The sequence below is a fragment of the Brevibacterium gallinarum genome (assembly GCF_014836885.1).
GTDB classification, from domain to species: Bacteria; Actinomycetota; Actinomycetes; order Actinomycetales; family Brevibacteriaceae; genus Brevibacterium; species Brevibacterium gallinarum.
This window is the reverse complement of record NZ_JACSPY010000009.1, coordinates 1-57671: the sequence shown is the minus strand read 5'-3', so window position 1 is coordinate 57671 and position 57671 is coordinate 1. Positions and strand designations below refer to the sequence as shown.

General features: G+C 68.6%; 48 protein-coding genes and 1 pseudogene (1 of these 49 running past the window's edge). 24 read left to right on the top strand and 25 right to left on the bottom strand.

Annotated features, from left to right (window positions below):
- Positions 1-1007: the 5' portion of a hypothetical protein gene (locus tag H9634_RS10085; RefSeq protein ID WP_191726532.1), read on the bottom strand. Its footprint begins 343 nt before the window's first position; the window shows 1007 of its 1350 coding nt (coding positions 1-1007); its start codon is at positions 1005-1007; the stop codon falls past the left edge of the window.
- Between the two features lie 125 nt (positions 1008-1132).
- Here H9634_RS10085 and H9634_RS10080 point away from each other — a divergent pair, with 125 nt between their 5' ends.
- Positions 1133-2239 (top strand): serine/threonine-protein kinase, encoded by a 1107-nt coding sequence (locus tag H9634_RS10080; RefSeq protein WP_191726531.1) that lies wholly within the window; start codon positions 1133-1135, stop codon positions 2237-2239.
- Positions 2240-2302: 63 nt separating this feature from the next.
- Here the strand turns inward: H9634_RS10080 and H9634_RS10075 are convergent, their stop codons facing one another.
- Positions 2303-3391, bottom strand: a complete 1089-nt coding sequence (locus H9634_RS10075; protein WP_191726530.1) for a 4-hydroxy-3-methylbut-2-enyl diphosphate reductase — start codon at positions 3389-3391, stop codon at positions 2303-2305.
- 109 nt (positions 3392-3500) lie between these two features.
- On the opposite strand from H9634_RS10075, the gene xseA reads away from it, so the two are divergent.
- Both xseA and H9634_RS10065 read left to right on the top strand, forming a co-directional pair.
- Positions 3501-4805, top strand: a complete 1305-nt coding sequence (gene xseA / locus H9634_RS10070; RefSeq protein ID WP_191726529.1) for an exodeoxyribonuclease VII large subunit — start codon at positions 3501-3503, stop codon at positions 4803-4805.
- 62 nt (positions 4806-4867) lie between these two features.
- Positions 4868-5125 (top strand): exodeoxyribonuclease VII small subunit, encoded by a 258-nt coding sequence (locus H9634_RS10065; RefSeq protein WP_175294416.1) that lies wholly within the window; start codon positions 4868-4870, stop codon positions 5123-5125.
- Between the two features lie 60 nt (positions 5126-5185).
- Here H9634_RS10065 and H9634_RS10060 read toward each other — a convergent pair whose 3' ends face one another.
- Positions 5186-5770 (bottom strand): DUF4245 domain-containing protein, encoded by a 585-nt coding sequence (locus H9634_RS10060; protein ID WP_191726528.1) that lies wholly within the window; start codon positions 5768-5770, stop codon positions 5186-5188.
- A 128-nt stretch (positions 5771-5898) separates the two neighbouring features.
- Between H9634_RS10060 and glpX the strand changes: the two genes are divergently transcribed.
- The 4 genes from glpX (at position 5899) to H9634_RS10040 (ending at position 10660) form a co-directional block, all read left to right on the top strand.
- The gene (gene glpX / locus H9634_RS10055; RefSeq protein ID WP_191726527.1) at positions 5899-7026 is read left to right on the top strand and encodes a class II fructose-bisphosphatase; all 1128 of its coding nucleotides are present in this window, start codon (positions 5899-5901) and stop codon (positions 7024-7026) included.
- Positions 7026-7691, top strand: coding sequence for a carbonic anhydrase (locus H9634_RS10050; protein WP_191726526.1), 666 nt, complete (start codon positions 7026-7028; stop codon positions 7689-7691). Before glpX ends, H9634_RS10050 begins: the two co-directional genes overlap by 1 nt.
- 104 nt (positions 7692-7795) lie before the next feature.
- On the top strand, positions 7796-9199 hold the full coding sequence (locus H9634_RS10045; protein ID WP_191726525.1) for a class II fumarate hydratase: 1404 nt from the start codon (positions 7796-7798) through the stop codon (positions 9197-9199).
- 195 nt (positions 9200-9394) lie between these two features.
- Positions 9395-10660 carry a TsoY family (seleno)protein gene (locus H9634_RS10040; protein ID WP_191726524.1) on the top strand — a complete coding sequence of 422 codons (1266 nt, stop codon included), beginning with the start codon at positions 9395-9397 and terminating at the stop codon, positions 10658-10660.
- Between the two features lie 229 nt (positions 10661-10889).
- Here the strand turns inward: H9634_RS10040 and H9634_RS10035 are convergent, their stop codons facing one another.
- A complete protein-coding gene (locus tag H9634_RS10035) occupies positions 10890-12197 on the bottom strand; it encodes a PhoH family protein (protein WP_191726523.1) in 1308 nt (435 codons plus the stop codon).
- A gap of 286 nt (positions 12198-12483) precedes the next feature.
- Positions 12484-13272 (bottom strand): isoprenyl transferase, encoded by a 789-nt coding sequence (locus H9634_RS10030; RefSeq protein ID WP_191726522.1) that lies wholly within the window; start codon positions 13270-13272, stop codon positions 12484-12486.
- A gap of 162 nt (positions 13273-13434) precedes the next feature.
- On the opposite strand from H9634_RS10030, the gene trhA reads away from it, so the two are divergent.
- On the top strand, positions 13435-14265 hold the full coding sequence (trhA, locus tag H9634_RS10025) for a PAQR family membrane homeostasis protein TrhA (protein WP_318245073.1): 831 nt from the start codon (positions 13435-13437) through the stop codon (positions 14263-14265).
- A gap of 134 nt (positions 14266-14399) precedes the next feature.
- Here the strand turns inward: trhA and H9634_RS10020 are convergent, their stop codons facing one another.
- Both H9634_RS10020 and mca read right to left on the bottom strand, forming a co-directional pair.
- Positions 14400-14750 (bottom strand): hypothetical protein, encoded by a 351-nt coding sequence (locus tag H9634_RS10020; RefSeq protein ID WP_191726521.1) that lies wholly within the window; start codon positions 14748-14750, stop codon positions 14400-14402.
- On the bottom strand, positions 14750-15730 hold the full coding sequence (mca, locus tag H9634_RS10015) for a mycothiol conjugate amidase Mca (RefSeq protein ID WP_263598806.1): 981 nt from the start codon (positions 15728-15730) through the stop codon (positions 14750-14752). Before mca ends, H9634_RS10020 begins: the two co-directional genes overlap by 1 nt.
- 156 nt (positions 15731-15886) lie before the next feature.
- On the opposite strand from mca, the gene H9634_RS10010 reads away from it, so the two are divergent.
- Entirely contained in the window at positions 15887-16378 is a 492-nt protein-coding gene (locus tag H9634_RS10010) for a DUF4307 domain-containing protein (RefSeq protein ID WP_191726519.1), read from the top strand.
- A 133-nt stretch (positions 16379-16511) separates the two neighbouring features.
- Complete coding sequence (gene greA / locus H9634_RS10005) at positions 16512-17006, top strand: transcription elongation factor GreA (protein WP_175294405.1); 495 nt, start codon at positions 16512-16514, stop codon at positions 17004-17006.
- An 86-nt stretch (positions 17007-17092) separates the two neighbouring features.
- Here greA and H9634_RS10000 read toward each other — a convergent pair whose 3' ends face one another.
- Positions 17093-18553, bottom strand: a complete 1461-nt coding sequence (locus H9634_RS10000; RefSeq protein WP_191726518.1) for an AI-2E family transporter — start codon at positions 18551-18553, stop codon at positions 17093-17095.
- A gap of 104 nt (positions 18554-18657) precedes the next feature.
- Here H9634_RS10000 and H9634_RS09995 point away from each other — a divergent pair, with 104 nt between their 5' ends.
- The 3 genes from H9634_RS09995 to H9634_RS09985 all read left to right on the top strand — a co-directional run bounded on the left by H9634_RS09995 (position 18658) and on the right by H9634_RS09985 (position 22239).
- Entirely contained in the window at positions 18658-19650 is a 993-nt protein-coding gene (locus H9634_RS09995; RefSeq protein ID WP_191726517.1) for an SGNH/GDSL hydrolase family protein, read from the top strand.
- Positions 19647-20354, top strand: a complete 708-nt coding sequence (locus H9634_RS09990; protein WP_191726516.1) for a Maf family protein — start codon at positions 19647-19649, stop codon at positions 20352-20354. The genes H9634_RS09995 and H9634_RS09990 overlap by 4 nt, the downstream gene beginning before the upstream one ends.
- A 94-nt stretch (positions 20355-20448) precedes the next feature.
- A complete protein-coding gene (locus H9634_RS09985) occupies positions 20449-22239 on the top strand; it encodes an acetyl/propionyl/methylcrotonyl-CoA carboxylase subunit alpha (RefSeq protein WP_191726515.1) in 1791 nt (596 codons plus the stop codon).
- Between the two features lie 249 nt (positions 22240-22488).
- On the opposite strand, the gene H9634_RS09980 is transcribed toward H9634_RS09985, so the two are convergent.
- From H9634_RS09980 to H9634_RS09970, 3 genes are all read right to left on the bottom strand, one after another.
- Entirely contained in the window at positions 22489-23925 is a 1437-nt protein-coding gene (locus H9634_RS09980) for an NAD(P)H-quinone dehydrogenase (RefSeq protein ID WP_191726514.1), read from the bottom strand.
- 105 nt (positions 23926-24030) lie between these two features.
- On the bottom strand, positions 24031-25905 hold the full coding sequence (locus H9634_RS09975) for a heavy metal translocating P-type ATPase (RefSeq protein WP_191726513.1): 1875 nt from the start codon (positions 25903-25905) through the stop codon (positions 24031-24033).
- Between the two features lie 79 nt (positions 25906-25984).
- The gene (locus tag H9634_RS09970) at positions 25985-26557 is read right to left on the bottom strand and encodes a gamma carbonic anhydrase family protein (RefSeq protein ID WP_191726512.1); all 573 of its coding nucleotides are present in this window, start codon (positions 26555-26557) and stop codon (positions 25985-25987) included.
- 242 nt (positions 26558-26799) lie between these two features.
- On the opposite strand from H9634_RS09970, the gene H9634_RS09965 reads away from it, so the two are divergent.
- On the top strand, positions 26800-27048 hold the full coding sequence (locus H9634_RS09965; protein ID WP_102162883.1) for a WhiB family transcriptional regulator: 249 nt from the start codon (positions 26800-26802) through the stop codon (positions 27046-27048).
- 181 nt (positions 27049-27229) lie between these two features.
- Here H9634_RS09965 and H9634_RS09960 read toward each other — a convergent pair whose 3' ends face one another.
- Positions 27230-28735: a sensor histidine kinase gene (locus H9634_RS09960; RefSeq protein ID WP_191726511.1), complete on the bottom strand. Its 1506-nt coding sequence runs from the start codon at positions 28733-28735 to the stop codon at positions 27230-27232.
- A gap of 17 nt (positions 28736-28752) precedes the next feature.
- On the bottom strand, positions 28753-33639 hold the full coding sequence (locus H9634_RS09955; protein ID WP_318245072.1) for an NAD-glutamate dehydrogenase: 4887 nt from the start codon (positions 33637-33639) through the stop codon (positions 28753-28755).
- 140 nt (positions 33640-33779) lie between these two features.
- Here H9634_RS09955 and H9634_RS09950 point away from each other — a divergent pair, with 140 nt between their 5' ends.
- The gene (locus H9634_RS09950; protein ID WP_191726510.1) at positions 33780-34268 is read left to right on the top strand and encodes a DUF2505 domain-containing protein; all 489 of its coding nucleotides are present in this window, start codon (positions 33780-33782) and stop codon (positions 34266-34268) included.
- Here H9634_RS09950 and H9634_RS09945 read toward each other — a convergent pair.
- Genes H9634_RS09945 through H9634_RS09935 form a run of 3 tightly spaced genes read right to left on the bottom strand, consistent with a single transcriptional unit; the run spans position 34191 to position 36603 of the window.
- Positions 34191-34682 (bottom strand): DUF6912 family protein, encoded by a 492-nt coding sequence (locus tag H9634_RS09945; protein ID WP_191726509.1) that lies wholly within the window; start codon positions 34680-34682, stop codon positions 34191-34193. The two genes, H9634_RS09950 and H9634_RS09945, sit on opposite strands and share 78 nt — an antisense overlap.
- A complete protein-coding gene (locus H9634_RS09940; RefSeq protein ID WP_191726508.1) occupies positions 34679-35974 on the bottom strand; it encodes an AAA family ATPase in 1296 nt (431 codons plus the stop codon). The genes H9634_RS09945 and H9634_RS09940 overlap by 4 nt, the downstream gene beginning before the upstream one ends.
- Positions 35971-36603, bottom strand: coding sequence for an SAF domain-containing protein (locus H9634_RS09935; protein WP_191726507.1), 633 nt, complete (start codon positions 36601-36603; stop codon positions 35971-35973). Before H9634_RS09935 ends, H9634_RS09940 begins: the two co-directional genes overlap by 4 nt.
- Before the next feature lie 239 nt (positions 36604-36842).
- Between H9634_RS09935 and H9634_RS09930 the strand changes: the two genes are divergently transcribed.
- Positions 36843-37064: a helix-turn-helix domain-containing protein gene (locus tag H9634_RS09930; RefSeq protein ID WP_102162876.1), complete on the top strand. Its 222-nt coding sequence runs from the start codon at positions 36843-36845 to the stop codon at positions 37062-37064.
- A gap of 3 nt (positions 37065-37067) precedes the next feature.
- Here H9634_RS09930 and H9634_RS09925 read toward each other — a convergent pair whose 3' ends face one another.
- Complete coding sequence (locus H9634_RS09925) at positions 37068-37646, bottom strand: hypothetical protein (RefSeq protein WP_191726506.1); 579 nt, start codon at positions 37644-37646, stop codon at positions 37068-37070.
- Positions 37647-37811: 165 nt separating this feature from the next.
- Between H9634_RS09925 and H9634_RS09920 the strand changes: the two genes are divergently transcribed.
- On the top strand, positions 37812-38594 hold the full coding sequence (locus tag H9634_RS09920) for a LysM peptidoglycan-binding domain-containing protein (RefSeq protein WP_191726505.1): 783 nt from the start codon (positions 37812-37814) through the stop codon (positions 38592-38594).
- Complete coding sequence (locus H9634_RS09915) at positions 38591-39112, top strand: Rv3235 family protein (RefSeq protein ID WP_191726504.1); 522 nt, start codon at positions 38591-38593, stop codon at positions 39110-39112. The genes H9634_RS09920 and H9634_RS09915 overlap by 4 nt, the downstream gene beginning before the upstream one ends.
- A gap of 129 nt (positions 39113-39241) precedes the next feature.
- Here H9634_RS09915 and secA read toward each other — a convergent pair whose 3' ends face one another.
- The 7 genes from secA to mtrA form a co-directional block, all read right to left on the bottom strand.
- Entirely contained in the window at positions 39242-41974 is a 2733-nt protein-coding gene (gene secA, locus H9634_RS09910; protein WP_191726503.1) for a preprotein translocase subunit SecA, read from the bottom strand.
- 102 nt (positions 41975-42076) lie between these two features.
- Positions 42077-43345: a winged helix-turn-helix domain-containing protein gene (locus H9634_RS09905; protein WP_191726502.1), complete on the bottom strand. Its 1269-nt coding sequence runs from the start codon at positions 43343-43345 to the stop codon at positions 42077-42079.
- Positions 43346-43366: 21 nt separating this feature from the next.
- On the bottom strand, positions 43367-44056 hold the full coding sequence (gene hpf, locus H9634_RS09900) for a ribosome hibernation-promoting factor, HPF/YfiA family (protein WP_175294386.1): 690 nt from the start codon (positions 44054-44056) through the stop codon (positions 43367-43369).
- Between the two features lie 80 nt (positions 44057-44136).
- Positions 44137-44877 (bottom strand): ComF family protein, encoded by a 741-nt coding sequence (locus H9634_RS09895; protein WP_191726501.1) that lies wholly within the window; start codon positions 44875-44877, stop codon positions 44137-44139.
- Positions 44878-44950: 73 nt separating this feature from the next.
- Positions 44951-46645, bottom strand: coding sequence for an LpqB family beta-propeller domain-containing protein (locus H9634_RS09890; protein WP_191726500.1), 1695 nt, complete (start codon positions 46643-46645; stop codon positions 44951-44953).
- Entirely contained in the window at positions 46632-48353 is a 1722-nt protein-coding gene (gene mtrB, locus H9634_RS09885; protein ID WP_318245071.1) for an MtrAB system histidine kinase MtrB, read from the bottom strand. The genes H9634_RS09890 and mtrB overlap by 14 nt, the downstream gene beginning before the upstream one ends.
- Entirely contained in the window at positions 48350-49030 is a 681-nt protein-coding gene (gene mtrA, locus H9634_RS09880; RefSeq protein ID WP_102162867.1) for an MtrAB system response regulator MtrA, read from the bottom strand. Before mtrA ends, mtrB begins: the two co-directional genes overlap by 4 nt.
- Positions 49031-49217: 187 nt before the next feature.
- On the opposite strand from mtrA, the gene H9634_RS09875 reads away from it, so the two are divergent.
- From H9634_RS09875 to H9634_RS09855, 5 genes are all read left to right on the top strand, one after another.
- Complete coding sequence (locus H9634_RS09875; RefSeq protein WP_191726499.1) at positions 49218-50333, top strand: hypothetical protein; 1116 nt, start codon at positions 49218-49220, stop codon at positions 50331-50333.
- Entirely contained in the window at positions 50330-51085 is a 756-nt protein-coding gene (locus H9634_RS09870; RefSeq protein ID WP_191726498.1) for a DUF4129 domain-containing protein, read from the top strand. Before H9634_RS09875 ends, H9634_RS09870 begins: the two co-directional genes overlap by 4 nt.
- Positions 51082-52326, top strand: a complete 1245-nt coding sequence (locus H9634_RS09865) for a DUF4350 domain-containing protein (RefSeq protein WP_191726497.1) — start codon at positions 51082-51084, stop codon at positions 52324-52326. Before H9634_RS09870 ends, H9634_RS09865 begins: the two co-directional genes overlap by 4 nt.
- A gap of 185 nt (positions 52327-52511) precedes the next feature.
- Entirely contained in the window at positions 52512-53666 is a 1155-nt protein-coding gene (locus H9634_RS09860; protein ID WP_404801685.1) for an AAA family ATPase, read from the top strand.
- Positions 53663-54955 (top strand): DUF58 domain-containing protein, encoded by a 1293-nt coding sequence (locus H9634_RS09855; RefSeq protein ID WP_191726495.1) that lies wholly within the window; start codon positions 53663-53665, stop codon positions 54953-54955. Before H9634_RS09860 ends, H9634_RS09855 begins: the two co-directional genes overlap by 4 nt.
- 107 nt (positions 54956-55062) lie before the next feature.
- Here H9634_RS09855 and H9634_RS09850 read toward each other — a convergent pair whose 3' ends face one another.
- Positions 55063-56061 (bottom strand): stage II sporulation protein M, encoded by a 999-nt coding sequence (locus tag H9634_RS09850; RefSeq protein WP_191726494.1) that lies wholly within the window; start codon positions 56059-56061, stop codon positions 55063-55065.
- Between the two features lie 246 nt (positions 56062-56307).
- Between H9634_RS09850 and H9634_RS09845 the strand changes: the two are divergent.
- Positions 56308-57671, top strand: a pseudogene (locus tag H9634_RS09845) (hypothetical protein); the annotation flags it as partial.

The window sequence follows — 57671 nt, the reverse complement described above, 5'->3', positions numbered from 1 at the left end:
GTCGTCGCGCCAGCATCGTCGATCGCGATACTGGTCTCACCGTCGGAGCCGCTGGCGTCTGCCATATCGGAGCTCGGCGCACCCTCCTCACCGGGCCGCCGGATCGCCACCGGCCGCAGGTTCGGGTCGAGGACCGCAAGCGTCAGCCGGTGATCGGCTGGTCCCGAGGTACGGGCGCGCACACTCAGCTGCTGGCCGGCGTCGACGGGGACACGGAAGAAGTGCCGCACCCCTGTGCGCACCTCAACATCAGCGGCCGGGTCCCTCAGGCGTGTGGCCGCATTGACGGTGGTACCGCCGGTGAGCGTCTCGGTCTCTGCCAGCGATTCGGGGAGGAACTCAGCAGCCGGCGGGTCTTCGACGGGCACCGGGAGCTGCGACCATGCGGCCGGGGCCTGGCGCACGAACTGCAGCTCAAGCGGCAGCTGCGCCGGCAGCTGCTCATAGGTCTCATTCCAGATCACGGAGACGATGAAGCTGCCCCCGCGCTGGAAGCAGGAGTCGTTGGGATTGTTGCCATCGAGCACCCCGGTGTTCGCCGAGACCATCACCGGTCCCGGGTCACTGGAGGAGACCCGGCCGGTGGCGCTGATCTCACAGGAGGCATCGGCCGGGGAGGCGATGGTGAGTTCGAGTGCGGCCGCGCCGATGGAGTCTTTCTCCTGTTCGAGCGGGGTGATGAGGCTGGCGGAGAGGTAACCGAGCTCGCCGTCGTCGAGCGTGATCCGGTAGGTCTGCGGTGTCCGGCTCTGCCCGATCTCCACGTCTTCGTAGTCGATGTCGTCGGCGTAGCTGCCCGGTTCGATCGTCGCAGCGTCATCGACGCTGCTGCCCCCGCGCACCTCGGTCCCTGCCGCGGGCCGGCCGGCAGGCGGTGACTCGGCGGCTGCACCGGGCGTGCCGCCGGCTGTCAGGACGGTCAGCGAGAGCGCGGCGGTGAGGGCGGTGGCAAGGCTGCAGCTGGTGAGCGCAGCCGGCAGCCGACGCAGCGGCGTGATCGCTGTCATCGCCTTCCCCCCCCTCTCCGTGCCCGTGAGTTTCGGTGCCGTGCGCACCGGGGCGGTTTCGGTGCCGTGCGCACTGGGCGGTTTCCAGGTGCTCGTGTCTGCGGCTTCTGGCTACAGTAGGCACCATGAGTGACACTATCGCAGGCCGCTTCACGCTGCTCGACCCGATTGCCAGCGGCGGTTCGGGCACGGTGTGGATCGCCCGCGATGAGCGTTTCGGGAACCTGTGCGCGGCGAAGGTGCTGCGCCAGCGCGATTCGGCTGATCTGCTGCGCTTCGTCCGCGAGAACACGGTGCGCCTCAACCATCCGCATGTGCTCGCCCCCTATGCGTGGGCGGCCGAGGATGCCCACGTCGTCATCGCGATGCCGCTGGTCACCGGCGGCGATCTGGCCGGTCTGCTGCGCGCCGGCCGCCGGTTCTCGGCAGCCGCCACCGCCGAGGCGATGCGCCAGATCCTCTCCGGGCTCACCGCGGTGCATGTCGCCGGCTGGATCCACCGGGACATCAAACCGGCCAACACCATGATCGACGCTGAACAACCCGATGTGCACCTGCTCGTCGCCGACTTCGGCATCGCCGTCGACACCAACGCCCCGCGCCTGACCCATTCGGGCATCGTCCACGGTACGCCTGGCTTCGTCGCCCCGGAGATCATGATGGGCGGTGACATCTCTCCGGCTCAGGACGTGTGGGCGGCCGGGCAGATCGGCAAGCGAATGCTCGGTCTCGACGACGAGGCCGCCGCCGAGGCGGTGCGCACCTCCGCCGATCCGCTCGCCTCAGGACTGGTGCACCTGCTCGATGACCTCACGGCCGCCGACGCCCGTCAGCGCCCGACCCCGGAGACAGCCGCAGCGGCGCTCAGTCGGCTCGGTCTGCGCGGGCCGTTCCACTTTGCCGACGGCACCCCGTGGCATCCGCAGCGCGTCATCAGCTCTAAGGCGCTGCCACAGGATCCGGCGCCGACGCTGGCGCTCGTCCCACAGGCGGATCCGACGCGCGTCGATGACCGGCGTGCGGCCTCGGGCCCACCGGCGCCCGGCTCGCCGCCGGGCGGTGCGGCTCACGGCGGCGCGGACGCGCATCCGCACACCGCGATCGGTCACCCGCGAGCGAGCACGCAGCAGCGCTCTTCAGGCAGGGGGCTGGCCGCCTCGGCGGCTGTGTTCGCGTTCATCGGCGCGCTGCTCATCCTCGTCGGGATCTTCCTGCCCGACTATCTCGGCTGAGCCCGGCTGCCTCAGCTGAGCCCGACTGCCTGGGTAGAGCTGCCCTGCCGGGCGGCTGAAACCTCAGACGATCTCGTGTTCGCGGTTGGCGCCGTCGCGCTTGTTCGAGGTCTTCTGGCCGGCGGCCTTGAGGTCCTTGCGCAGCTCGCGCGGCAGCGAGAACATCAGGTCCTCCTCTGCGGTGCGGACCTCGTCGACCTCGCCGTAGCCGTATTCGGCCAGGAGCTTGAGCACGTCCTCGACAAGCGTCTCGGGCACCGAGGCGCCGGAGGTGACACCGACGGTGGCGACGTCGTTGAACCACTCCTCGTCGACCTCGCGGGCGAAGTCGACGCGGTGGGCGGCCTTCGCGCCGTGTTCGAGGGCGACCTCGACGAGGCGCACGGAGTTCGAGGAGTTCGCTGAGCCGACGACGATGACGAGGTCGGCGTCCGGGGCGATCTTCTTGACCGCGACCTGGCGGTTCTGGGTGGCGTAGCAGATGTCGTCGCTCGGGGGCGCGATGAGCTGCGGGAAGCGCTTCTTGAGGATGTCGACGGTCTCCATCGTCTCGTCGACGCTGAGCGTGGTCTGCGAGATCCACACCATCTTGTCCGATTCTGGGATGTCGAGGGTGCGGGCCTCCTCGGGATTCTGGATGAGGGTGATGTGATCAGGTGCCTCACCCATCGTGCCCTCGACCTCTTCGTGCCCGGCGTGGCCGACGAGCAGGATCGAGTAGCCGTCGCGGGCGAACCGGATCGCCTCGCGGTGGACCTTGGTCACCAGTGGGCAGGTCGCATCGATGGTGTCGAGGCTGCGTTCGGCGGCCTCAGCGTGGACCTGCGGGGACACGCCGTGAGCGGAGAACACGACGCGCGCGCCCTCGGGCACCTCGGAGGTCTCGTCAACGAAGATCGCACCGCGTTCGGCGAGCGTGTCGACGACGTGGCGGTTGTGCACGATCTCCTTGCGCACGTAGATCGGGGCGCCGTAGTGCTCGAGGGCGCGTTCGACGGCGATGACGGCGCGATCGACGCCGGCGCAGTAGCCGCGCGGGGCGGCCAGCAGCACCTTCTTCTCGCCTGCCGGCTGGCGGATCTCAGACGGATCCTTGCGCACACGAGGAACGGACGGGACCGGGAGATTCACTGCAGTAGTCACGTCTCCCATGGTAGGCGGCTTGGCTGAACACCACCACAAAGGCCACGCTGTGCTGCACCGGCGGCGGTGTCTGTCCCTCCCGTTAGACTGCACAGCAGTACATGGAAGGAGTCCCGGCGTGGCACAGCGGATCAGCGGCACCCCCGGCACCCTCGGCCAGAAACCGATCGAGGAGCTGCCGCGCAAGGCAGCCGAGACGACCCCGGACAACCCGTGGCCGCTCAGCCTGCTCAGCCGCAACATCAAGAGCTACATCGACCGGATGTCGGCGGTGTGGATCGAGGCGCAGGTCATCGAGTTCAACCGCCGCGGCAAGGTCAGCTACCTCACCCTGCGCGACACCGATGAGGAGATGTCGCTGCCGGTCCAGGTGTTCAGCAACGTCCTCGACCGGGTCGAGACACCCCTGAGCGAGGGCTCGCGTGTCGTCGTCAACGTCAAGGCCGACTTCTGGCTCAAGGCCGGACGGATGATGATGCGCGCCAATGACATCAGGCCCGTCGGCCTCGGTGAGCTGCTCGCCCGGTTGGAGAAGCTGCGCCGCACCCTGGCTGAGGAGGGGCTCTTCGACCCGGATCTCAAGCAGCCGTTGCCGTTCCTGCCGAACCGGATCGGGCTCATCACCGGCCGGAACTCCGATGCGGAGAAGGACGTGGTGCGCAACGCCCACCTGCGCTGGCCGGCTGCCGAGTTCGAGATCCGCAACACCGCAGTCCAGGGCCCGGATGCGGTCCCGCAGGTGCGTGCCGCCCTGGCTGAGCTCGATGCTGATCCGGCTGTCGATGTCATCGTCATCGCCCGCGGCGGCGGCAGCCTGGAGGATCTGCTGCCGTTTTCGAACGAGTCGCTCATCCGCGCCGTGTTCGCCGCCCGCACCCCGGTGGTCTCCGCGATCGGGCATGAGGCCGACCGGCCGATCCTCGACGATGTCGCCGATCTGCGCGCCTCCACCCCGACCGACGCGGCCAAGCGCCTGGTGCCCGATATCCACGAAGAGCGCATGGACTTACTCCAGGCGCGCGCCAGCCTCGACGGCGCGCTCGACCGCCTGCTGCGCAGCGAGCAGGCAGGGCTCGACAGTGTCCGCTCCCGGCCGGTCATGGCCCAGCCGATGACGATGGTGAGCGCCCGCGAAGACGAGCTTGCCACCCTCATCACCCGCGCCCGCCAGGCACAGCGCAGCGCCCTGACCCAGGGTGCTGCCCACGTTGAGCACCTGCGCGCCCAGGTGCGCGCGCTGTCCCCGCTGAGCACCCTGGAGCGCGGCTACGCCGTCGTACAGACAGCAGACGGATCAGCCGTCCGCGACGCCGCAGAGCTCTCCACCGGTGACGGTGTCCATGTGCGCCTGGCCCGCGGCCGCTTCGACGCCGACGTCACCACCATCCACCCAGACGCACCCGGGCCCGACACCCTCGACTGAGACCACCCCGGTGCGGCAGACCGCTCCCCGACTGACTGACGAAGCATTCCGAAAGGACCGTAATGGCTGAGAAGAACACGACCACCGCAGAGCCCACCGCCGAACACCTCGACGTGTCGGGGCTGTCCTATGAGCAGGCGCGCGAAGAGCTCGTCTCCACCGTGCGCTCGCTGGAGGCGGGGAACCTGCCGTTGGAGGAGTCGCTGCGGCTGTGGGAGCGCGGCGAAGCGCTGGCCGATCACTGCCAGGCGTGGCTCGATGGAGCCCGCAGGAAGCTCGAACAGGCGCAGGCCGCCCGTGAGGAGAAGGCCGAAGGATAGGCTCCGGTCCTCAGCAGGGGGCGGCTTCAGGCTGGCTGGTCAACCCTGTGGGCCGGATTGTTACGGGCCGGCCTGTTCCGGGCCGGCCTGTTCGACGGCCTGCTTGGCGAAGAACTCATAGGTCTGCGCATCGGCACGGCCGATGAGCACAGCGGTGCTGCCATCGAGCTGACCGACCAGCGCCTGCTTGCCGTCTGGCCCGTCATAGGAGGTGAAGGCGACACCGTCGATGTCGCTGGTGCTGACCTCGACGAAGCCGTCGAGCTCCGATTCCACCCAGCGCTCATCGCCATCGGCCTGACGCAGGGTCATCCAGCCGCGCTGCGGTCCGACCGAGGAGAGATACCAGGTGTCATAGGCAGGGGCGCCCATCGGCTTGAACATCGCCTCATTGGCCATCCAGCCCTCCGGCAGCGTCGGCACGACAACCGGGAACTCGGCGCGGGTCTTGACCGATTCGGCGATCGTCTCGTAATCGACCTCGCGTTCGAACTGGCCCTCCTTGGGCTCCGGCACGAAGGCCAAGCCGATGAGGACGACCACGAGACAGGCCCCGAGCGCAATGACCATATTGACCCAGTTCGAGCTGAGCTTGAGAGCCCGGACGTTCTCGCCGCGGGGTGGTTGCGTCTGTTGCTGTGCCACTGCCTCACCTGATGTCGAACACGATTGTCAGCCGATCCATTGTCCCCCGGCCCGCGCCCGGGCACAAAACCGCAGACAGCGCCTCACCCGCGCCATCCACGCGCGGCCACTAATGGCACAATGAAGACATGACTGAGACCCCGTCTGAGAATCCGACAGAGGAAAAAGCCCACCACTCCGGAGGCCGGGCAGAGACCCCGCCGGTGGCTGTGACCGATGAATGGTCCCGCCGGCTGCAGCAGGACGAAAGCGGCCCCGACCGCAACCTCGCCCTCGAGCTCGTCCGCGTCACCGAGGCAGCTGCTCTCGCTGCCGCCCCGTGGGTGGGCCGCGGGGACAAGAACGCAGCCGACGGCGCAGCCGTGGCCGCGATGCGCAATGTCATCTCCACCGTCTCGATGACCGGCACCGTCGTCATCGGCGAGGGCGAGAAGGACGAAGCGCCGATGCTGTACAACGGCGAGCCCGTCGGCAGCGGACGGGGACCGCGCGTCGATGTCGCCGTCGACCCGATCGACGGCACCACCCTGACCGCCAAGGGCATGCCCAACGCCATCTCCGTCATGGCCGTCAGCGAAGGCGGAGCCATGTACGACCCGTCTGCGGTGTTCTACATGGAGAAGCTCGTCACCGGCCCTGAGGCCGCTGACTTCGTCGACCTGCGCCTGCCGGTGGCCGAGAATATCCGCCGAGTTGCCAAGGCCAAGGGCAAAGGCAAGGACAACTCCTCGGTCACCGTCGTCATCCTCGACCGGCCCCGCCACGAGCACCTCATCGACGAGGTCCGCCAGGCTGGTGCGCGCATCCGCCTCATCAGCGACGGCGACGTCGCCGGTGCCATCGCCGCCTCCCGCCCGGGCACCGGCATCGATATGCTCATGGGCATCGGCGGCACCCCTGAAGGGATCATCACCGCGTGTGCGATCAAGGCGATGGGCGGTGTCATCCAGGGCCGCCTGTGGCCGCAGTCCGAACAGGAGCGGCAGAACGCCGTCGACGCCGGTCTCGACCCCGATGCGGTGCTCAACACCGATGAGCTCGTCACCGGTGACAACACCTACTTCGTGGCCACCGGCATCACCGAAGGCGACCTGCTCGACGGGGTGCGCTACACCGGCCAGCATGTGCTGACCCACTCACTGGTCATGCGCTCGCGCTCCGGCACCGTGCGCACGGTCAACGCCGAGCACAAGATGGCGAAGATGGACTCCTACGTCGAGGCCGCAGAAGAGGCCGCTCGCCGGGGGCTGGTCTGATGCCCGAAAGCGAATACAGCTCCCCAGCCGCCGCGTTCCTCCGGCTCATGGACGGCAACGAACGCTTCGTTGCCGGCACCCCGCAGCACCCGAACCAGGACGCTGTGCGCCGGGAGGATCTCAAGACCGCCCAGGCGCCATTCGCCACGCTGTTCGGCTGTTCGGACTCGCGTGTGGCCGCCGAGATGATCTTCGACGTCGGTCTCGGCGACATGTTCGTCGTGCGCACCGCTGGCCAGGTCACCGACTCCGTCACCCTCGGCAGCCTCGAATACGGCGTCGAGGTCCTCGGCACTCCCCTGCTCGTCGTGCTCGGCCACGATAACTGCGGGGCGATCACCGCCACGATCGAGTCCTTCGACTCCGGGCAGACACCTGACGGGTTCATCTCCGATGTCGTCGCCCGCCTGCTGCCGGCCGTCGTCCACGCCCGCGCAGCCGGCCGCACCGACGTCAACAGCACGGTCGCGCAGAACACCGTCGACACCGTCAAGCGCCTCTACCAGCGCTCAGCGATCCTGCGCGCCGCCGTCGAAGAGGGCCGGCTCGTCATGCTCGGACTGACCTACCACCTCGCCGACGGCCGGGTGAAGGTCGTCAGCCGGATGGGCGCCCAGCCCCCGCGCGTCCCGCGCGCCGACCCCGCCCACGCCAGCAACCAGTAACGAGTAACCACCTGCATTCTGCATCTGACGCCATCCCGGCACCCACCGCCTCGGGAACGGCCGACCAGCCCCGCCCAGGGGCGCACATGAGACAAGGAGACACGATGGCACAAGAGTTCCGCATCGAACACGACACCATGGGCGAGGTCAAGGTCCCCGCCGACGCCCTCTACCGCGCCCAGACCCAGCGCGCAGTCGAGAACTTCCCGATCTCGGGCAAGACGCTTGAACGCCAGCACATCGCCGCTCTGGCCCAGGTGAAGAAGGCCGCCGCGCGCGCCAACGAGGAGCTCGACGTCCTCGACGCGACCCGCTCCAACGCCATCCAGGCTGCTGCGGATGAGGTCATCGCCGGCGAACACGACGCCCACTTCCCCATCGATGTGTTCCAGACCGGTTCGGGCACCTCGTCGAACATGAACACCAACGAGGTGCTCGCCACCCTGGCGACGAAGGCCCTCGCAGGCGAAGGCGTCGAGGTCCACCCCAACGACCACGTCAACGCCTCGCAGTCCTCCAACGACGTCTTCCCCACCTCCGTCCACGTCGCTGTGACCTCCGCTCTGGTCCACGAGCTCAAGCCGGCGATGGAGAAGCTCGCCGCCAGCATCGAGGCCAAGGCCAAGGAATTCAAGGACATCGTCAAGTCCGGGCGCACCCACCTGATGGACGCCACCCCGGTGACGCTCGGCCAGGAGTTCGGCGGCTACGCCGCGCAGGTGCGCTACGGCATCGAGCGCATCGAGGCCTCCCTGCCGCGCGTGGCCGAGGTCCCACAGGGCGGCACCGCAGTGGGCACCGGCATCAACACCCCCGACGGCTTCTCCTCCCGCGTCGTCGAACTGCTCGCCGAGCAGACCGGTCTGCCGATCACCGAGGCACGCAACCACTTCGAGGCCCAGGCCAACCGTGACGGACTCATCGAGGTCTCCGGGCAGCTGCGCACGATCGCGTACTCGTACATGAAGATCAACAACGACCTGCGGTGGATGGGCTCGGGACCGAACACCGGCCTGGGCGAGCTGCACATCCCGGACCTGCAGCCCGGCTCGTCGATCATGCCCGGCAAGGTCAACCCGGTCATCTGCGAGGCCGCGATCCAGGCGATGGCCCAGGTCGTCGGCAACGACACGACCGTCGCGCTCTCGAGCACCAACGGCGCCTTCGAGCTCAACGTCGGCATCCCGGTGATGGCCGCCAACCTGCTCGAGTCGATCCGCCTCATCGCCAACATCTCGACTGTCATGGCCGAGAAGATGATCAACGGGCTGACCGCCAATGAGGAGCGCTGCCGATTCCTCGCCGAGGCCTCACCGTCGATCGTCACCCCGCTCAACAAGGTCATCGGCTACGAGGCTGCTGCCAAGATCGCCAAGCACGCCGTGGCCAACAAGATGACCGTCAAGGAGGCCACCATCGACCTCGGCTTCGTCGAGGACGGCTCGATCAGCGAAGAGGACCTCGACAAGGCCCTCGACGTCTCGACGATGATCGGCTCCTACACCTGAGCCCAGCCGGCAGGCGCACGCGCCTGAGCTGAGCTGACGCCACGGCGCCCCGCAGTCCTGGACCACCGGGATCTGCGGGGCGCTGCTGCGTTCCGGGATCACACAGATTGATACCCCTAGGGGTATGGTATGGTGATCGTGCAGCTATACCCCAGGGGGCATTCGGGCTGTTCCCCGCTGACCCAAGGACGCACCATGATTCGCAATCTCGGAGAGAAGTACTCCCCGCTCTACTTCCTGGCCGCCCTCGGCTTCGGAGGCACGTCGGTGTTCTTCTTCATGTACTTCATGTTCCTCACCCCGCACCCGCAGACCCCGATCCCGACCTTCGAGTCCATCGCCGCCGCCTGGGCCACCGGCCCGGTCGCCATGCAGGCGGCGATCGCCATCGCCTATGTCGGCATGAGCGTCTTCGCCCTCGGCCACCTGGGCCTGCTGGCCTGGAACCTCAGCGAACTCGCGATCTTCAAGCGCACCCCCGCCTACCAGGGACTGCTCGGCTCGAACGCCCGGGTCACCCTGATGGCCGTGCCGCTGACGCTCGGCATGACGATCAACACCCTCTTCGTCACCTCCGCGACCCTCATCCCGGGCCTGTGGAACGTCATCGAATACCTCTTCCCGCTCGCCCTCGCAGCCTTCGCCGCCGTCGGCTGGCTCGCCTTCCGCACCCTCAAGGACTACCTCGGCCGGATTCTCACCGGCGAGGGCTTCGCGATGGAGAAGAACAACGGCCTCAACCAGCTGCTGGCTGTCTTCGCTCTCGCGATGATCGCTGTCGGCTTCTCCGCCTCGGCGGCGATGAGCACCGTGCAGGCGACCGTCGTCATCGGCTTCATCGGCTCGCTCGTCTTCGCCACTGCTGCGATCGGACTGTTCCTCCTCGTCGTGCCCGTCGGCTTCGCCTCGATGCTGCGTCACGGCCTCGGTGTCGAGAACAGCCCGACGCTGTGGATGACGGTGCCGATCGTCACGCTGCTCGGCATCATGTTCATGCGCGACTTCCACGGCTTCGCCACCCTCAGCGGATTCGCCGGTGCTGAGCAGCCCGGCACCGCCACGCTCGTGCCGTTCGTCGTACTCACGGTCCTGCTGGCCTTCCAGACCGTCGTGTTCATGTTCGGCAAGGCGGCGATGAACCGCAACGGCTACCTGCGCCGGTTCGTCTACGGCCGTGAGGCCTCTGCCGGTTCGTTCGGTCTGGTGTGCCCCGGTGTGGCCTACGGTGTGCTCGGCTTCTTCTGGCTGCACGCTGGCCTCGTCGGTGCCGGCATCGTCGAGCGCAACTCGGCGGTGTACTTCGCGATCCTCGCCGGCCTGCTGACCGTCCAGCTCGTGACGATCGCCGGCACCCTCAAGCTCGTGTCCAACAACCTGCTGATCCGCCGCACCCCGGCCGCCGCGACGGCAGACACCACTGCCGAGGCGCCGGCACAGGTTCCGGCACCGGCGTCTGTCTGAGCAGGCCAGATGCGAGGATGTGCGTTGACTACCACTTCGACGACTCTCGATATGGTACTCAACGATTACCAAATCCCGGTTTCGCCTGCGTTGAGTACCACATCGAGCACTCTGGATATTGCACTCGGCGTCGATCCGGCCAGTACGGCCGCACCTTGACACCGGATGAGGGCCCGTCTCCCGCCGCAATCAGCGGTGGGAGACGGGCCCTCGCGTTCGGGTGTGTCGCCTAGGCGACGTAGGAGTCCTCCAGCACTCCGGTGACGAGGTCGGCGATCGCCGAGCGCTCAGCACGGGTGAGCGTGATGTGGCCGAAGAGCGGGTGCCCCTTGAGCTGTTCGATGACCGCGGCGATGCCGTCATGGCGGCCGACGCGCAGGTTGTCGCGCTGGGCGACATCGTGGGCGAGGACGACACGGGAGTTCTGCCCGATGCGCGAGAGCACGGTCAGCAGCACCGTGCGCTCCAGCGACTGGGCCTCATCGACGATGACGAACGCGTCGTGCAGCGACCGGCCGCGGATGTGGGTCAGCGGCAGGATCTCCAGCATGCCGCGGTCGATGACCTCGTCGATGACGTGCTTGGAGACGAGTGCCCCGAGCGTGTCGAAGACCGCCTCGGCCCACGGATTCATCTTCTCCGCCTCGGCGCCGGGCAGGTAGCCGAGGTTCTGCCCACCGACGGCATACAGCGGCCTGAAGACCATGATCTTCTTATGCGTGCGCTCCTCCATCACCGCCTGCAGACCGGCCATGAGCGCCATCGCCGACTTGCCGGTCCCGGCCCGGCCGCCCAGGGAGACGATCCCGACATCGGGGTCGAGGAGCATGTCGAGGGCGATGCGCTGCTCAGCCGAGCGGCCGTGCAGGCCGAAGGCATCGCGATCGCCGCGGACGAGTTTGACGGTGTTCGGTGCTGAGACCCGCCCGAGCCCAGACCCGCGCGGTGAGGAGATGACAAGCCCGGTGTTGACGATCTCGTCGGCGACCGCATCGGTGTGCACGACGCCGGAGTCGAACAGCTCGTTCATCTGCGCTTCGTCGAGATCAAGCGTGCTCAGCCCGGTGAACCCGGATTCGGTGGCCTGTTCGGCGAGGTACTCCTCGGTCTTGAGCCCGACCGCTGAGGCCTTGACGCGCATCGGCACGTCCTTGGTGATGACGATGACGTCATCGCCTTCGGCCTGCAGGTTCCGGGCGACGGCGAGGATGCGGGTGTCGTTCTCGGTGCGGTCGAAGCCCACCGGCATCGTCGAGGCGTCGATGTGGTTGAGTTCGACGCGGATCGATCCGCCGTCGTCGCCGATCGGCAGCGGCTCGTCGAGGCGCCCGAAGTCCTCGCGCAGCTCATCGAGGATGCTGAGTGCGCGCCGGGCGGTGACACCGAGCTCGGGGTGGTGGCGCTTGGCTTCGAGCTCGCTGACGACGATGAGCGGAATCACCACCTCGTGCTCGGCGAACCGCATCATTGCGTGCGGGTCAGACAGCAGGACCGACGTGTCGAGCACGTACGTGTGGGTGTCGCTTATCGCGGCCATGGGGCTCCCCTATGCATCGTGTGCCGAAGTGCCCCAGCTCAATCCTTCCCCGACGAGTCGAACACTCCGGGTTGGTGTCAGCCAACTGGTTCCAATCTATGAACCCGAAGTCGCCGTGGTGCGCTCCGACACTCCGACGTCTCATGATGCGGAGGTGAATCTCAGATGAATCCGCCTGCCGAGTGTCGTCACCGCGCCCGAGGCGGTGGTTGGCCCGGCGCGAACGCCCGAGGCGGTGGTTGGCTCGGTATGAGAGCCCGAGGCGGGGTTGGCTCGGCGTCAGGGCTCAGCGCCCGAAGCGGCGGTTGCGGTTGCCGTAGGCACGCACGGCGCGCAGGAAGTCGGTGCGGCGGAAGTCGGGCCAGTAGGCCTCACAGAAGTAGAACTCCGAGTACGCCGACTGCCACATCATGAAGCCCGACAGCCGCTGTTCGCCTGAGGAGCGGATGATGAGGTCGGGGTCCGGCTGGCCCTTGGTGTAGAGGTGTTTGGAGATCTCGTCTTCGCTCAGCGCCTCGATGATCTCCTCGATGTTCTCCCCTGCTGCGGCGTGTTCGCGCAGCAGGCACTTGACGGCGTTGACGATCTCCTGCCGGCCGCCGTAGCCGACGGCGACATTGACGGTCATGCGCTTGTCGCGGCCCTCGGAATTCGAGCGCTCCTGCGCGTCGGCCAGGCGCGTGCGCAGGGGTTCGGGAATGGTGGCGAGGTCACCGACGAGCTGGACGGACACGCTCGGCTTGCCGGCGATCTGGTCGACGAGGTCGGAGATGATCTCGGTCAGCGCCGCGACCTCGTCGGCGGAGCGGGCGAGGTTCTCCTTCGAGAGCACATAGAGGGTCACGACCTCGACGCCGAGCTCTTCGCACCAGCCGAGGAATTCGACGATCTTGCCTGCGCCCATCCGGTGGCCGTCAGCGGTGGTCTTGCCGAACTCCTTGGCCCAGCGCCGGTTGCCGTCGGTGATGACCCCGACGTGACGCGGGATCGCGGCAGCGTCATCGCCGTGCTCGAGCTGCCGTTTGACCCGGCGGTCGTACAGGCGGTAGAGCCACCCGAGCGGGGATCCGGCCATCGACTCTCCTGAGGTGTTGCGTTGGGTCAGCTGCCCGCCGTCGGGGCAGCGCGGTGGTGTCTGACAGGCACTCCCGCGTGTCACCAGCATAACTGTCTGCCCGCGCCGTCCTCGCCTGCTCCCGCCCGGCGAATTCCCAACTGCGGAAACTACCATTGAGGCATGACGTCACGCCTTGCCGAACCTGACCAGCCGCACCACGATGCTGGGGCGCGCCGTCATGCATCGAAGCGCACAGCCCAGCCGCACAGTCTCGACCCGAGCCACCCGATGTCACGGACCTACCGGCTCGCCCTCTCCCGTCGCGGCCGCGCGCTGCGCCACGAACTGGGCAAGCTCGCCGGCCAGGTGCGCCCGTCGTGGCGCGGCTGGATCCACGCAGGCGCCTTCCCGCTCGCCGTGCTCGGCGGACTGACGCTGGTCATCATCTCCCCGACGATCGTCTCGCGCTTAGGCGGAGCGATCTTCGCACTCACCGGCATGATGCTCTTCGGCACCTCGGCGGTCTACCACCGCGGCCGCTGGCGGATGCGCATCCGCCTGATCCTGCGCCGCATCGACCACGCCAACATCTTCCTCATCATCGCCGGCACCTACACGCCCTTGGCGATTCTGACCCTGGAGACCCGCCAATGGGTGCTCCTGCTGTCGATCATGTGGTCCGGTGCTCTCATCGGCGTGCTGTTCAGAGTGCTGTGGACGACGGCCCCGCGCTGGCTGTTCGTGCCGGTCTACATCGGCATCGGCGTCGCCGGCGTCGGCTACATCCCGGCGATCTGGGAGCACAACCTGGCCGTCGGCATCCTCATCGTCTCCGGCGGCCTGTGCTACATCGCCGGGGCCATCATCTACGCACTCAAACGGCCGAACCCGCTGCCGCACATCTTCGGCTTCCACGAGATCTTCCACACCTTCACGGTGCTCGGCTACGGCAGCCACCTGGCCGCCCTGCTCATCGCCGCGGTCATCGCCAGCCCCGAACTGCACAGCTGAGCAGCCGCTGATGCGCGGTCAGGCACCCGCCGCCGAGGCGCGGGTCCCATTCCCGAGGTGAGACGTCCGTTCCCGAGGTATGGATCTCGTTCCCGAGGTGTGAGTTCCGTGCCAAGGTACGGGTGGAGTTCAGGTCAGGGGCGCGAGGTGTCCTCGCCGGGCGCCTCAGCTCCCGGTTCGGCGGTGCCGGTCTCGCCTGCGGCCGGCTCCTCGGTGACGAAGGAGTCATTGGCCTCTGCGGTATGGGTCTCCGGCTGGTAGCGGCGTTTCTGGTCCTTGGCCATCGGGATCGGGTACGCGTCCACGGCCCGGTCCTTGGCACGCACCCGGCGCACGCGGCGCAGCGCATCGCGGATGAGGAAGATCGTCACGACTGCCAGGGCGAAGACCGCCAGGAAGCCGATCGTGCCCGGGGTGACGATCGAGGGATCCGGATAGCGGACGTCCTCGGTCGGGGCGGGGCTGGCAGCCAGCAGCATGAGCATCAGGCGTTCTCCTTCTCAGCCGGGGACTGCCCGGCATTGGGCACCGCTGCGCGGGTTTCGACATAGGGCTCCAGCAGTCCCGCATCCGGAACCCGGCGGCCGTCGTCGCGGGTGACTCCGGCGAACAGATCGGATTCGAGGAAGTCACTGCCGCGCTCCAAAGGCTCGCGGCCGGTGTTGTCGATGGCGAGCTCGAACTCCTCGGTCGGCCAGAAGGTCTTGGCGATCTTCCGGGCTTCGGAGAAGAACCCGCCCTTCGGGTCGATCTGGGTGGCATGGGACAGCAGCGCCCGATCTGAGCGCTCCAGCATCTGCCCGCACGCGATCCGCGCAGTCAGCCAGCTGGTGCGCTCCCCGTCGCGGGAGCGGTACTTCTCCAGCATGTCGGCAAACGGCGATTCATGACCCTCTGCGGTCATCTTCTCGTGGATGGCCAGCCACTTCCGCGGCGAGAGGTCCATGTTGTAGTAGACCTTCTGCACCTGCCACGGCTCCCCGAGCTCAGGGTTGACCTGTGCGTCAGCGGCCTGCTCGACGGCGGTCATCGACACGATGTGGTTCTTGATGTGGTCCGGGTGCGGGTAGCCGCCGCGTTCGTCATAGGTGGTGAGCACGTGCGGGCGGAAGCTGCGGATGAGGTGCACGAGCGGCCGGGCGGCGACGTCGGTGGGCACCTGGTAGAACGACCCGTGCGGGGTCTCGGTGGCGGGATCGCCTTCGGGCAGGCCCGAGTCGACGAACCCGATCCAGCGGTGCTCGGCGCCGAGCACCTCGGCGGCTGCGGCCATCTCATCGCGGCGCAGACCGGCGATGTCACGGCGGGCGGCCGGGCTGTTGAGCAGGGCGGGGTTGAGGATGTCTCCGGCTTCACCGCCGGTCATCGTCGCGATCATCACCCGGGCGCCGAGCGAGGTGTACAGCGCGGTGGTGGCAGCGCCCTTCGATGACTCATCATCGGGATGCGCGTGCACGGCGAGCATGCGCAGGCCGTGGAAAGGCCGACCGGACGAAACGGACATAGATGTGGGAACCTCTCACAGGACAGCCCGGGGCACTGCCGCGGGCAGGGTGCGGACTAGACTATAGGTTAGTAGCCCTGACCGCTCGGGACGAATCCGGCCGCCAGAAAGGACCGCATGCCCCAGGACCACCGAGGCACCGGCAGCCCAGCCGGCGCCGCCGGCCGCCGCACCGCCGTCGCCGACCGCTACGGTTCCCGCTCCCGCCTGCCGCACAGCCGCACCCACGCGACCGGCGCCTCGGGACCGGGGAAGCGGCCGTGGATCATCGCCGCCCTCGGCGCAGCGTTCGTCGTCATGATCGGTCTGGCCGCCTGGTTCGCCTTCGCCCCGGCCCGTGTGCCCGACACCCCGAAGACCGTCAGCTACGACGTCGTCGATGCCTCGCTGACCGTCACCCGGTTCTCGATCGTGCCCGATGAGTCCCGTGACATCGAATGCGCGGTGCAGGCGACGAACCTGCAGGAGGCGGTCGTCGGATTCCGCGAGGTGACGATCCCGGCACGCGCCGGGACCTCGACCTCGGAGCCGGTGCAACTCGACGTCGATATTCGCACAACCCAGCTTGCTGCCAGCGGACACGTGGAATCCTGCTGGTATGTGGGTTAGAATAGGCAATCAATTCGATTCCCGGTCACCTGCGGGTGTCCGGGAATTCTCATTGTCCGTCGTGTCCAGCTGGGCACGCATCCGCCGCTGACGGCATCCGGTGCGTCTGCGGCATCGTGTTGAGGAGATGAAAATGACCGAGGAGACCACAGCCGAAGAGACCTGGCTCAGCCAGGAGGCATTCGACCGGCTGACCGAGGAGCTCGAGCACCTCAGCGGGCCCGGTCGCGCCGAGATCGCCGAGCGCATCGAAGCCGCCCGCGATGAGGGCGACCTGCGCGAGAACGGCGGCTACCACGCCGCTCGCGAGGAGCAGGGCAAGAACGAGGCCCGGATCCGCCAGCTCGAGCACCTGCTGCGCCATGCCAAGGTCGGCGAGGCCGACACCGACACGACGAAGGTGGCCCCCGGCAAGATCGTCGTCGTGAAGATGAACGGCAAGGAGATGCGCTTCCTGCTCGGCTCACGCGAGATCGCGATGGACGACTCGATCAACGTCTTCTCCGAGCAGTCTCCGCTCGGCGCGGCGGTCAACGGCTGCAAGGTCGGCGACGAGGCCAGCTACGAGGCGCCCAACGGCAAGGAGATGACCGTCAAGGTCACCGGCGTCGAGGCCTACACCGGCTGAGCCATCCCAGCTGACGCGAAGGGGCGGGCCCGCATGCAGCGGGCCCGCCCCTTCGTCATGTCCGCAGCCGTGCCGCGCCGGGAGGCTCAGTCGTCGGTGCGTCGCTCATTCCCTGCGCCCGAGGCGGTCGACCCGCTGGCCTGGCCGGTGGACTTGGCCTGGCCGGTGGACTCGGCGGTCTCGGTCGGGTCGCCTTCGGCGACGTCGGGAGCCAGCGGCGAATCCTCTTCGTCGTGTTCGAGCTGCGGGGAGGTCGTGCCGTCTTCGTCGTCGGGTTGGTGTTCCTGTTTGGCCTTGCCGTCCTTGGCGTAGACGTCCTCGCCTGCGAGGTAGAGGACGATCGTGTTGAGCACGGCGATGACCGGCACGGCGAAGAGCGCACCGACGATGCCGTACAGGGTCGCGCCGGCGGCCACCGCGAGCACGACGGCCAGCGGGTGGACGGAGACGGCCTTGCCCATGATGAACGGCTGGAGCACATTGCCCTCCAGCTGCTGGACGGCCAGCACGACGAGCGTCATGATGATCGCCGCGACGAGGCCCTTGGAAACGAGCGCGACGATGACGGCGATGATGCCGGTGACGACCGCACCGACGATCGGCACGAAGGAGCCGAGGAACACGAGGACGGTGAGCGGGAAGACGAGCGGGATGCCGATGAAGAAGGCACCGATGCCGATGCCGATCGCATCGACACCGGCGACGATGACCTGCACCCGGACGTACTGCACGAGCGACTGCCAGCCGCGCAGGCCCGCGCCCTCAGCCCGGCCGCGGGCGCGGCGCGGGAGCATGCCGATGAACCAGGAGAAGATCCGGCGGCCGTCGTAAAGGAAGAAGAAGGCGGTGAACAGGGTGAGGATGAGGCCGGTGAAGAAGCTGCCGACCGACATCGCAGCACCGGCGACGCCGCCGAGGATCTGGCCGGAGCGCTCTTCGAGCATCGCCACACCCTTGTTGAGGGTGTCGTCGATGGCCACCGAGATCCGCGAGGAGTCGATGCCGAACGGGTTGTGCTGCAGCCAGTCGGCGATCGAGCGGATGCCGGCCACAACCTGCCCGGTCAGCTCGCCCATGCCGACGACGATCTGCTGGCCGACGAGCGTCAGCAGGCCCAGCACCAGGACGATGAAGCCGATGAACGTGACACCGGCCGCAGCCCCGCGCTTCCAGCCGTGACGAACGAGGAAGTTCGAGAACGGGGAGATGAGCGCGGTGATGAGCAGTGCGATGAGTGCTGGCAGCAGGATGACGGAGATCTTCGACAGCAGCCAGTAGGCGACGCCGATCGCGGCGAGCACGATGAGGAACCGCCACGACCAGGCGGCTGCCAGGCGCATCGGCAGGGACACATAGGGCTCATAGGCCCCGCGCCCCTTCTCCTCCTCGGTGGGCTCATGGGCGGGCACTTCGATATAGGCGGGGACAGCCGGGGATGCGGTGAAGGACCCCGTGGGTGTCTGAGCGGCCTGCTCGCGGCGGGACCGGAATCCCTGCCAGGCGTTGCGCAGCCGCCCGGGGATGCGTTGCTGAGAGTTCTCTGGCATACGTCCAGCTTAGCGCTTCACCTGCTGGATCAGAGCGCAGCCGGGCCGAACTTCTGCCTCCGGTTCGAGGCACTAGACTCATCCGGGACGAGGGAAGGAAGTTCATGCAGCGACGAACCGCGACCGCGCTGGGGCTGGGATTGGCCATGCCCACGGCCTTCGCCGCCGGTGTCTACGGGCTCATGCGGCTGCAGTCGATGCGGCTGCGGCAGGCTTTCGACGACGACGTCGCCGCAGCCGCTGTCCCCCAGCAGTCCCGGCTCGTCGACCTCAGTGCCCCGCACAGCCGGGCGCTCGAGGACGTCGACGGCGACACCGAGCACCTGCCGGCGCTGGCCGTCATCGGCGACTCCTGGCTGGCCGGCATCGCCGTGGGCCGACGACGCCGCACCCCGGCGATGCTCATCGCCCGCGGCCTGGCAGCCCTGACCGGCCGCCCGGTGCGGCTGCGCTCGACTGCGCAGGCCGGTGCGCGCGCCGATGACATCCTCACGCAGGTCAACTCGATCCTGGCTGATCCGCTGCTGCGCCGCTCGCGCATCGGCGCACAGCCGCCGCGCTATGCCGTCATCGCGATGGGCAGCGCTGATGTCATCCACCCGATCACCGGTTCGATCGGCCTGCCGGTGCTCACCACCGCGCTCAACCGGCTGCAGCGCGAGGGCGGATACACCGTCATCGTGCTCACCTGCCCCAATCTCGGCAGCCTGCCGGGCATCCCGCAGCCGCTGCGCACCCAGCTGCGCCGCTCCTCACGCGTGCTCGCCGGATCCCAGTGGATGCTCGCCGTCTCCGCCGGGGCGATCCCGATGTCGCTCAACACGGTGCTCTCCGGCACGACGAAGCAGTCCCTCATCCGCGCCGACGGCCGCTTCCCCACCCCGCTGGGCTATGCGCAGCTGGCCACCGCCGTCATCCAGCGCATCACCGTCGACCTCGGGCTGCCGCATGAGGTGGCGGAGAATCCCGACACCCGCCCGCACTGGCCGGCTGAGCTGAGCGAAGGCCAGCCGCGCCCCGAGGACGAGGAGACCGAACCGCAGCAGCCCGCTGCCCGCAGCGCGACCGTCCCGCGTGCGGAGGGAGCCCGCCCGTGAGCGCTGTCATCCTCGCCTCCGGCTCCCCGTCGCGGTATGCGACCCTGACGTCGGCCGGGATCACCCCGCAGGTCATCGTCTCCCACGTCGACGAGGCGGCGATCCAGGATCAGCACCCCACCGCCTCGGTCGCGGAGCTGGCCGGCGTGCTCGCCGCGGCCAAAGGCCGCGACGTCCTGGAGAGCATCACGGCTGACGCCGGGCTGCTCTCCGGTGGGCAGGATCGCCCACGGGTGCTCATCGCCGCTGATTCGATCCTCGAACTCGACGGCAAGCCGGTGGGCAAACCCCACACGCCTGCGCGCACGCGCGAGGTGTGGCAGGCGATGGGCGGGCGCACCGCGCACCTGCACACCGGTCACTTCCTCGCCCGCCTCGACCCGCATGCCAGCGGCTGGCAGGTGGCCGGCACGCGGGCGCACACCGCGACGACGACGATCCGCACAGCAGCGCTGTCGGATGCGGAGATCGACGCCTACATCGCTACCGCCGAGCCCTTCGAGGTCGCCGGTGCGCTGACGATCGACGGCTTCGGCGGCGCCTTCGTCACCGGCATCGAAGGCGATCACCACAACGTCATCGGGCTCAGCCTCCCGCTGGCGCGCACGCTGGTCGGCGAACTCGGGCTGGCCTGGCATGAGCTGTGGGATGTCAAAGCCGATGCCGCAGGTCACAGCGGTGACGACGCGCCCGGAGCCGGTTGAGAATTTCGTCCACCGATTTTGTCGATCGTCCACAACGCTTTGGCACTGGTCTCTAGATTGATACCGTTCACCCGTTTCATGCCCAGGAGACCAGATGACCGAGCCCATGCGGCAGTACTCCGCGACCGTGGAGCACCGCCCCATCGAGCGGGTCTTCATCGCCAACCGCGGTGAGATCGCGCTGCGCATCATCCGCGCCTGTCACGACCTCGGACTCGAAGCCGTCGCCGTGTACACCAAGCCCGATGCCAACGCCGATTTCGTCCGCCTGGCCGACGACGCCTGGGCCCTCGACGGCGCTGGCCCGGCCGAAACGTACCTCAGCATCGAGAAGATGCTCGATGCCGCCCAGCGCGCCGGCGCCGATGCCGTCCATCCCGGCTACGGGTATCTCGCCGAGAGCCCCGATTTCGCGCAGGCCGTCCTCGATGCCGGTCTCGTGTGGGTCGGCCCTCCCCCGCAGGCCATCGACCGGCTCGGCGACAAGTCCGGTGCCCGGGCCGTCGCCGAGGCGGCAGGCGCGCCGATCACGCAGGGCTCCGATGGCGCCGTCGACGGCATCGACGACGCCCTCGCGGTAGCCGAGCGGATCGGCTACCCGGTGGCCGTCAAGGCCGTCTACGGCGGCGGCGGGCGCGGTTTCCGCACCGCTGCCAGCGCGGCTGAGCTTCCCGACGCGCTGGCCGGGGCCTCCCGCGAGGCGCTCTCGGCTTTCGGCCGCGGTGAGTGCCTGCTCGAGCAGCAGATCGTCAACCCGCGCCACATCGAGACGCAGTGCATGGTCGACGCCAGCGGCCGGGTGCTCGTCGCCTCAACCCGTGACTGCACGCTGCAGCGCCGCAACCAGAAGATCATCGAGGAGGCCCCGGCGCCGTTCCTCACCGACGAGCAGATCGCCACGGTCACCCAGGCTTCGAAGGACATCCTCAGCGAGGTCGGCTACGTCGGTGCCGCGACGTGTGAGTTCCTGCTCGGCGAGGGCGGGACGCTGACCTTCATGGAGGTCAACGCCCGCATCCAGGTCGAGCACACCGTGACCGAGGAGGTCACCGGCGTCGACCTGCTCGCCTGGCAGCTGCGCATCGCCGCCGGCGAGAGACTGCCGGAGGAGTTCCCGGCCCCGCGCGGCCACTCGATCCAGTTCCGCATCAACGCTGAGGATGTGCGCCTGAACTTCTTCCCGGCCACCGGCCGGATCGGCCGCTACATCGAACCGGCCGGCCCCGGCGTGCGCGTCGATTCCGGCGTACACCACGGCATCGAGGTCGGTGTCGACTTCGACCCGATGCTCGCCAAGCTCATCGTCACCGGTGAGGACCGCGCCCACGCACTCGCCCGCGCGCGGCGGGCACTGAGCGAATACACCCTCGACGGTGTCAAGACGCTGCTGCCGCTGCACCGGCGGCTGGTGAACGAACCGGCCTTCGCCGAGGACTTCAGCGTCTCCACCCACTGGCTGCAGCAGACATATATTCCGACATTCGACGATCCGGAGGATCCCATGGCACAGCAGACGCAGGACGGCAGCGACGTCATCGACATCGTCGTCGAGGTCGAAGGCCACCGGCTGACGGTCAAGGTGCCGGCAGAGCTGGCCCGCCCGGCCCAGGCCGGCACCCGCCCCCGCAAGGGGCGGTTGCGCCGCCGCGGCTCCAGCCGCACCGACAGCGCCTCAGCACTCACAGCTCCGATGCAGGGCACCATTGTGTCCGTCGATGTCGAGCCCGGTGCTGTCGTCGAGACCGGTGACACGCTGGCCGTCATCGAGGCGATGAAGATGGAGCAGCCGCTCAAAGCGACCCGCCCGGCCACCGTGTCGACGATCGCCGTCGAGGCAGGCACGGCCGTCAAGGCCGGCACCGTGCTCATCGAGTTCGAGGACTGACCACCGCAGAAGCGCTGATCAGCGGACCGGCTCCAGACAGACCTGGACGAAAGTCGTAGTCGACTGCACCAAAGTCCAATTGTGCCGGCTCGGTGCACATGAGAAAGTGAAGCTGCTGGTGACGCCAGCTCCCGATCCCCCGAAACACAGTTGCGGGTGCACTCGATTCGAGTGCACCCGCAGTCGTGTTCTCAGCCGCCGGTCCTGACCGGCGGTCGCTGACTGAGCCTGCCGACCGCGCCGGCTGACTCAGCTCGCGTGATGATGCAGCTTGCGCGCCGCCTCGGTGATGGACCCCGACAGCGAGGGGTAGACGGTGAAGCTGGAGGCCAGCTGGTCGACGGTCAGCCGGTTCTCCACTGCCAGGGTGATCGGCAGGATGAGTTCACTGGCCTTCGGGCCGACGACGACACCGCCGAGGATCGAACCGGAGCCGCGGCGGGAGAAGATCTTGACGAAGCCGTCGCTGATCTCCTGCATCTTCGCCCGTGCGTTCGTGCTCAGCGGCTGGGTGACGCATTCGATCTCCTTGCGGTCCTCCTCGAAGTCCTTCTGGGAGAAGCCGACGGTGGCGATCTCCGGGCTGGTGAAGATGTTCGAGGCGACATTGCGCAGCTTGAGCGGGGCGACGGCATCGCCGAGGGCGTGCCACATCGCGATCCGGCCCTGCATCGCGGCCACCGACGCCAGCGGCATGACCGAGGTGCAGTCGCCGGCGGCGTAGATGCCCGGCCGGGAGGTGCGCGAGACCCCGTCGACGACGATGTGCCCGGAGTCCTCCAGCTGCACGCCGGCCGATTCGAGACCGAGGTCCTTGGTGTTCGGGATCGAGCCGACGGCCATGAGGCAGTGGCTGGCGTTGACCTTGCGGCCGTCATCAAGGGTGACGAGCACACCGTCGTCGGTGCGGGTGACCGATTCGGCACGCGAACGGGAGAGCACGTTCATGCCGCGGGAGCGGAACGCCTTCTCCAGCACATCGGCAGCGTCCTTGTCCTCACCGGGCAGCACCCGGTCCCGGGAGGACACGAGCGTGACCTTCGAACCGAGGGAATGGTAGGCCGAGGCGAACTCCGCACCGGTGACACCGGAGCCGACGACGACGAGGTGCTCAGGCAGCTCATCGAGGTCGTAGAGCTGCGTCCACGTCAGGATCCGCTCTCCGTCGGGCTGGGCGCTCGGCAGCTCGCGCGGGTGCGCGCCGACGCAGATGAGGACGACATCGGCTTCGAGTTCGTACTCATTGCCCTCCTCCTCGACGACGTGGACGGTGTGCCGGCCCGACATCCGGGCCGTGCCCTTGATCGCCTTGACGCCGGCGGCCACCAGTCCGTCGTAGATGTCGGTGGCCTGGGCGTTGGCCAGGTGCTTGATCCGCTTGTTGATGGTGTCGAGGTCGGCTCGGGCGGCACCGCGTTCGATCGCGGAGGTCTCGCCGTCCTCGGTGCCGCGCAGGTGGATGCCCAGTGGTCCGGAGACCTCGATCTGGCCCATGAGCTCGGCAGTGGCGATGAGCGTCTTCGACGGCACGACGTCGGTCAGCACCGCAGACCCGCCGCAGCGGTTGCGCTCGATGAGCATGACATCGGCGCCGAGCTGACCGGCCACCAGCGCGGCCTCGTAGCCGCCGGGACCACCGCCGATGATGACGACACGGTTCTGGGAGGGATCAAGTACGTTCTTCACAGTCTCATTCTCTCAGCGGCAGGCAAGTCGATGGCATGACAGCGGCGGCGCTGCGGCCGCCCCTGTCGTTCGCTGTCCATCCTAGTGGCTGAGCCGGCCGGTCCCCTAAGCGGCCTGGCGGGCCGCGGGAGTCTCGACCGCCTCGGGCACGGGCGTGTGGCTCACGCGCAGCGCCCGCAGGGCGCCGAGGATCGCGACGAGGTCGACGCCTTCCTGCAGGATCGCACCGACGACGGCCGGCAGATAGCCGAGGGCTGCCACGATCATGAGCCCGATCGAGATCGCGATGCCCAGCCAGATGCTCTGCAGGGCGATGCGCACGGTGCGCTGGGAGATCTCGATGACGTAGGCGACGTTGGCGATGTCGTCCTGGGTGATGACCGCCGAGGCCGATTCGCTGGCGGCACTCGCCCCACGCGCACCGAGCGCGATGCCGACGTCGGCGGCAGCGAGCACTGGGGCGTCGTTGACGCCGTCGCCGACCATGAGCACCGGCCGGTTGCGCATCGCAGCGAGGTGCTCGACCTTCGTCTGCGGGGTGCAGCCGGCTTCGACCTCGTCGATGCCGACCGTGCCGGCGATCGCGCGGGCGGTGGCGGCGTTGTCGCCGGTGAGCATCGCGATGTCGGTGACGCCGAGCTCGTGCAGGCGGGCGACGGTGCCGGCGGCGGTGGCGCGCAGCTCATCGGCGAGGATGATGATGCCGGCTAAGTCGCTGCCGTGGGAGACGTAGACGAAGGTCTCCCCTGGTGCCAGCTGAGCCGGTTCGAGGGGGCCTGCGACCTCTTCGATGTAGGTGATCTTGCCGACCCGCACCTCGGTGCCGTCGGCCAGGAGGGCGCGCACCCCGTTGGTCGCGGTCTCGTCAGCGCCTGTCACCTCGGGCAGGGTCAGCCCGCGCTCGGCTGCCACCTGCCCGATCGACTGGGCGAAGGCGTGCAGTGAGAACTGCTCGGCCGCTGCGGCCAGGGCGATGAGCTCGTCTGCGCTGTGGGTGCCGGGGATGACGCGGCGGACCTCGGGGTTGCCGCGGGTGAGCGTGCCGGTCTTGTCGAGTGCGGCAGAACGCACGCGGGCGAGCGTTTCGAGCGCGCCGCCGTTCTTGATGATGACGCCGATCTGCGCGGCCCGGCTCATCCCGCCCATGAACGCGACCGGGGCGGCGATGAGCAGCGGGCAGGGGGTGGCGACGACGAGGACCTCGGCGAACCGGGTGGGGTTGCCGCTGATGAACCAGGCGAAGGCGGCGATCGCCAGGGACACGATCGTGAACGGCACCGCATAGCGGTCGGCCAGGCGCACCATCGGGGCCTGGGATTCGACGGCCTCGCGCACGAGCCTGACGATCGAACCGTACTGGGAGTCCGCCGAGGTGGCGGTCGCCTGCATGCGGAAGGCGCGGGTCTCGTTCACCGTGCCCGAGGCGAGGGTGTCGCCTGTCCTGAAGGTCACCGGCAGCGGTTCGCCGGTCATCGCCGAGGCGTCGATGGTCGCCGATGCACCGAGCAGGGTGCCGTCGACCGGCAGCGTCTCATTCGGCCGGACGACGAGGATGTCTCCGATGGCCACCTCGTCGACCGGGATCTGGGTCAGCTGGCCGTCAGCACCCTCCCGGTTGGCGAACTGCGGGGCGCGGCTGATGAGCGCATCGAGTTCGCGCCCGGCCCGGCCTGCGGCCATCTCCTCGAGCGCCTCACCGCCGGTGAGCATGAGCACGATGATGAGGCCGGCGACGTACTCGCCGACGAGCACGGTGGCGACCATCGCGACGACGGCGAGGATGTCGAGACCCCACTTGCCGGCCATGATGTCCTTGACCATGTCCCAGGCGGTGAGGAGGACGACGATGCCGATGACGGTCGTCGCCAGGATCTGGGCGGCACCGGGCAGCCCAACGGCGAGCAGGATGAGCGTCGTCGCCAAGGCGACGACGGCCAGCCCGGCCAGAGGGTAGCGGCGAAGAGCACGGATGAGAGCCATATCACCATCATGCCCAACGGCGCGACCGGCGGCTAGGAAGGCGTGGACAACCTACATTCACCGGGAAGGGGAAGCGGGTTCAGCCGATCGTCTCGGTGAGCACGTCTGCGGGACGTACGATGCGGCCGTGTTCGCGGTGTGCGGCCGACAGTTCGGAGTAGGAGGCGGCGTTGGTGCGGATGTGCTCGATGTTCTCAGCGGTCAGCTCGCGGCGCACCTTCGCCGGCATCCCTGCCACCAGGGAGCCGGAGGGGACCTCCATGCCTTCGAGGACGAGAGCGCCTGCGGCCACGAGCGTCTCGGAGCCGATGACGCATTCGTTGAGCAGGGTTGCGCCCATGCCGATGAGGCAGTCGTCGCCGACCGTGCAGCCGTGCACGAGCGCGCGATGGCCGACGGACACGCGGGCGCCGACAGTGACCGGCCGGCCGGGGTCGGAGTGCATGACGGAGTTGTCCTGCACATTGGTTCCCTCACCGATTGTGATGGGGCTCGATTCGGCGCGCAGCACGGTGCCGTAGAAGACGCTGCTGCCGGGCCCGAGGCGGACGTCGCCGATGAGCGTGACGCCGGGTGCGACGAAGGCCGTCGGGTGGATCTGCGGCTTGAGGTCGCCGATGGCAATGATGCGCAGGTCGCTGATGTTCTCCATGTCCTCAGCCAAGCAGACCGGTGCGCAGCGGGCAAGGGTGACGATCGATTTGCGATGCCGCTTGAGAGCGCGCAGAATAAAAGATTGTCGGTGATTTCACACTTCGACCCTCTTGTGCTGTCCTGTCTCATATGTGAACCTGGTTGACATAGCGACCACTTGCTGTCGCCAGCCTGCTGTGTGCCGATCTGGGCCCACCAACTCCCCGGGCTCCGGCGACCTCCGCTCCAGGAAAGGACACCATGGATTGGCGCCATCGCGCGGCTTGCCTCAATGAGGATCCCGAACTCTTCTTCCCCATCGGCAACACCGGCCCTGCGCTCCTGCAGATCGAAGAGGCCAAAAGTGTCTGCCGCCGCTGCGAAGTCGCCGAGATCTGCCTGCAATGGGCACTCGAATCCGGCCAGGATGCCGGAGTCTGGGGCGGTATGAGCGAAGATGAGCGCCGCGCCCTCAAGCGCCGCGCTGCGCGCGCCCGCCGCGCCGGCTGACTCACAGCCCGCCGGTCAGCGCACCGGCACACCACAGACATCACAGCAGCGCCCGCCGTGCATCGCCGGTGGGCGCTGCGGCGTGTCCAGGATGCGCTGCCTGCTCATCGTCACGCGAGACAGGCAGCCGGCTGCAGCCGGGCAGAGATGTCGGACCGCTCTGCCGCTGTCCTGCCGTGCTTCAGCGGTCGCGGCCGAGCGGCACGTCGATGATGACTTCCGTGCCGCCTCCTTCACGGGCCCGCCAGTTGATCTCCCCGCCCAGGTCGGTGGAGACGAGGGTCTTGACGATCTGGGTGCCGAGTCCGGTGCCGGGGCCCTGATTCTCCGGCAGGCCGACGCCGTCATCGGCGACGGTGACACGCAGCCGATCGCCGACGCGTTCGGGTTCGACCCACACGGTGGCCTGCAGACGCTCATCGGTCTCCGGCTTCTTGAGATCGAGCGGGAAGCCGTGCTCGACGGCATTGGTGACCAGCTCGGTGAGCGCCAGCGCCAGGGACGTCGCATCGACTGAGGAGATCTTGCCGAAGCTGCCGGTGCGCTGCAGGGTGATCTCGACGTGCGGGCTGGCGAGCTCGGGAGTGAGCTTGAGGCCTTTGTCGACGATCTCATCGAAGTCGACCTCGCTGTCGAGGCCCTGGCTGAGCACATCGTGGACGACGGCGATGATCGCCACACGGCGCGTCGCCTCCTCCAGCGCACCCTTCGCCTCAGCCGATGAGATGCGGCGGGTCTGCAGGCGCAGGAGTGCCGCGACCGTCTGCAGGTTGTTCTTCACCCGATGGTGCATCTCGCGGATCATCGCGTCGCGGCCGAGCAGCTGCCGGTCCCGGCGGCGGATCTCGGAGACATCGCGCAGCAGGATCGCCGCACCGATCCGGTTGCCGGCACGGGTGAACGGGATCGCGCGCAGGGTCACGATGACGCTGCCGGATTCGACTTCGGTGCTCCACGGTGCACGACCGGTGAGCACGACCGGCAGGGTCTCGTCGACCGGCCGGAGCTGCTCGACGAGACCGGCGACGACCTCGTTGAGGTAGCGGCCCTCCAGCTCGTCGTCGTGGCCGAGGCGGTGGAGCACGGAGATGCCGTTGGGTGAGGCATAGCGCACCCGTCCCTCGCGGTTGAGCACGACGATCCCGTCACCGACCCGGGAGTCGCCGTGGTGGCCGGCGGCATCATCGTCGAGGTTGGGGTAGTCGCCCTCGGCGATCATCGTCAGCAGCATCGAGGCGCATGCCCGGTAGTTGCGCTCCAGCCGCGAGGACACGCTGCGGCGCAGCTCCTCGGTGTGCCGGGTGAGCACGGCGATGATCCGGCCCTCGCGCATGACCGGCACCACCTCGGCACCGGCGATCGGTGCGTGGGCGTCATTCAGCTCATCCTCGCCGGGGGCGATGATGATCTCCTGGCTCTCCCACGCCTGGTGCATCAGCTCCGTTTCGATGCCGGCGCTGATGAGCCCCACGACGTCCTCAGGGTAGGCTGTCGCACCGGTCGTCGGCCGGCAGTGAGCGGCCACCCGGAACCGGCCCGGCGCCTCGGTGGCGGGAACCCACAGCAGCAGGTCGGCGAACGACAGGTCAGCCAGCAGCTGCCAGTCGCCGACGAGGGTGTGGAGCCACTCGAGGTCCCGCTTGTCGGTGAAGTCCTCGGTGGCGTCGATGTCGCTGTGCGGGTGCATCGTCTGCTCCCCCGGTCTCAGCTCTCCTCCGACTGCCAGACGGTCGAGCGGACGATGCCGCGCATCATGCGCAGCAGCACCGACAGCGGCGTCTGGGTGACGGTGTCGAGCTGGCGGATCTCATCGATCGTCTCGAGCACCTGGCTCAGCGCTGCCTCGTTGTTCTCACGCCACTGGGCGATGCGGCGCTGGGCGCGCTCCGCCGGCGTCGCACCCTCCGCCTCAGTTGCCGAGAGCACAGTGAGCACAACGGCGAAGACAGCCTGGTAGTAGTCATCGCGCATCGCACCGCGGGCCAGCGCCGACCAGCGGTCGGAGCGGTCGAGTTCACCGATGAGCTGGAGCAGCTCGGCACCCGAGAGCAGGTCGGTGACCTGGTAGTACACCTCGGCGACGTCCTCGCCGTGGATGCTGAGCCGGTTGGCGATCTGTGCGACGTCGAGCAGGGCGAACTCATCGAGCAGCGCTGCAGCACGGTAGGCGACCGCCTCCGGCACGCCTTCGGCGATGAGGGACTGGGCGTTGGACTCCAGCTCCCGGGCATCGGTGCCTTCGAGCAGCTGCGGGACCCGCGGGCGCAGCTGTTCGAGGATCGAACCGTAGCGTTCGATGCCCGAGGGCACGTCGAGGTGCGTCGGTGCCTGGTGGACCAGCCACCGGGAGGCGCGGTCGAGCAGCCGCACGTAGCCGTGCTGCAGCCTGACCTGGACGCTGGAGTCGACGATGTTGTCGAGTGCGCAGATGTCGTCGAAGTGGCTGTCGAGGTCGAAGATCTCGCTGACGACGGTGAAGACGCGGGCGATCTGCGGGATCGTCGCACCGGTCTCCTCGACCATCCGGAAGATGTACGTCAGCCCGCCGCGGTCGACCATCCGGTTGACCAGGCGTGCGGTGGCGATCTGGCGGCGCAGCGGATGCTCGGCGAAGTGCTCGCCGAAGCGCTCGGCCAGGCTGGGCGGGAAGTAGGCGAGCAGGTGCTCGTTCGTCCACTCCTCATCCGGCACATCGCTGTCGAGGATCTCATCAGCGGCGTTCATCTTGACGTAGGCCAGCAGCACGGCCAGTTCAGGCGAGGTCAGACCGCCTCCAGTCGAGGTGCGGGTGGCCAGCTGCTTGGTCGTCGGCAGGAACTCGACAGCCCGGTCGAGGTCGGCGTTCCTCTCCAGGTAGCGCATGAGGCGCCGGTGGGTGCCGGACATGACGTCGGCGCCGTCGCGGGCCTCGCCGAGCAGCACGTTCTGGCTGTAGTTGTTCGCCAGCACCTTGTCGGCGACTTCGTCGGTCATCGACAGCAGCACGTCGACGCGCTCATCGGAGCTGAACGCCCCGTTCTTGATGAGGGTGTCGAGCAGCAGCTTGATGTTGACTTCCTGGTCAGAGGAGTCGACTCCGGCGGAGTTGTCGACGGCATCGGTGTTGATCTTGACGCCGCCGAGTGCCGCCTCGACGCGGCCGAGCTGGGTGGCGCCGAGGTTGCCGCCCTCCCCGACGACGCGCACGCGCAGGTCGGCGCCGTCGACGCGGATCGCATCGTTGGCCTTGTCGCCGACGTCGGCGGCGGTCTCCTGCGAGGACTTGATGTAGGTGCCGATGCCGCCGTTGTAGAGCAGATCGACCGGTGCGGTCAGGATGCCGCGGATGAGGTCGTTGGGCCGGTACTGGCCGGGGCTCATGCCGAGCCGCTTGGCGGCCTGTTCGCTCAGCCTCACCGACTTCGACGAGCGGGAGTAGACGCCGCCGCCGGCGGAGATGAGCTCCGGGTCGTAGTCCTGCCACGACGAGCGCGGCAGCTCGAAGAGCCGCCGCCGCTCGGCGAACGACTGGGCCGGATCCGGGTCCGGGTCGATGAAGATGTCGCGGTGGTCGAAGGCGGCGACGAGCTTGATGTGCTCGCTGCGCTGCATGCCGTTGCCGAACACGTCACCGCTCATGTCGCCGATGCCCACGACGGTGAAGTCGTCGGTGGCGGTGTTGACGCCGAGTTCGCGGAAGTGTCGTTCGACGGACTTCCACGCACCGCGCGAAGTGATCGCCATCGCCTTGTGGTCGTAGCCGACCGAGCCGCCGGAGGCGAACGCGTCGCCGAGCCAGAAGCCGCGGCTGGTGGCGATCCCGTTGGCGACGTCGGAGAACCGGGCGGTGCCCTTGTCGGCGGCGACGACGAGGTAGGAGTCGTCGTCATCGTGGATGACGGTGCGCTCGGGATGGACGACGACGTTGCCCTCGGGGGTGTATTCGAGGTTGTCGGTGACATCGAGCAGAGCGTTGATGAACACCTCGTAGGCGGCCTGTCCGGCGGCCTGCCACGCGTCGCGGTCCTGTGCCGGGTCCGGCAGCTGCTTGGGCACGAATCCGCCCTTGGCGCCGGTGGGCACGATGAGCGCGTTCTTCACCATCTGCGCCTTGACGAGTCCGAGCACCTCGGTGCGGAAGTCATCGCGGCGATCCGACCAGCGCAGGCCGCCGCGGGCGACCTTGCCGAAGCGCAGGTGCACGCCTTCGACCTCGGGTGAGTACACCCACATCTCGTAGGCCGGCTTCGGCTTGGGCACGAAGTCGAGCTGCGGGGGCAGGATCTTGTACACCGCCGCCCGCGGCAGCGAGCCGTCTTCGGGCTGGAAGACGTTGGTGCGCACGGTGGCGTCGATGAGTGAGAGCACTGCGCGCAGCACGCGGTCGGCGTCGAGGCTGGTGACCTCGGACAGCGCCTGCTCGATGCGGTCGTGGATCTGGGAGATGTGCTCGTCGCGCGTGCCGACTGCCGGGGTGAGGTCCGGGTCGAACTTCGCGTGGAAGTAGCCGAGCAGCAGCGCCGAGAGGTCCGGGTTGGAGGTGAACACGGAGCCGAGGTACTTGTCGGAGTAGGAGAAGCCGGCCTGGCGCAGGTAGTGGGTAAAGGCGCGCAGCACGGCGAGGTCCTGCCACGGCAGGCCGGCGACGATGAGCCGGTCCATGCTGCCGGTCTCGCGCAGCCCCTTCCAGCCGGCGGCGAAGGCCTCTTCGATCCGCTCGAAGTCCTGCGAGGAGATCTCGTCTTCGAACTCGAGACCGAAATCGTAGATGTAGCGGCTGCTGCCGTCGGGCAGGTCGATCTCGTAGGGCCGCTCGTCGAGCACGGAGGCGCCGAGGTTCGACAGGAACGGCAGGATCTCCGAGAGCCCGGCCGGGTTGAGCCGGTAGAACGACAGCCGGGCCTGGCTGCGCGGCACGCCTTTGGGCCGGACCATCTTGACGAGCGGTTCGTCGTCGCTGTCGTGCTTTTCGAACAGCGCGATGTCCTCGACGGCGTCCTGCGGGGTGTTGTATTCGATGTAGGACGGCGGGAACGCCTCCGACCAGGTGCGTGCCCGGTCGAGCTCTGCTGCGGTGTGGCGGGCGTTGTGCGGAGCGAGGTACTCCCAGACGTCTTCGGACCAGGACCGCAGCGCGCTGGTGATCCGCTCGGACACCGTGTCCGCGTCGACCTCCGGGAGGCTGATGTTGCGCGGGACCCGGGCGACGAAGTGCAGCCGGGCGAGCGCCGACTCACTGAGCAGCACATCGAAATCGACGGTGTCGGCGGCGTAGGCCTCGCGCAGCGCCTTCTCCACCCGCAGGCGCGATTCGGTGTCGTAGAGATCCCGCGGCACATAGACGAGCACGGAGACGTAGCGCGCATACGGGTCGCGGCGGATGAACACCCGGGATTCGCGCTTCTCCTTGAGGTCGAGGACCTGCATGACGACCTCGAAGATCTCCTCGACATCGGCGTGGAAGAGATCATCGCGCGGGTAGGTCTCCAGGATCGAGAGCAGCTCGTCACCGGAGTGGGTGTCGCGTTCGACGCCGGATTCGCGCAGGATCCAGGCGACCTTCTGCCGGATCACCGGAATGTCGAGGACCGAGGCGTTGTACATGCCCGAGGTGTAGAGACCGACGAAGCGGCGCTCACCGACGATCGTCCCGTGCTCGTCGTAGGTCTTGACGCCGAGGTAGTCGAGGTAGCTGCGGCGGATGACGTGCGAGCGCGAGTTCGCCTTCGTCAGCACGAGCACGCGCGGCTCTTCGGCGCGGGCGGCGACGTTCTTCGACAGCTGCGAGGACCGGGTCGGGCGCAGCGAGGAGATGCCCATCGCGGTGCCCTCGATCGGGTGCAGGGCGAGTTCCTCGCCGGTGGTGTCGAGCGAGTACTCACGGTAGCCGAGGAACGCGAACCGGCCGGAGAGCCAGTCGAGCAGCTCGGCGGATTCGGCGGCCTCGTCGGCCAGCTCGGGCCGCGGCGGGGTGCTGCGCAGCTGTTCGGCCAGTTCATGGGCGCGGGCGCGCATCTGCTCGCGGTCGGCTTCGGCGGCGATGACGTATTCGAGGACGCGGGCGATCTGGGCGCGCAGCTCGTCGAACTGCTCTTCGGCGACCTGGTCGATCTCCAGGCGAACCCAGGATTCCTTCGCCCGGGTCGTCGACGACATCCCCGGGGTGATGGTCGGCAGCGCCGAGGTCGAGGTGGTGGTGCGTGAGAGTTCCCCGGCCGGCACGATGCGCAGCTGGCCGTCGGTGCGTTCGGTGACGATGATCGGGTGTCGCACGGCGCGGATGTTGTGCCCGGCGCCGGTCAGATCGGAGATGATCGACGAGAGCGTGTAGCGCGTGTCGGGCAGCACGATGTTGATGACGGTGCGGTTGCCGGCGTAGTCGGCGTCGCTGGCTGATGGGTTGGTCAGCGAGACGACGGGGGTGGTGCCGTCGAAGCCGCGGGCGACGCCGTAGTGCCGGGCGGCCGAGGCGGCGAGGGCTTTGGGCCCGTAGGTCTCATACTCGGCGTCGCTGATGCGGGGGAAGTACGCGGGGATGAGGTCGGCGGGAGGAATCGATCCCGTCAGGTCTGTCCACGCTTGTGCAATCTCGGTCGAGCGGACCTCGGTCACTATGTCACCTTTTCATTGGTCAGTACATGAGGCGATGGGCAGCGTCCTCGCTGCCCGCCTCTACCCTAACCGCGAATGGGGCGGTTTTCATGCCCGCAGCCGGGTCGGCTCGCCAGTGCCCGACATGGCAGACTGAAACCATGAAGACGATCACCGCACAGCGCCGTTCGACCGCCCCGTTGCACCGCATTCTCGCCCGCCTGGAGTCCCGTGAGATGTGGGAGCATGCCACCGCCGAGGCGACCGTCACCGGTTCGGTCGCCGAGGGTCTGCAGGTGCGCACCTCGGCACCGCTGCCGGCTGACGAGGTGCCGGACTCCGCGCGCCGGTTCCTGCCGGACACGGCGCGCATCGAACAGGACTTCTCACTGCCGGCGACGGCTGCCGAGGCGTCGTCTGCCCGGGCCCAGCAGTCGACTGAGGTGCCCGGGGTGCCGGTGGCTGTCAGTGCCGTCATCGACTTCACCGCACTCGATCCGGCCGATGTCAGCGGTTCGGGCACCGAGATCGCGGTGGTCGCCGAGGTGTCCTCGTCGATCCCGCTGTTCGGCTCAGCTGTCGAGGCCGCGATCGCCCCGACCGTCGAGCGGCTGCTGGGCGAACGCCTCGAGGAGATCGCCGACCTCTGAGGAGTCGAACCACAGCAGCGGCGAGGACCGCAGCAGCGCAGCCGCCGCCTCCTGGTCCTCCGGGAGGCCGGCGACGACCTCGGGATCGTCGATGTGGAAGCTCACGACCCGGCTCGGGTCGAGGCTGAGCGGGCCGAAGGCCTCCAGACCGGCCCCGACGGAGCGGACCTGGGTGCCGAGTGCCGGGATGTCGCAGGCGATGACGACACGCGAACCGCCGGTGCGCAGCACTTCGTCGAGGCACGCCTCGGCGGCTGTCATCTGTGCGGTGAATTCGGCTTCTTCACCGGCATCGGAGCGCAGTGCGCGCCCATTGGCATCAGGGGCGAAGGCGAGCACATCGGTGATCGCCGGCCAGGCGGAGACGAGATGGTGAGAGGTCACGGGGACGTATGCGCGCACATAGGAGCTCATGTGGTCATTGTCCTCCGGCGCAGCCGCGGAAGGCGAACCCGACGCGCTGCCGTGGGCTTCGAGCTGCGGTCGCGGCGCCGCAGCTGCGGCTCGGGCAGCCCGGGCAGGGCCGCAGCGAGCTCGCCGAGAGCCCGGCTGAGCGGGCTGCGCGGAGCATGTTCGGTGATCGCCTGCCCGGCGAGCACCGCGGCGTCGACATTCGCCCGGTCATCGGGCAGGTAATGGCAGCCGCCGAGTCCGAGGAACCGGGACAGTGTCGCGTCGATCGCTGTCTGCGGGTCAGCTCCGACGGCTGAGGCACGCGCCTTGTTCATCACGATCGTGGCGCTCTCGCGCAGCGCTTCTCCCCGCTCGGTCTCCAGCAGCCTCACCAGCCGCTGGATCCCCAGCGGATCGGCCTGGGCGATGAGCAGCGTGTGATCGGCGCGTTCGAGGACCGCCCGTGTGGCGGCGTGCCTGTCGTAGTGCGGGTCGGCGAACTCGTCATCGGGGTCGATGCGATCGGCGATGTCGACGATGACGACGTCAGCGGTGGCGGCCGCGGCATCGAGGATGGTGCTCAGCAGCGCCGGTCGGACTTCCGGCCAGCGGCTGGCGCGGCTGAGGCCGGTGACCAGGTGCAGGCGCGGGCTGATCGCCGTCAGGTGCCGACTGAACAGCTCCGGTGTGAGGACGCCGCTGGCAGCCCGGCGGCACAGCGCGGCCAGCTGCGGGGCATCGTCGACGATGCCGAGCATGGCCGCCTGTCCGGCGGTGACGGTGTCGGCGTCGATGAGGACGACGGAGGTGCCGTGGCTGCTGAGCAGATGCGCCAGTCCGGCGGCCACTGTCGATCGGCCCGGGGCTGAACCGGTCCCCCACACGGCGATGACGGGGCCGGGTTCGCGGGTCTGCGCAGCCTGCGGCGGTGCGGCAGGCCGCGGCGGGACGGCCAGTGACTGGGCGCAGTCGCGCACGGCGGCGAGGAACACCTCGGGCGGGTCCCACGGTGAGACGTGGCTGCGCACGCCCCAGGCGCGGAACTGCTCCTCGTCGTCCCCGAGTCCGAGCAGGCGGGCGCCGGTGCCGTGCAGCCGGCGGACCACCTCGGCGTCGAGGCCGGGGAACTCGCGGCCGAGCACGACGACAGCACCCATCCCGGCGCTGGCGGCCGCGAGCAGCTCGACCTCATCGGCCGGCCGGCGCACGATGGTGAAATCGGGTGCCTCGCTCAGCCGTGCGGTCACGGTCGGTTCGTGGTCCCGGTCGACGGCGACGATGACGCCGATGGGCGCAGGCGGGTGAGCGCTCATCCCTGCTCCGGGACTGCGGCGACCGAGATGTGGTGCTCGCCAGCCAGGGCGGAGAGCACGGCGTCGATGTCGTCGGTGGGGACGAACACCTCGATCCGGTTGCTGTTGGCGCCGGCGAACCCGCCGCTGTCGCGCTCGACAGAGATGACGGCGACGCCGCTGAGGATGAGCTCGGGTTCACCGTCTTCGATGCGGGTGTCAGTGCCCCACAGGTCGATCGTCGACCCGGCGTCGACCTGGCCGGGCAGGCCGCCGGGCACCTCCAGGGCGATAACGCGGCCGGCCAGCTGGTCGGCCGTGCCGATCTGGGAGGCCGGGATGAGTTCACCGGGTGCGATGCTGGAGAGCACTGTCGCACCGGCGGGGATCTCCGTGCTGGTCGGCAGGTAGTGCTCCTCCGCCTCGCTCATCCGCACCTCTGTGGCGCTGAGGTCATCGGCGGTGATGGCATGGCCGGGCACGAGCGGGCGGGCGGCTGTCCAGACGGTCATCGTGTTCGCTGCCTGGTTGACGATGAACCAGGTGCCGAGGACCGAGGCGGCGACGATGAGCGCGCCGATGATGAGCTTGGGGTCTCGCCAGCGCGGTGGGCGCAGCCGTTCGGCGCGCTTGGGTTCGCGGAAGGACATGGAGCTCCTTTGCTCGTGGGGACTGCAGTGACGGGTCGGGGTGCGCAAAGGCCCGGCATCTCGGACTACATTACATTTCAGGCAACGCATGAGAACAGGGCTGTGGACAACGCGAATGTCCACAAGCCACAGCGAACGCCACGATCTGACAGCAAAATCGTCTATGATGGAGGCGATCACAACGAGCTGCAGACCACCGGGCGTAAGCGCCGGTGAGCAGCTGCAAAGGAGTGCCGATCATGGTTGCCGAAGTCCGCTTCCTCCCCCTCACCGACGTCGCGGAGATCCTCAATGTCACCGTCACGCAGGCGCGCGCCCTCGTGCGCTCCGGTGAGCTGCGCGCCATCAAGGTCGGCGGGCGCGGGCAGTGGCGGATCGAGAAGGCTGAGCTTGAGGACTACATCCAGCGGATGTACTCCCAGACCCAGCAGGAGATCCGGGAAGGCCGCGTCGACGTCTGAGCCTCAGACACTGCCACCAGGCGTGAGGTCCTGCACCGCAGCCAGTGCGTGCAGCGGCACCAGATCGACGGCGGCTCCGCGGCGGATCTGCAAGTAGTCAGCACCGACGGCATCGATCATCCCCTCCAGCACCAGCCCGTCAGCGCCGCAGAACACCCGGCATTCACGGCGGCCTTCGCCGAACCTGCGCAGCGGGGAGCGGATCGACAGCTGGGAGATGACGGCGTCAGCTCCGTGGACCACCCGGCGCATGCGCACATGGTCGACACGGGACAGGTTCACCAGCGCCCGCGGGGTGCCGGGCACACGTCCGCGCAGCAGCACCCACTGCTGCCCCACCGCGTCGATGATCCCATCGAACCACGTGCGCGCGACATGCACGTCGACGGGAGCGCCGACGGCACCGGCGAGCCGATGCGCGAGCCCATGATCAGCGAACTCGCCGGCGACGAGATCCCCGAGCTCACCCATCCGCTCATGCGCGGTGCGCCCCTGTTCCTCAGCGGCGAGGTCGGCGAAGAGCGCCTCGACGCGATCGACGCCTGCGGCGTCGTCCTCACGCGGTGATGTCGACTCGGTCATGAGCCCATGATCGCAGAACACCGAGCGCCGGGCACCGATTCCGCACACATCTCGCCTCAGACCATGTCATTCGAATGCAGTCGAATCTCGATAAATCTTTTTATTATCTATTGACTTCGTTTGGTGCCGTTTGTCATTCTTATATCCATATTGAGAGGAGTTGGAATGCTGATCTGGCTGACGCGACTGCTGAGCCTCGCACACATCGTCATCACGCTCTGCCTGTGGGCCAGCGCCCCGGAGCTGATGACCGCGCTGGGCCACGGCGACATCGGTGCTGCTGTGGTGCTGCTGGCCGGCAGCGCGGCGGTCGTCGCCGGCGCGCGCCTGACGTGCGCCACGCTCCTCAGCGGTCTCGCCCATGCGGCTGGGCTGTTCGGCCGCACAGCTGCCCAGCGCTGCGCCCAGGCGGCGATCGCGATGAGCCCGGTCAGATTCCGGCGCGTCTTCGCCGCCTCGTGTGCCGGCCTCATCCTGACAGGCACCGGTTTTGCCACGGCTGCAGCGGCAGCACCGGATGCCCCGTCTCCGGGCTGGCCGACTCGTCCTGCAGAGTCGAGCACGGCAGCGCCCTCCTCCCCCGGCTGGCCGACCCGGTCACCGGACGCGCCGGCGGCCAGCCCGACTCCGGAACCGGAGGACTCAACGCCCTCGCCTGCCGACGACGGGGCCCCGACCACCCCCTATCCCGACGATTCCACGCCGCGACCCGACACCTCGGGCACGGACAGCGGCCCGGACGCCGATGACCACACCGATTCGCCCCGGCCTGAGACTGCAACGGTGAGTGCAGGAGACTCGCTCTGGACGCTCGCCGCCGAGCACTACACCGGGGCCTCAAGCGCAGAGCTCATCGATCGCGTCGCAGCGATCCACAGCGCCAACCGGCACATCATCGGTGCCGACCCGAACCTCATCATGCCTGGACAGCGATTGGAGATGCCATGACCACGATGATGACCGACGCCGCACCCGGCGAACTGACCCTCACCCGCCCGCGACCCCGCGCTGCGACTGCACCAGGACAGGCACCGTCGCCTGTCCCGGCAGCCACGCGGTCGCCGGTGCCCGAGACCCGTCGGGCGGCAGAGCCCGGAACCCGGCGGGCGGCAGAGCCCGACCAGCAGGATCTCGTCGCAGCGCTGCAGGCGGCTGCATCGTCGCTGTCAGTGGCGATCATCGAGATCTTCGGCGGCACGCGCGCCCCGTCATCGGTCGGCAAATGGGTGGCCCCGGATCTCTTCGAGCGGATCCGCGAGCATGCCGCATACCGGCAGCAGCTGGCCAAGGCGGCACCGCCGCGGCCGGCGATGCTGTCGGCTTCCACCCCGCGGGTGTGCCTCGTCGGCCCGCGCGTGGCTGAGGCTGCCGTCGTCGTCAGCACCGGCCGGCGCCACCGCGCTGTCGCCCTGCGCCTGGAGCACATCCGCAACCGGTGGCTCGTCACCCAGCTGGAGACCGCCTGACCGTTGACGGCCTGACCCTGCACGGCCTGACCCTGGACCGCCTGACCCTGCCGTCAGTCCCGGCGGTGAATGCCGATGGCGGCCCGCCGCAGCAGATTCTGCGTGCAGACCGCCATCACAGGCTGGTGATCAGCGCTTCCTCTTGGCCTTCCGGCGCTCAGCCCGATTGGCCGGTGCCGGCGCAGAATCCTCGCCAGTGCCAGCCGCCGGGCCGCCGCTGGTCTGGCCGTTGGAGCGCATGACCTGGGCGTCGCCGGTCTCGCTCGGGGCGGAGAGCTGCAGCTTCGGCTTCTTCGGCTTGAGCTCTTCGGCCTCCACCTCAACGAAGTCGTCGCTGGGATCCTCAAGGTCTTCGCCGGGGTTGATGCGGACCTGGACTTCGAGCTTGTTCGTCAGCCGCACGACGTCTTCCTTGATGCCCTCCTGCATGGTGCTGAACATCTCGAAGCCCTCGCGCTGGTACTCGACTAGCGGGTCGCGCTGCGCCATCGCGCGCAGGCCGATGCCGTTCTTGAGGTAATCCATCTCGTAGAGGTGTTCACGCCACCGCTTGTCGATGACCGAGAGCACGACACGGCGCTCGAGCTCGCGCATCGCCTCCTCGCCGAGCTCCTCCTCGCGCCTGTCATAGGCGAGGTCAGCGTCGGAGCGGATCTCCGTGAGCATCTTCTCGCGGGTGAGGTTCTCCTTGCCGCCGGCGTCATCGGCAAGATCCTCAGGGGTGATCGACGGATCGTAGAGCTCGCCGAGAGCCTCGAAGAGCTTGTCGATCTCCCACTTCTCAGGAGGACCGTTCGTGGCGCCGGAGACATAGGCGTCGATGACGTCGTCGCGGAACAACTGCACCTGCTCGGCCAGGTCCGCGCCGTCGAGCACGCGGCGGCGCTCACCGTAGATGACGGTGCGCTGGCGGTTGAGGACGTCGTCGTACTTCAGGACGTTCTTGCGTTGCTCCGCGTTGCGCTGTTCGATCTGCGTCTGAGCCGACAGGATGGCACGGGTGACCATCTTCGACTCCAGCGGCACGTCGTCGGGCACATCGGCGATCGACATGATCCGCTCGGCGGCCCCAGAGCCGAACAGGCGCATGAGGTCATCCTGCAGCGACAGGTAGAAGCGGGACTCACCCGGATCGCCCTGACGGCCGGAGCGGCCGCGCAGCTGGTTGTCGATGCGGCGCGATTCGTGACGTTCGGTGCCGAGCACGTAGAGGCCACCGGCCTCCCGGACCTCCTCGGCCTCGGCCTCGACGCGTTCCTCGGCAGCAGCGAGCACCTCCGGCCACAGCGCCTCGTACTCCTCCTCGTTCTCCTTCGGATCGAGGCCCTTCTCGGCCATCTCAGCCACCGCGATGTGCTCGGCATTGCCGCCGAGCATGATGTCGGTGCCGCGGCCAGCCATGTTCGTCGCAACCGTGACTGCGCCCTTGCGTCCTGCCAGGGCGACGATCGCAGCCTCACGCTCATGGTTCTTGGCGTTGAGCACCTCGTGGCGCACGCCCTGCTTCGACAGCTGCTTGGAGAGGTATTCGCTCTTCTCCACACTCGTGGTGCCGATGAGCACCGGCTGGCCGTCGGCGTGGCGTTCGACGATGTCGTCGACGACGGCGTCGAACTTCGCCTCGACGGTCTTGTAGACGAGGTCGGACTGGTCGACGCGCTGCATCGGCTTGTTCGTCGGGATCGGGACGACGCCGAGCTTGTAGGTCGACATGAACTCCGCAGCCTCGGTCTCGGCGGTGCCGGTCATGCCGGCGAGCTTGTCGTAGAGGCGGAAGTAGTTCTGCAGGGTGATCGTCGCCAGGGTCTGGTTCTCCGGCTTGACGTCGACGTTCTCCTTGGCCTCGATCGCCTGATGCAGGCCCTCGTTGTAGCGGCGCCCACGCAGGATGCGGCCGGTGTGCTCGTCGACGATGAGGATCTCGCCGTCGAGGATGACGTAGTCCTTGTCGCGCTTGAACAGCTCCTTGGCGCGGATGGCGTTGTTGAGGAAGCTGATGAGCGGGGTGTTGTCCGGGTCGTAGAGGTTCTGGATGCCGAGGTAGTTCTCGACCTTCTCGATGCCGGATTCGAGGATGCCGATGGTGCGCTTCTTCTCATCGACCTCGTAGTCGCGCTCAGACTTGAGCCGCTTGACGACATTGGCGAACTCGCCGTACCAGCGGTCAGCATCGCCTTCGGCTGGGCCGGAGATGATGAGCGGGGTGCGCGCCTCATCGATGAGGATCGAGTCGACCTCATCGACGATGACGAAGTTGTGGCCGCGCTGGACCATCTCCTCAGCACTCCAGGCCATGTTGTCGCGCAGATAGTCGAAGCCGAATTCGTTGTTCGTGCCGTAGGTGATGTCGGCGGCATACTGCTCACGGCGGGCGGTGTTCGACATCTGCGCCATGATGCAGCCGGTCTCCATGCCGAGGAACCGGAACACCCGGCCCATGAGCTCGGACTGGTAGCTGGCGAGGTAGTCGTTGACGGTGACGACGTGGACGCCCTTGCCTGAAAGCGCATTGAGATAGGCCGGTGCGGTGGCCACCAGCGTCTTGCCCTCACCGGTCTTCATCTCAGCGATGTTGCCCAGGTGCAGGGCGCCGCCGCCCATGAGCTGGACATCGAAGTGGCGCATGCCCAGAGTGCGCACAGAGGCTTCGCGGACTGCCGCGAACGCCTCAGGCAGCAGCGAGTCGAGCGTGGCGCCATCGGCAATCCGCTCCTTGAAGCGGTCGGTCTCCTCCCGGATCTCGGCGTCGGTCATCTCCTTGAACTCGTCTTCGAGATTGTTGATCGCCGTGACGTAGGTGCGCAGCTTCTTCAGCGTCCGGCCCTCGCCGGTGCGCAGCAGCTTTTCCAGGAAATTGGCCACGATTCTCCTTGTCACCACCCGGTGTGCAGGGGTGTGGTTCTTGCTTCTGACTGTCGTCCGTCCATTAGCTTAGCGCCTGAGAGCTCAACGGCGGCGCCAACCTCAGGCGCTTTCCTGTTCGCTGACGCCGAACACCGTGCGTGCCAGGCCCAGCCAGTGCCGCATCTGCTCCAGTTCGGCCTCCAGCGCCTGCCGGCACGCAGCACGCTGGCCCACCTCAAGCCAGTCCTCCCAGTGCACGGCGTGGACGTTGAGCTCGCCGCGCTGCCGGTCCGCTGCCAGGTCGACGCGGCCGACCAGCCGGTCGCCGCACAGGAACGGCAGCACGTAGTAGCCGTAGATGCGCTTATCGGCAGGTGTGTAGATCTCGATGCGGTAGTCGAAGTCGAACAGCCAGCTGATCCGCCGGCGGTTGAACACCAGCGGGTCGAAGGGCGCCAGCAGTGCACAGGCCTCGACCCGCCTCGGGACCGGGGCCTCGTGCCAGCGGTAGGCGCGCTGCCCGGCGACCTCGACCTCGATGAGCTCCCCGGTGCCGGTCAGCGCGGCGATCGCGGCGGCCGTGTCTGCGCGGCCGGCGCGGTAGTAGTCGGCGAAGCAGTCGAGCGTGCCGACGCCCAGCGCCCGGGCGGCGGTGCGCATCGGGGTGAGCATGTCATCGCTGATGCCGGTGATGCCGCGCGGGATCCGTCCGGTGCCCGGACGCAGCCCGAGGGTGGGGTCGTCGTCGGGGCCGAAGCGCAGCGGCGGCCGGGTCAGTCTCGGGTCGACGTCTGCGGGCAGGGCGTAGAGGCGCTCGAAGTGCTGGTTGCGCCCGGCCGCCGAGATCCGCCCGGCGTGGAAGAGCGCCTCGGCCGCCCGCTTGGTGTGGCTGTGGTTCCATCCCCAGTGGTCCTTGGGGCGTTCGGGGATCGCGTGGTCGACGCGCTCAGCCAGCTGCCGGGCGGTCGCCGGTCCTGTCTGCAGCGCGTCTTCGACGTCGTGCATGAGTGCGACGAAGTCCGCGCCGGTGTCAGGGTGCCGCTGGCCGAGGTCGCGGCGGAACCATTCGGCGCGCCTGCGGTGCCAGCCGTTGACGATCTCGATCGGGGCGTAGGCGGCTTCGTGGCTCCAGTACTCGACGCCCATCCGCGGGGCGGCGTTGAGCAGCCGGTCGAGCCGGGTGGTGTCATAGGGCCCGAGCCGGGAGAAGAACGGCAGGTAGTGGGCGCGTACGAGCCGGGCGACCGAGTCGATCTGCACGACGCCGAGGCGTTCGAAGGTGCGCCTGAGGTGCCCGGCGTCGACGGTGAGCGGGCGGGGCTTGGAGAAGCCGGAAGCGGCCAGGGCGCATCGCCTGGCCGCTTCTGGGCTGAGTGTCGGAACCCTCATGCGGGTCTCAGCTCTGCTCGCTCATCCCTCCGCTGCCGCCGGCTGCTCGGCCGGCGCCTCGGCAGTGTCATTGAGCGACTCGTCGAGGGAGATGATGCCGTAGCTCCAGCCGCGGCGACGGTAGACGACCGAGGGCTTGGAGGTCTCCTCGTCGATGAAGATGTAGAAGTCGTGGCCGACCATCTCCATCCGGTTGAGCGCCTCTTCGATGCCGATCGGGTTGGCCGGGAAGTTCTTCTCGCGCAGCACCACCGGCGAGTCGCCTTCGGACTTGATGCGTCCGTTGGTCCTGTCGGTGCTGGCCTGCTCGGTCTGGCTGTCGTCGTCCTGGCTCGGCGCGAGCGGCTCGATGACCTCGAGCTCGGCGAGCGCCTCGGCGGTCGAGGCCTGGCGGTGTCCGCCCTTGCGGGAGACCTTGCGGCGATCGCGCGCCCGGCGCAGGCGCTCGAGCAGCTTCGCCCAGGCGAGGTCGAGAGCCGCGTAGCGGTCGGATGCGTGTGCCTCCGCGCGGAGCACCGGGCCCTTGGCGATGACGGTGATCTCAACGCGCTCAGCGGTGTCGGGCTGGCTGGTGTTCGCGTCGTGCGTGGCGACGACCTCAGTGCGCAGGGCGCGCGGCGCCAGCTGCTCGACCTTGGAGACCTTGTCCTCGATATGTGACCGGAAACTGTCGGAGATGGTCGTGTGGCGACCTTTGACGACGATGTCCATGGTGACTTCCTTTACACGTCGGGGAGACGGATCGCTCCGTACCCATCCGATCGGATGGGGTTACTCCATTACATACCATCTCAGCGCTCGAGGGAACCACTGCCGGGGGCAAGTGCGATCACAGCTGTTCCACATGGCAGGATGCCGCCTGTGCGCAGCGCGCGTGCCGACTCGGCAAGGGTCGCACCAGTGGTGCAGATGTCGTCGATGAGGATCGTGGTCGCCTCCGACAGCGCGTGCCGGGCTCGAGGTGTCAGGCGGGTGTCGAGTGCGTGGGAGCCGCGCACGTTGCGGCGCCGGCTGCGGGCGCCGAAGCCGACCTGGTCGCGGTGCCGCCTGACTGTCAGCAGCTCGGCGGTGTGCACCCGCAGCCCGTCGGTGTTCAGCAGATCTGCGGCGGCCGCGCACAGCTGGGCGACGTGGTTGCCTCCGCGTGCCCGGCGCGCCCGGGGTGTGGCCGGGACCGGGACGAGGATGACGAGCCTGCCGGGTGCTGGGGTCTCCTGCAGGCAGGCGGTGAGCGCCCGGGCCAGCTGCAGACCGAGCAGCGGGGCGAGGTCCTTGCGGCCGGATTCCTTGAAGGCCACCAGCGCTGCCCGCAGCACCCCGGTGTACGGGCCTGCGGCGGTGACGGGCACGGTGCCGTAGCGCGGCACCGCGGTGATGGTCTCGGTGGCCATCCCGGTCAGGCAGTGCCCGCACACGGAGACGGTGTCGGCCCCGCAGCCCACGCAGGCGCGCGGGATGACGAGCTCGGCGAGCTCATCGGCGGCTGCGGCCGCCCACGCTGTGACCGGGCCCCGTGCCCGAGGTGCGCCCATCGTCCCAGCGTGCCCGGCATCTCGGGCGCGGGCAAGGGGGGCGGCGGCGTCTGTGACCTCGGGTCGGCGGCCGTCAGCCCGGCGCTGCCGGGTCGTAGGTCTGGGCGTCGACGAGCTTCTGCCACGAGCCTGCCCCGTAGCTGTAGATCTCGCCGTCGGCGGTGCCGACGCGCACGGAGCGCTGCTCTTCGCCAGAGGTGATCTGTGTGCCGCCCTCGATCGAGCCGAGGGAGGTTGAGGGTCCGGAGACCGGCACGGACAGCGGTTCGACGTTCGTGCCCTGTTCGGCGCCGAGCAGGACGAGGGCGTCGTAGCCGAACCAGGAGAAGTCAGTGATCGTCGAGAAGCCCGTCGCCACTTGCAGCGGCGTTGCCGAGGACACCCCGGTCGGGGCGCGCTGGGAGTCGCGGGAGATGCCGACGACCTCCAGGCGGGTGTCGTCGCCGTCGCGGCTGAGGACTGCCAGTCGGGTGCCGTCGGGTGAGACGCCGATGCTCGTCACCGTGCGGCCGCCCAGGAAGGGAACCGCCACCTCGGTGAGGTCGCCGTTGCGGCTGATGGCCTGGATGCTGCCGTCGGAGACCGCCTCCGCTGCCCACAGCCAGCCCTCCTTGTCGAAGGACAGGCTGGAGTAGCTCTCGCCGCGCAGCACCTCTTCGTCGTTGAGGCTGTCGGCGAACAGGCGCCGCACGGCCTTCGCGTCGTCGGCGATGTAGGCGTACATCGACTCGTCGACGGCGATCGCAGGCCGGGCCGCTCCGTCGACGAGCTCCGGGGCCCCGTCGATCGGCTCGATGGTGGTGCCCAGGATACGCACGAGCCGCCGGTCGGAGATTGCGATCGGGTTGCCAGAGAAGTTGAGGGTGGTGGGCACATCCGGCAGGGCGCCATAGTCGAGTTCGCCGCTCGTGCCGGAGACCCGCGCCGCGGTGATCGACCCGACTTCTTTGAGCGTCGTCTGGATCTGCATCGCGATCCGCCCGTTGGTGCGCTCATCCAGGCCCGAGGCGGTCGCCGACAGCTCGACGCGGGCGACTCCGTCGGAGACGGCGACCGAGCGCGGGTCGAGCTGGGTGCCGTCGGGGATCGCAGAGACGACGGCGCCGGTGAGGTAGTCGGCCGGGCCGCCGAGCAGCTCGGTCATGATCTCACTGGCCGTCGACGGTGAGCGGATGAACCAGCGGGTGTCGGGCACGAGCAGCTCGTAGCCCGGTGAGTAGAAGTACAGCGGGTAGGGCTGGAACAGGGTCGAGAAGTTCACAGCGGTGAGCACCATGCCCGCCGGGGCCTGGGAGATCCGCCATTCGCCGTTGACCTGCCGCAGCGTGAAGTTCATATCGACCTGGGTGCCGCGGGCCGATTCGCGGTAGATGCGGCGGTCGTCGAGCACACCGCCGACCGGGATCGTCAGCGACACCGACTTCGAGTCGGTGGTGACCTCGCTGGTCACCGAATCCAGCGTGCGCCCCGGCTGCAGCACAGTGACCGAGGACAGCGGGTCCCACTCGCCGGCGAAGCTGTCGGTGAGGTAGGAGCGGGCGACTTCGAAGTTGTTGCTGTAGCCGGCGCCGGCGGCGAGGAACCCGCGGACGATCTCGTTCGGGCTCTGCCCGGGGACGGGCCCGTCAGGGTCGATGCGGGACTGGACGTGCGGGTCATCGCCGCTGACATCGCGGTGACCGACGGACCCGTCCTTCGGGATCGAGGCGCAGCCGGAGACGAGGACGACGGCTGCGAGGATGGCGGCGAGCAGGCTACGCGGTCTCATCGCTGGCCTCCTGGGTCTCGACGACGATCGGGATGCTGCCGGTCTGGATGCGCAGCGAACCGTCCGAGGTGGCCGGTCCTGCCACGAGTGCGGTGCCGCCGACGCGTGCATCGGCCGGCGGCAGCGGCAGCGGCGAGGTGGTGATCGACTGGCCCTCCCGGCGCGGGATCGTGAGCCGGAAGCACGAGCCCTCCCCGACCCGGCCCCAGGCCTGCAGCCAGCCGCCGTGCAGGTGGGCGTCCTCCAGGGAGATCGCCAGGCCGAGCCCGGAGCCGCCGAGCGTGCGGCGGCGAGACGGGTCGGCCCGCCAGAACCGGTCGAAGACGTGCTCGACCTGCTCTGCGGTCATGCCCACCCCGTGGTCGCGCACGCTCACGGCCACCGCCTCGGCGTTGGCGGCGACGAACACGTCGATCCGGCGCTGCTCGCCGTGCTCGATGGCGTTGACGATGAGGTTGCGGACCACCCGGTTGATGCGCACCCGGTCGACTTCGGCCATGACGGGCGCGGAGGGAGCGTGGAGGATGATCTCGGTGTCGGCGTGATCGGCGACCATCGACAGCGTGTCGATGACCCCGGAGACGACCTCGCACACATCGACCGGCTTCGTCACCAGCTGGGCGGCGCCGGCGTCGTGACGGGAGATCTCCAGCAGGTCATTCAGCAGCGTCTCGAAGCGCTCGACCTGCGAGTTGAGCAGCTCGGCGATGCGGCGGTGGGATTCGTCGAGCTCGTCGCGGGACTCGTAGATCATGTCCGAGGCCATCTGGATGGTGGTGAGCGGGGTGCGAAGCTCGTGGGACACGTCGGAGACGAACTGGCGCTGCACCACCGTCAGCTGCTCCATCCGGGTGATCTGGTCCTGCAGCGTGTCGGCCATGTCGTTGAAGCTCTGCGCCAGGGTGGCGAGCTCGTCATTGCCCTGGACCGGCATGCGCTGGTCGAGGTCGCCGTCGGAGAGCTTGCGGGCCACCTCGGAGCCGGTGCGCACCGGGACGACGACGAGCCGGGTGACGGTCCAGGTGACCGCACCGACGAGCACGACGAGCACGAGGGCGGCGACGATGAGCACCCGCTGGACGAAGTCGAGCGTGTTCTGCTCCTCCTGCAGGTCGGCGACGACGTAGAGGTCGAACTGGCCGGCAGAGGGCACGGTCACCTGCTGGGCGAGGATGAGGCCCGGTGAGCTGCCGGGCCCGAGCAGTTCGACGGACTGGTAGAGCTGTTCGCCTGCCTGCGCCTGGGACACGGCGTTGCGGAACGCATCCGGCATGGCCGAGGGGGCGATCGCCTCACGCCCGGACACGACCGCGGTCGTCGGCTGGATCTGGGAGGAGCGCTCGCGCGGTTCCAGCGCGATCGAGCGCAGCGGGGTCGGGGACCGGGAGAGCATCCCGCGCAGGTGGACGTTGAGGCTTTCGGACAGCGCGCTGTCGTCCTCCCCCGGGGACAGCGATTCGAGCTCGCCTGCATAGCCGGACATCTGCGTTGAGACCGAGGACAGCTTCGCCTCGAACAGGCCGCGGGAGATCTGCTGGGCCATGAAGCTGCCGACGCCGTAGACGGCGATGATGGTGAGCAGGATGGTGAGCACGACGATGCGCAGCTGCAGCGAGCGGGTGAAGGCCGCTGCGAGGAACCGGTAGATCCGCATGAGGCCGCCCCAGGCGCTCCGGCCCAGTCGCACGGCCGATGCGGAACGACTCACGAAGCCTGGCCCGCCTTGTAGCCGACACCGCGGACGGTGACGACGATGTCGGGCTTCTCCGGATCCTTCTCGATCTTCGAGCGCAGCCGCTGGACGTGGACGTTGACGAGCCGGGTGTCAGCGGCGTGCCGGTAGCCCCACACCTCCTCGAGCAGGGTCTCGCGCGAGAACACCTGCCAGGGCTTGCGGGCGAGCGCGACGAGCAGGTCGAACTCCAGTGGGGTCAGCGACACCGGCTTGCCGCCCTTCGTCACGGTGTGCCCGGCGACGTCGATCGAGACGTCGCCGACGTTGAGCACCTCCGGTGCGGAGGGCTCTGACATCCGCAGGCGGGCGCGCACGCGCGCGACGAGCTCCTTGGGCTTGAACGGCTTGGGCACGTAGTCATCGGCGCCGGACTCGAGCCCGAGGACGACGTCGACGGTGTCGGACTTGGCGGTGAGCATGATGATCGGCACACCGGATTCCTCGCGGATCTCGCGGCACACTTCGAGGCCGTCCTTACCCGGCAGCATGAGGTCGAGCAGGATGAGGTCGGGCCTGACGCTGTGGAAGGCCTCCATCGCACCATCGCCGGTGGCGCAGAAGTGCGGGTCGAAGCCCTCGCTCTTGAGCACAATGCCGATCATCTCCGCCAGTGCGGTGTCATCGTCGATTACCAGGATCCGTGCGTTCATAGCATCCATTGTCACCTATCGGGCTGAGAAGTCAGCGCAGGGGGCGGCAGGTGTCGGCAGGTTCACACGGCGCGCCTGCTGCCCCGGCGCCGAGGCGGTGGTGCAGGTGAGTGCCCGAATGTCGTCTCGGCAGCGGGCGCGTGTGCATAGAATGGGGCGTGATCTGACCCCGAACCAGGAGGTGCCGTTGTTCGTCACCGACCGCGCCGCCTGGGATGCGCAGACCGATTGGGCGACCGGCCGCTGGCAGCCGCGCACTGAGACCCGCACCCGCCCGGCCTGGCAGCCGGCGCCGCAGCCGGGTGTGCTGTCGAAGCGGCCGATGCGCTTCGCCGAGTCGCTTGATGCCGGGTTCCGGCTGCTGCGCTTCAGCCCCGGGGTCTCCGTCGGCACCGCGATGATCGTGCTGACGCTGTTCCTGCTCGCTGTCGGTGCCGCAGTCGCCGGTCTCATCTGGCTCAGCTTCGGCTATGTCGTCGGCGTCGCCGGCAACACCGAGGCTGCCGCCGGGCTGTCGTTCCTCATGCAGTTCGGCGCCTCGGCTGTCTCTCTGCTCTCCCTGTGCTTCCTGCACTTCCTCTCCGGGCTGCTCTCGATCCCGGCCCGGCAGGCGTTCTTCACCCCGCCCGGCGGCCGCGCCATCGACGCGCGCGGGCGGCAGACGACGACGCTGCGCCGCACCTGGGGGCTGCTGGCCGGCCAGCGGCTGCGCCTCATCGCCGCCACCGCCCTGCTCGGCGGGGCGCACTTCGCGGCTCTTGCGCTGCTGCTCGCCCCCGGAGTGGTCATCGCGGTGTTCACCGCGCAGGCCGTCGTCGGGTTCCTGCTCGCCGGTCTCGGGGCGCTCGGCTGGGTCGTGTTCACCGTCTTCTTCATGGTCCGCACCGCGTTCGTCGGCTGCGCGATCGCGCTGGAGCGGATGACGATCCGGCAGGCCTTCGCCCGCTCCTGGAAGCTCACCGGCCGCCGCTTCTGGGCCACCGCCGGTACGCTGCTGCTGTCGTACTACCTGTCTTCGCAGCTCGTCAGCATCATCGTCTCCCCGCTGCTGCTCATCTTCTTCATTGCCGCGCTCATCGTCTCGCTGACCCTCCTCGACTCCGCTGATGCCGATACCTTCGCCACCGTGGTGATCGGTGTGCTGACGATCCTCGGGCTCGCGTTCACTGCGGCGGCGACCGCGGTGCTCTACGCCTACCAGGCCGGGGTCATCACCGGCCTGTACTTCGACCGCAGGATGCGCTTCGAAGGCTATGACCTCCTGCTGCTGCGCGAGGCCGAGGAGCTGGATCGCCGCACATGAGCACTCCCCTGACTCCCGAGCGCGACGAGGCCCGCCGCTGGGCTGAGAAGAAGCTGTCCGAACCGGAGTACCGCGACGCCGATCTCTCCCCGCTGGAGAAGCTCGGCCGGGCCATCGAACGGTTCTTCGACGGGCTCATCGACAGTGCTGCCGCGCTCGACTCGCCGTGGACGCTGCTCATCATCGCCGCGATCGTCATCGGACTCGTCGTCCTCGTCATCCGGCGGGTCCGCCGCGGCACCAGCGGCGGTGTCGACCTCGCCGCCTTCGACCCCGCCCAGCGGGCCGAGACGATCAACCCACAGGCCTTCTGGGATGCCGCCCAGACGGCCGCCGGCAAGGGAGACTACACGCTGGCGGTGCAGAACGGGGTGCGGGCGATCTTCGCCCGGTTCGTCGCCGCCGGCCTCATCGACATGACCGCCGCCTCGACCGCTTCGGAGCTGGCCGGCGCTGCGGCTGCGGCCTGCCCTCCGGCTGCCGCTGATGCGCATGCCGCCGGTGCCCTGTTCGACGCAGTGACCTTCGGCGAAGCCCACGCCAGTGCCGCCGACTGGCAGGACCTGCTGACCCGGGCCGAACGGATCTCCGCCGCCACCTCCCACGCCACCGCGGCCCGCGCCGCAACCGGCGCCGCCGACCCGACCACCGCCTCGGGAGCGGCATCGGTTCACGCGAGCACCGCCTCGGGACCGGCGCCGGATCACGCGACCACCGCCTCGGGCGCGGGAAGCCGGGAGGCTGGCGCATGAGCACGAGTCTCGACCTCGCCGTCCGCGGCACCACCGCACACACCGGGCCGGGCCGAGCCGACCGGCTGCGCAGTGGCTCGCGGGCGGCCGCGCTGTGGGTGATCGCCGCGGCCGTCATCCTGGTGACGGCGATCGGCGGGTTCTTCCTCTCGATCCTGGGCGAGGAGACCAGTGAACTGCACCCGGAGTCGGTGCAGCCCTCCGGCACGAAGGCGCTCATGGACATCCTGCGCGAGCGCGGGGTCGAGGTCACGGTCACCGAATCGCGGCAGGAGGCGCGCACCGCCGCCGCGGGGGCAGACACCACGGTGCTCTACATCGACCTCGAGGCCAATGGCGAGACCGAGACACGCAAGGAGATCGGCGAGGCGGTGCGCAGCGGCGGCAACTCGCTTGTGCTGACCGATCCCGGCTATGACGTCGAGGACTTCACCCCAGCGCTGCGGATGGCCTCCTACTTCGAAAGCGACGCGCAGCAGGAACTGCTGCAGCCCGGCTGTCAGGCCCCGGCTGCCGCAGCCGCCGGGCAGGTCCGCGGCGCCGACGGCTTCTACGCGGCCGTGCCGGGACACGAGGATGCAGTCACCACCTGCTACACGCTCCCCGGAGTCCCGCCGGGCGCCGGTGCCTACGCCCGCGCCGAGGCGGACGGCGCCGATGTCACGGTGCTTGGTTCGCGGACGTGGATGATGAACGCCTCGCTCGACGAGGAGGGCCATGCCGCACTCATGCTGCACGCCCTCGGCCAGCATGAGAACCTCGTCGTCTACCTGCCGCAAGCCGGCGACCAGCCCTCGGCCGGTGACGAGGAGCCACCGAATGCGCTGACCTTCATCCCGCCGTGGTTCGGCGTCGCGCTGCTGTGGCTCATCCCCCTCACTGCCGCTCTGCTGTGGTGGCGCATCCGGCGCTTCGGTCCGCTGGCCGTCGAGCGCCTGCCGGTCGTCGTCCCGCCGGTCGAGACCGTCCACGGCCGCGCAGCCCTCATGCAGCGGGCAGGTGCCCGCACCGAGTCGCTGCACGCGCTGCGTACCGCCTCCCTGCTGCGCATCGCCGCCCGGCTCGCCCGGCCCTCCCAGGAGCGGCCCGAGCAGCTGTGCTCTGCGATCGCCGCCCACACCGGCCGCGACCTGGCCGAAGTCCGCTACGCCTATCTCGAGGGAGTGCCGGCTAACGACCGGCAACTCTCAGACATCGCCGTCCTCATCACCGCCATCGAAAGCGAGGTCTCCCCGACATGACCGACACTCCCCACCATCCTCAGCAGCCCGGCCAGCAGCCGGGACAGCCTGCTGGTCCGTTCGGGTCGGGCGGGCAGCCGGGCGGGCCCGGCGGCAGTCAGTCGGGCGGGCCTGGCGGCAGTCAGCCGGGGATCCAGCCCGGCCAGGCACCGCGGCCGCCGCAGCATGCGCCAGCCCCCGCGCAGGTGCCGGGCCAGCCGCACGAACAGCAGCCCGGCCAGCCGGGGCACGCGCCCGCGCCAGCTGCCGGGCAGGTGCCGGGCCAGCCGCATGGACAGGCTCCGTCTCACAATCAGGTTCCGGCTCACGGACAGGTGCCCACCGCCTCGGGCGCGGGACAGCCGGGACTCCACGAGCGGCTGGCGGCCGAGCACCAGCTCGGCGGGCGCGACCACGAACTGCGCGAGCGATTCCTCGCCGTCCGCCATGAGGTCGGCAAGGCAGTCGTCGGCCAGCATGAGGCCGTCGACGGGATCCTGCTCGCCCTGCTGTGCCACGGGCACGTGCTGCTCGAAGGCGTGCCCGGCGTGGCGAAGACCCTGCTCGTGCGCGCCCTGGCCGAAGCGCTCGAACTGGACTCGACGCGCGTGCAGTTCACCCCCGACCTGATGCCCGGCGACGTCACCGGCTCGATGATCTACGACACCCGCTCCGGGGACTTCGAGTTCCGCGAGGGCCCGGTGTTCACCAACCTGCTCATCGCCGATGAGATCAACCGCACCCCTCCGAAGACCCAGTCGGCGCTGCTGGAGGCGATGGAGGAGCGGCAGGTCTCCGTCGACGGGCAGACCCGTCGGCTGCCTCAGCCGTTCCTCGTCGCCGCGACCCAGAACCCGATCGAGCACGACGGCACCTATCCCCTGCCCGAAGCACAGCTCGACCGGTTCCTCTTCAAGCTCATGCTCACACTGCCCGAGCGGGACACCGAACTCGAGATCCTCACCCGCCATGCACACGGCTTCGACGGCCGGCGCCTGTCCGATGCCGGCATCGAGCGCGTCGCCGACGCCGCGACGATCCTCGAGGCCGGCAAGCGGGTCGGCGGCATCTACGTCGATCCCGAGGTGCTCGGCTACATCGTCGACCTTGTCCAGGCCACCCGCAGCGCCCCGTCGTTCGCGATGGGCATCTCCCCGCGCGGCGGCACCCGGCTGCTGGCCGCCGCCCAGGCGCAGGCGTGGATGTCCGGGCGCGGCTTCGTCACCCCCGATGACGTCAAGACGCTCATCTCGCCGGCCTTCCGTCACCGCGTCATGCTGCGGCCGGAGGCGCAGATGGACGGCATCACCGTCGACCAGGTGCTCGCCTCGATCATCGACACCACCCGCGTGCCGCGATGATCGTCACCTGGCGCTTCGTCGTCCTCGTCGCTCTGGCGGCGATCCCGGTCATGGTCTTCCCTGGCTGGGGAACCGCCGGAATCGCCCTGGCAGGCGTAGTGCTCGTGGCGTTCATCGACTGGCTGGCCACCGCCTCTCCTGCGACGATCCGCCTGCAGCGCACGCCGGGCAGGCGGGTGCGGCTGGGCCATGAGACCGATGCGACGCTGACGGTCATCAACGCAGGCACGCGGGCTGCCAGCCTGCACATCCGCGACGCCTGGCCACCGTCTGCAGGTGCTGAGGACAACCGGCTGCGGGTGCGGCTGCCTGCCGGTGGGCAGCATGAGCACCGCACGCGGCTGGTGCCCACCCGCCGAGGTGAGCTGCCGGCAGATCTCGTCACCGTCCGGGTGGCCTCGCCGCTGCGGCTGTGCTGCCGCCAGCAGTCGGTCGAGGTGCCGGCGGCGATCCGCGTCATGCCGCCGTTCGTCTCCCGCAGACACCTGCCCTCGAAGCTCGCCCGGCTGCGGGAGCTCGACGGGCGCACACTGCTCATGACCCGCGGCATGGGCACCGAGTTCGACTCGCTGCGCGAATACGTCCGCGGCGACGACGTCCGCTCGATCGACTGGCGGGCCACCGCCCGCGCCCAGCACCTCATGGTCAAGACGTGGCGGCCCGAACGCGACCGCCGGGTCATCATCGTTCTCGACTCCTCCCGCTTGGCCGCCCGCCGGATGGGCGACGGCACCGCCTTCGACGCAGCGATGGAGGCGGCGATGCTGCTCGGCGCGCTGGCCGCCGGCGGCGGTGACCGCGTCGACATCCTCGTCGCCGATGCGCGTGTGCGCCGGCACATCGGCCCGATCTCCGGTTCCGATCCGCTCGGCATCATGACCAACGACCTCGCCGACGTGTTCCCAGAACTCATCGACGCCGACTGGAACGAGATCGTCACCCAGACGCTGCGGCTGAGCACGCAGCGCGCCTTCGTCGTCTTCCTCACCGCCCTCGATGAGCGCACCATCGCCCAGGACATGCTGCCGGCTCTGCCGGTGCTGCGCGCCCGGCACCGGCTGGCGATCGCCTCGGTCGCCGATCCCGACCTCGGCGACCTCGCATCCCAGGTCTACTCCCCCGCCCAGGTCTACCGCGCCGCAGCCGCCGAGCACGACCTGCTCACCGCCCGCTCACTCGGCCACGCGCTGTCCGATGCCGGCATCCACACCGTCCACGCGGAACCCGAGGACCTCGCCCCGCAGCTGGCCGACCTCTACATCTCACTCAAGGCCAGCGGCAGGCTCTAGCCAGCCGCCGGCACCGAGGTGCGCCCCGCCTCGGGCGCGGTGCCTCGCCACCCAGCCACCGCCTCGGGGAGCGGTGCCTCGCCACCTGACCCCACCTCGGGCGCGGATCAGCGGTCTGTGGCGACGATGCTGTAGCCGGCCTTGTCCGAGGACACGTCCCCGCTCAGGCCCGCCTTGAGCGCGGGGCGGCCGAAGTAGATCGCATAGGCGAAGATCGCCGCTGTCAGCAGGATCCCGGAGCCCATGCGGATGACGTTGGGCAGCTCGGAGGGGGTGATGAAGCCCTCGATGAGCCCGGAGAGGAACAGGTAGATGATGAGGCCGAGCCCGACGGTGATCGTCGTGCGGGCTTCCCGCGCCAAACGGGTGCGCCGCAGCTCCGGGCCGGGGACGACCCAGGCAACGCAGATGCGCAGGCCGGCGGCGGCGGCGATGAGGATGCCGGTGATCTCGGGGATGCCGTGGGGCAGGATGTAGTAGAAGAAGTCCCCGCCTTTGTCGAACTCGAACATGATCGCCCCGGAGATGCCGACGTTGACGGCGTTGACGATGAGCCCGTAGATGACGTAGATCCCGGTGATGCCCAGGGCCACCCACTGCAGCGCGATCCAGGCGTTGTTCGTCCACACGCCGACGGCGAATACCTCGTTGCGGTGTTCGAAGTAGTACTCCTTGAAGTCGCGTTCGGCCAGCTGGCGGCGCATCTCGTCGCTGCCGAGCGCCGGCAGCACGCCGGGTGTGTAGTAGGCCCAGAGGGTCGTGAGCACGGAGATGCCGACGAAGAAGACGAACGTGAAGACGAAGAACCAGCGCAGCCGGTACAGCGCCGCCGGCAGCGAGATGGTGAAGAACCGCCCGAGCGCCCCGCCTGCGCCGGTCGGCACGCTCGTGAGCTGGGTGCGCGAGCGGTGCACGATGTTCGACAGCCGCACCGAGATCTCCGAGTCCGGGGCGACCGTCTGGATGCGCGAGAGGTCCTTCGACGCCGCCCGGTACAGCCGCAGGAACTCCTCGGCCTCGTGGGGATTGAGGGTGTTCTTCTTCGCCAGGCGCGACAGGCGCTCCCATTCGCCAGCGTGGCGTTCGGCGACGAGTGCGGGGTCCATAGGATCCCAGCATAACCGCAAGTGAGGGGTGTCTCCGGCGGGCGGGCCGCAGGCCGTTCCCGAGGTGGTGGTGGCGTTTGCGGGGCGGGTTGTCCGTGGCTGCTGGCAGACTGGAACCAGAACGATGGCAGGCACATGTTTATGTGAGTTGCATGTGAACACAGTCGAAACTATTGTCACAGCATATCGAACACGCCTAGACTTGAAACCAGAACGATCGCGGTAGATCACAAGGAGGTGACCGCGATGCTCGTCGAAGAACAGGTCATCACACCCCGCCGCAACGACACGGCGGCCGATACCTCTGACTTCGCTGACTGCCTCTACCGGCTCCGATCCACCCACCAGGGCATCGACCACCAGCGGATGACAGGCCTGGGGTGCCTCTTCGATGCCTTCCTCGCCCGCACCGCCTCTGACTCACCCGAGGACGTGACAGCCCAGGTCGATGCGGTGCGTGAACTGGCAGCCGATCCCCGCGCGCTGGGACGGCCAGATCGTGACGGCACGGATTACCGGAACGAAGCCCCACAGCGCCGGGATGCCTACACGTGGCTGGTCGAACGGACTTCGTCGACGTCGCTGATGCACATGGCAGACGCCCTCGACACCACCGTCAAACAGGTGCGCTCGCGGGTACAGACTGCTGCGGCAGGGCTTGTCGGGCTGCCCGAGTTCACCTCCCAAGCCCGTGCCGGGGTGATCGGCTATGACCGCTACCTCTATGGTGCTGCGCGTGCTGCGAGTCTGGAGCCTGAGCATCTGGCGGATTTCGATGCCGGACTGGCACGGATCCGGGTATCGGATATGACGGCATTCAAACGTGCTGTCACCCAGCTGATCGCCACCCTCATCACCCGCGAACAACGCACCAAAGAAGTCCGGGATCGGCGCACCGTGGAGACCTACTACGAACCCCACGGACTCGGGACCCTCATCGCCCGCGGACCAGCCCACCAGATCGCCCTCTTAGAGGCCCGCCTGACCGGCATGGCGCGCAGTGTGATCAAAGGCCTCGGCACACCACTCGGCGTCCCCGAAAGCCGAGAGATCGCAGACGGCCGGGGCATGAGGGAGCTGATGTTCGACTTCCTCACCAGCTCCCGGCCGGCAGGCACACTGACCACCCAGGCCATCGGCAGTGACACCGTCACCACCCAGTCCGCCGGCAGCGACGGGGATGCCTCGAGCATTGTCGAAGCCGCCAATCCAGCCGGCATCGACATCGACGCGACAGCCGAGAAGATCGCCGACGCCCTGGTCGAGACCGGTGTGCAGTGTCCCGTGGATGGCGAGTGGCTCAAACGCCAAGCCCGCATCACCATCACCGTCCCGGCACTCACACTCCTCGAGGAGAACACCAACGACGACGCTGCTGGGTCGGTGCCGGGGATGGTCAACGGCCACCCCATCGCACCTGAAACCGCCCGCCAGCTCACCGGTACTGGGCATCCGACGGTCTACCGGATCCTGACCGACCCGACCGATGGCACCGCACTCGATCACGCAGCCGAAACCTACACCATCCCCGAAAAGATGAGGATCGCGCTCGTGGAGAAATGGCAGTTCTGCACACTGCCCGGATGCCACAGATCAGCAGTCAAAGCAGA

Bases quoted from the DNA above. Each gene is read 5' to 3' on its own strand.
- H9634_RS09905 (WP_191726502.1), bottom strand. From the start codon at position 43,345: ATGAGGGTTCCGACACTCAGCCCAGAAGCGGCCAGGCGATGCGCCCTG.
- mca (WP_263598806.1), bottom strand. From the start codon at position 15,730: ATGCTCGCCGTGCACGCGCATCCCGATGATGAGTCATCGAAGGGCGCT.
- H9634_RS09995 (WP_191726517.1), top strand. From the start codon at position 18,658: ATGCAGCGACGAACCGCGACCGCGCTGGGGCTGGGATTGGCCATGCCC.
- H9634_RS09850 (WP_191726494.1), bottom strand. From the start codon at position 56,061: ATGGACCCCGCACTCGTCGCCGAACGCCACGCTGGCGAATGGGAGCGC.
- H9634_RS09855 (WP_191726495.1), top strand. From the start codon at position 53,663: ATGATCGTCACCTGGCGCTTCGTCGTCCTCGTCGCTCTGGCGGCGATC.
- H9634_RS09890 (WP_191726500.1), bottom strand. From the start codon at position 46,645: ATGAGACCGCGTAGCCTGCTCGCCGCCATCCTCGCAGCCGTCGTCCTC.
- H9634_RS09985 (WP_191726515.1), top strand. From the start codon at position 20,449: ATGACCGAGCCCATGCGGCAGTACTCCGCGACCGTGGAGCACCGCCCC.
- H9634_RS09945 (WP_191726509.1), bottom strand. From the start codon at position 34,682: ATGAGCTCCTATGTGCGCGCATACGTCCCCGTGACCTCTCACCATCTC.
- H9634_RS09870 (WP_191726498.1), top strand. From the start codon at position 50,330: ATGAGCACTCCCCTGACTCCCGAGCGCGACGAGGCCCGCCGCTGGGCT.
- H9634_RS10045 (WP_191726525.1), top strand. From the start codon at position 7,796: ATGGCACAAGAGTTCCGCATCGAACACGACACCATGGGCGAGGTCAAG.
- H9634_RS10075 (WP_191726530.1), bottom strand. From the start codon at position 3,391: ATGGGAGACGTGACTACTGCAGTGAATCTCCCGGTCCCGTCCGTTCCT.
- H9634_RS10000 (WP_191726518.1), bottom strand. From the start codon at position 18,553: ATGCCAGAGAACTCTCAGCAACGCATCCCCGGGCGGCTGCGCAACGCC.
- H9634_RS09865 (WP_191726497.1), top strand. From the start codon at position 51,082: ATGAGCACGAGTCTCGACCTCGCCGTCCGCGGCACCACCGCACACACC.
- H9634_RS10080 (WP_191726531.1), top strand. From the start codon at position 1,133: ATGAGTGACACTATCGCAGGCCGCTTCACGCTGCTCGACCCGATTGCC.
- glpX (WP_191726527.1), top strand. From the start codon at position 5,899: ATGACTGAGACCCCGTCTGAGAATCCGACAGAGGAAAAAGCCCACCAC.
- H9634_RS09915 (WP_191726504.1), top strand. From the start codon at position 38,591: ATGACCACGATGATGACCGACGCCGCACCCGGCGAACTGACCCTCACC.
- trhA (WP_318245073.1), top strand. From the start codon at position 13,435: ATGACGTCACGCCTTGCCGAACCTGACCAGCCGCACCACGATGCTGGG.
- H9634_RS10050 (WP_191726526.1), top strand. From the start codon at position 7,026: ATGCCCGAAAGCGAATACAGCTCCCCAGCCGCCGCGTTCCTCCGGCTC.
- H9634_RS09970 (WP_191726512.1), bottom strand. From the start codon at position 26,557: ATGGAGAACATCAGCGACCTGCGCATCATTGCCATCGGCGACCTCAAG.
- H9634_RS10040 (WP_191726524.1), top strand. From the start codon at position 9,395: ATGATTCGCAATCTCGGAGAGAAGTACTCCCCGCTCTACTTCCTGGCC.
- H9634_RS09895 (WP_191726501.1), bottom strand. From the start codon at position 44,877: ATGGGCGCACCTCGGGCACGGGGCCCGGTCACAGCGTGGGCGGCCGCA.
- H9634_RS09940 (WP_191726508.1), bottom strand. From the start codon at position 35,974: ATGAGCGCTCACCCGCCTGCGCCCATCGGCGTCATCGTCGCCGTCGAC.
- H9634_RS10030 (WP_191726522.1), bottom strand. From the start codon at position 13,272: ATGGCCGGATCCCCGCTCGGGTGGCTCTACCGCCTGTACGACCGCCGG.
- H9634_RS10010 (WP_191726519.1), top strand. From the start codon at position 15,887: ATGCCCCAGGACCACCGAGGCACCGGCAGCCCAGCCGGCGCCGCCGGC.
- H9634_RS09930 (WP_102162876.1), top strand. From the start codon at position 36,843: ATGGTTGCCGAAGTCCGCTTCCTCCCCCTCACCGACGTCGCGGAGATC.
- mtrA (WP_102162867.1), bottom strand. From the start codon at position 49,030: ATGAACGCACGGATCCTGGTAATCGACGATGACACCGCACTGGCGGAG.
- H9634_RS10020 (WP_191726521.1), bottom strand. From the start codon at position 14,750: ATGCTCATGCTGCTGGCTGCCAGCCCCGCCCCGACCGAGGACGTCCGC.
- H9634_RS09950 (WP_191726510.1), top strand. From the start codon at position 33,780: ATGAAGACGATCACCGCACAGCGCCGTTCGACCGCCCCGTTGCACCGC.
- greA (WP_175294405.1), top strand. From the start codon at position 16,512: ATGACCGAGGAGACCACAGCCGAAGAGACCTGGCTCAGCCAGGAGGCA.
- H9634_RS10035 (WP_191726523.1), bottom strand. From the start codon at position 12,197: ATGGCCGCGATAAGCGACACCCACACGTACGTGCTCGACACGTCGGTC.
- H9634_RS09975 (WP_191726513.1), bottom strand. From the start codon at position 25,905: ATGGCTCTCATCCGTGCTCTTCGCCGCTACCCTCTGGCCGGGCTGGCC.
- H9634_RS09965 (WP_102162883.1), top strand. From the start codon at position 26,800: ATGGATTGGCGCCATCGCGCGGCTTGCCTCAATGAGGATCCCGAACTC.
- H9634_RS09960 (WP_191726511.1), bottom strand. From the start codon at position 28,735: ATGCACCCGCACAGCGACATCGACGCCACCGAGGACTTCACCGACAAG.
- H9634_RS09920 (WP_191726505.1), top strand. From the start codon at position 37,812: ATGCTGATCTGGCTGACGCGACTGCTGAGCCTCGCACACATCGTCATC.
- H9634_RS09935 (WP_191726507.1), bottom strand. From the start codon at position 36,603: ATGTCCTTCCGCGAACCCAAGCGCGCCGAACGGCTGCGCCCACCGCGC.
- H9634_RS10065 (WP_175294416.1), top strand. From the start codon at position 4,868: ATGGCTGAGAAGAACACGACCACCGCAGAGCCCACCGCCGAACACCTC.
- hpf (WP_175294386.1), bottom strand. From the start codon at position 44,056: ATGGACATCGTCGTCAAAGGTCGCCACACGACCATCTCCGACAGTTTC.
- H9634_RS09925 (WP_191726506.1), bottom strand. From the start codon at position 37,646: ATGACCGAGTCGACATCACCGCGTGAGGACGACGCCGCAGGCGTCGAT.